The organism is Vicinamibacterales bacterium (genome assembly GCA_036504215.1).
Taxonomy (GTDB): Bacteria; Acidobacteriota; Vicinamibacteria; order Vicinamibacterales; family Fen-181; genus FEN-299.
The window spans coordinates 115343-172317 of the sequence record DASXVO010000054.1 but is presented as its reverse complement, the minus strand read 5'-3'; the positions used below and the strand labels follow the sequence as shown (position 1 = coordinate 172317).

Here is a 56975-nt window from a genome sequence, read left to right as displayed (position 1 = left end):
CCGGGCTGACTGCCTTCCTGGCCGCCGTCCCGTTGGGTTGGCTGGAGCACTGGGCGATGGAATCGCCCGACCGCGCAGGAATCGTGGCAGGGGTGCTCGGCCTCGGCGTGATCGGGCTGGCGTTCGTCAGGACGCGGAGCATGCGAAGATGGTGCGACGTCGTGTTCGAGGAACCGTTCGAACCGGCCACACAACGGCTGGGAGTCAGCAGCGTGGACTGAGGTAGTAGTCAGAGGTCCGCGCCAACAGGCCAAAGCCATGAAGATCGAAAACGTTCCGTTCACCACCGTTGACTGGAGCACCGTTCCCGCGACGACACACCCTGGCGAAAAGGGTGCGGCGTACTGGCACACGCTCGAGATTGGGAACATCCGCGTGCGGATGGTCGAGTACTCGGCCGGATACGTGGCCGACCACTGGTGCGAGCGCGGCCACGTCCTTCTCGTGCTCGAGGGAGAACTCCACACCGACCTGAAGAACGGCGAGACGCACCTGCTGAAGCCGGGCCAGAGCTACCAGGTCGCCGACGGTGCGGCGCCGCACCGCTCCCGCACCGCAACCGGCGCCAGGCTGTTCATCGTCGATTGACGCAGTTGCCTCGGCGCCATCACCTGCCCGCCCGCTCGGCGCGCACCTCGTGGCCGCGCGACGGCCCTGACGCTCAGCGAGGGCGAACGGCGGCCCCCGAGCCTCGGGGTGCTGCGGCCTACTCCGGGATCTGGCGCAGTCGGCTGTGTCGATACCCGTACAGGAAGTACAGCACCAACCCGAACGCCAGCCAGATCACGAACCGCCACCACGTCCGTGCCGGCAGCTCCATCATCAGCATGGTGCAGCTCACCACCGACAGCAGCGGGACCAGCGGCACCAGCGGGGTGCGGAACGGCCGCGGCCGCTTGGGATCCGAGTAGCGCAGGATGAGGATCCCGATCGACACCAGCACGAACGCGAACAGCGTGCCGATGTTCGTCAGCTCCACGACCTCGTTGATGTTCGTGAAGCACGAGAACGACGCCACCGCGACACCCGTGAGGATCGTGGTGACGTGCGGCGTCTTGTACTTCGGATGGATCTTCGCCGCCCACTGCGGGAGGAGCCCGTCGCGCGCCATCGAGAAGAAGATCCGGGGCTGGCCGAGCTGGAACACCATCAACACCGACGTGCACGCGAAGATCGCGCCGAGCGAGATGACCCCGGCGGCCCAGTTCATCCCCTGCGCCGAGAACGCCGTCGCCAAGGGTTGTGCGGTGCCGAGTTGGTTCCAGGGCAGGAGGCCGGTGAGCACGACAGCCACCGCGATGTAGATGACCGTGCAGATGATGAGGCTGGCGATCATGCCGATGGGCATGTCGCGCTGCGGGTTGCGTGTCTCCTCCGCCGCCGTGGACACCGCGTCGAAGCCGATGTAGGCGAAGAAGATGATCGCCGCAGCACCCCAGATTCCCTTGAATCCGTTCGGCGCGAACGGCGTCCAGTTCGCCGGCTTCACGTAGAAGAACCCGACGACACAGAAGAACCCGATGATCAGCACGTTCAGGACCGTCGTCGCGGTCGTCACCCATGCGCTCTCCTTGATGCCTTTCACGAGCACCCACGTGATCAGCATGACAATGAGGAACGCCGGGAAGTTGAAGACGATCGGGACGCCGAACAGCCGCGGCGCGTCGGTCAGGGCCTGCGCCGCGAGCGTTATCGCGGGTCCCAGGCTGGTCGGGTCGGAGCCCTTCGCGACGACCGCCGCGATGTCCCGCGTCGCCATCGCCGCCGAGCGGTAGTCGGTGCCGAGCCACGCCGGGAAACCAACGCCCATGTTGCGGAGCAGTTCCTGGAAATACCCCGACCAGGAGATCGCGACCGCGACGTTGCCGACCGCGTACTCGATGATGAGATCCCAACCGATGATCCAGGCGATCAGTTCCCCAAGTGTCGCGTACGCGTAGGTGTAGGCCGATCCGGCGATCGGCACCATCGCGGCGAACTCGGCGTAGCAGAGCGCCGCGAAGCCGCACGCGATGGCCGTCAGCACGAACGAGAGGATGATCGCGGGCCCGGCGCCGACGTGCGATCCGCCGCCCGCCGCCGCCGTCCCAATCGTCGAGAAGATCCCCGCGCCGATGATCGCGCCAACGCCGAGCACCGTGAGCTGGAACGGGCCGAGCGCGCGTTTGAGCGAGGACCCACGCTCGGCTTCGCCGATCATCAGGTCCAGTGATTTCACGCGGAACAACTGAGACAAGGAGTCCTCCGGGTGGGGTGCGCTGTGCATCATCCCCGGAATCGACTGGAGCGGGCAAGCGAAAAGGTTAGAACGCGTCGAGGCGGTAGACGGTGTCGTTCGACGCCACGGCGACGCCATGCACCGGGTGGATGGCGAGGCCGACGAGCGCCGCGCCCGCGACCATCAACGTGCGGCTGCCGTCCGAATCGACCCGGTAGATACCGCTGGCGCCGGCCACCGCCTCGGCCACGTGGAGCGCACCGTCCTGTCCGAAGGCGAGCCCTTGAGGCCGTCCGAACCCCTCGAATGCCCGCGTGACCTCGCCACGTCGATCGACGCGGTAGATGGCGTCACGCGTCGAGAGCGTCGGCCCGCTCACGTACACCGACTCATCCGCCGCGACGGCGAGGTGATACGCGGCCACGCTGGCCGGCAGCGTGGCCCACAGAATCACCCGCCCGGCCGCATTCACCCGGAACAGCGTCCCGCCGCGGTCGCCCACGAACATCGTCCCGTCGGAAAGGAACGCGATGCCGCAGGCCACGCCGAGCTCCGACGCGATCTTCTCCACGCGTCCGTCCGCCGTCACGCGGTAGACGGTTCCGTCGAACCGGCTCGAGACGCAGAGCGCGCCAAACGGATCGAACGCCAGTGACGTCGCGTTGACGAGACCGGTGACGAGCACCTCACGCGTGCCGTCGGGGCGGATTCGAAAGATGGACACGGGCACGCGCTGGCCGCGGGTTCCGCTGCAGGTGACGTAGAGGTTGCCGTCGGCGTCGAACGCCGGGCTGTCCACCTGGTGCAGCCCCGTCGCGACGCGCGTTCCGATCTCGATGAACCCGATCGGCGGCTCGACCGCGTCGAACGTGACGGGCACGCGTCCGCCCATGATCTCACCGGGCACGACCACGCGGACCCGACGGGACGACGCGGTGACGACGCGCGCATGGACGCCGCCGAGGCGAACGAACGGCGGCGGGTCGACTGAGAACGGATCGGCCCCGGCCTCAATGGTGACGCACCCGCCGTCGACGGCTCGAGCGGGCACGATGCGCGGACGTGGAGTGTGAAAGGCAACCATTGACTACTGGCAACCAGCCGCGAGCAACGGTCTCATTCGAGAGGCTGCTACGTATCGTCCAGCTCCACGTTCCAGTAGAGGTAGTCGCGCCAGCTCTCGGGCGCATTGCGCAAGCCAATCGTGATGCGGATGGCGGGCACGGCCTGCGGGCGGGCCGGCACCCGCACGAGCCGCATCGCCGCTTCGGCCGGCGTGCGGCCGCCTTTCCGCCGATTACAGCTCACGCAGCAGGTGACGATGTTCTCCCAGTCCTTGCGGCCACCCTGCGCCACCGGCACGACGTGATCGAACGTCAACTCGGTGACCGGCAGCGTCTGCCCGCAGTACTGGCACGCGTGGTCGTCGCGGGCGTAGATGTTGGCGCGCGAGAACGGCACGTAGTCGAAACGGCGCTTGATACGGACGTACCGCAACAGGCGGACGACGGACGGCAGCTTGAAGCTGATCGAGACGGATCGGATCTCACGGTCGTAGACCGAGATGATCTCGACCTTGCCCTGGCAGCACAAGGTGATGGCCTTTCGCCAAGGCACCACCTTGAGCGGCTCGTAGGAGGCGTTGAGGAGCAGCGTGTGCTCCATGATGATTGGTATTTTGACCGAGCCGATCTCGACTGTCAACCTGACAGAGCCCTAACACGTTCCGGTTCAGTCGCTTAGCAGCCGAGGCCTGTCCGGCCGTTCCGCTCCGCCCGATAGGAAGGACGTGCGTCGCGCTCTGTCCATCGTCGCCCTCGGCGCGCTCGTCGCGTCCGGGTGCGCCAGTTCTGGCCACGTGCCTCGGCCCTACCCCGGCGCCCACGACCCGCGCCAACCGGACACGGCGCCTGTCGAGCGCCCGTCGCCCGCGCCACGGCCCGCGTTGTCTCCCGCCGCCGTCGCGGCGGCTGACCTCGCACAGTCACTCGTCGGCGCGCCGTACCGAAACGGCGGACAAGACCCCGACGGATTCGACTGCAGCGGCTTTGTCCAGTACGTGTTCACCCAGTCGGGCATCGGGATGCCGCGGAGCGTGCGCGAGCAGTTCGAGGTCGGACAGAACATCGATCCTGCGGACGTGCGGCCGGGAGACCTCGTGTTCTTCGCCATCGACGGACACCGCGTCTCGCACGTCGGCATCGTCGTCGGCGACGACGCGTTCGTCCATGCGCCGAGCTCACGCGGCCAGGTGAGAATCGATCGGCTGTCGATGGAGTACTGGAGAACTCGGCTCGCGGCCGCGAAGCGCCCGACGTGAGCCCCGAGTCGTTTCCGTGGACGCAGGCGCCGCGACCGCGCCTTGCGCGGTACCGCCGGGGTCCGCGTCTTCGTTCCTCGCCCTTCGGTTCGCGATCAGGAGGCTCACTGCCCGGCCGCTGCGCGCTCGATCGGGGCACCGTCGGGCCGGCGCATCTGGCGCACCAGGGGGGACTCGCGTCGCGTGTCGCGGCGTGAGAGCCGCCGAGTGGCGCATGCGAGGAACTGCCGCACCACGAGGTCGTCCTCCGTGTACCGCGTCGGGACCGCCGACGTTTTCAGCGTCTGGATGCGCACGCTGGCCGGCGTCTCCGGCTGAGCGGCGTTGGGCAGCACGTCGATGTAGCGTTGCGGGAAGGATGGGAACGTCCGGAACGTCGTGCCGAGCACACCCGCGTGCATCTCCTCGAGCTCCGAGAACCGATGCCGCAGAAAATCGAAGGTGGCCGGATCGGGCCGCGTCGCCAGATACTCCCGCACCATGTCGGCAACGTCGGCCAGGAAGTCCCGACCGTGTGACGAGTACGTCGCCACGCCATCGGCGCGCTCGACCCGCCGGATCCCCGGAGCGCTCGGATCGATGTGGTACAGCTCGTGGACGACCGTATCGAGCTTCGCCAGCCAGGTCGGTGCGCGCTGGTCGTAGCAATGCTCCTTGCGCGAACCCGCGAGCGTCTGGTCACAGAAGCGCGGCAGCGCGAACGAGATCAGGTAGTGGATGCGGCGCCCGCCGACAGAAACCGACGGCGACTTGGTGACGAACCATCGCGAGCGGCGCGTGATGCGGCCGGTCTGCCGATCGCGCCAGTAGTAGTAGCCCGGCTCGGTCGGCGGCAGGCTGATGCAGTGGCAGGTCGCGAACGCGCCCTCGGCCCCCGGGCGGCCGTATCGTGCGAACACGAGCAGATCGTCGGAGTCGATGTAGGACAGCCGCGGGACACGTGCGACGATGTCGCGCATCAGCACGCTGATGCGTTCCGTGTAATTAATCATGCGCGCGCCCGCGACCCGGTCGTTGGAGCTGTGCTGCTGGTGGTCCGGGGGAAGACCTGGAGAAGCGCGCCGACTATAGCGCCCGCGGGAAAAGGGTGTCAAGGTCAGCCGTGGCAATCCTGTCCGGGTCTGGAGCCGTCAGCTCTTCCTTGGGCCCCTCTTCCTCGGGTGGCGGCGTGACGATGCCCATGCGGGAGGCGATCGGCCGCGCATCGACGACGCGTCGTCGATCTGGGTCGGCTATCGCGTCGTGACCACCTTCACGCGGGTGCCAGGCGGCACCGGGTCCGGCAGGCCGTGGTTCATCTGGGCGAGCGTGGCGGGCATCACGATCCCGCCGAAGTGGCGCGCGATCCTGTCCCACGTGTCGCCCGGCTGCACCGAATAGAGATCGATCACATTCATCCTGACGCGGTCGGCTTCCGCGCCGTCGATCGCGCGAAACGACGAGATGCTGGCCTGGAGCGACGCTTCGACGAACGTGAAACGGTCGGCGGACGCGATGCCCGCCAGCAAGTGGACCACGCTCCCGAGGCGCACGAATGCTGCGCGCACGCGCACCGGAGAGGCGGCATCGCGCTCGCCGTCCCAGGTGCCGACGAATGCCGGCGCCCCGTTGATCGTCGTCTCCTCTCCGCCCGCCGTCCTGAAACCGGCCCCCTCCATCGTCGTCCGCGCGACGGCAGCCAGGTCGGCGCGACGGGCGCGCGGGAGCACCCGGACGACGAGTGCCGCGTCTTCGTCCGGGTGCTCGACCGCCATCTGCATCCGGCTGTTCGTCACTTCCCACCGCGCCGGAATCGTGAGCGCAAAGCGCCGCTCCGCCTGGATGAACTCGCGACCTCGCACGAGCCCGTCGCGCGGGTTGTCGCCGAACACCATGCCGTGAACGCGTTGCTGGTAGCCGTCGCGATTGACCGTCCAACCCGCCGGCGGGGGCGTGTCGAGCGTCCTCGTCGCCGCCCGCAACTGCTCGATCAGATCAGCGGAAGACACGTGGGTCTCGAGCCACGTCGGCACACCTCGCTTGTCGCTTTGAAGCTGCTGCTCCGCGAGCGATGCGAGGAATGCGGGAACGGCGTTCGGATCGAAGCCCGACCTGGCGAGATATCCCGACGCCAGCGTGTCGGCGACCAACTCCTCGTCGGGTCTGAACCTGCCGAACAGCACAGTCGGGCTGATGGACCCTGCGGCCGGGGGGCGCAGCCGTCGCACGATCGGCGAGAAGAGCCCGATGATGAGCGGGTCGCCCCCGCCGGTCGTGGCGGCGGCGAACTGGCGGGCCGCCAGGCCGGTGGCCACGTGCGCCACCTCGTGGCCGATGACCGCCGCGAGTTCCGCGTCGCTGGTGAGATACGGGAGCAGGCCGCGCGTGAGGTAGATCTGGCCGCCTGGCAACGCGAAGGCGTTCGCGGCGGCCACGTCGAGGATCGTCGCGCGCCACGGCAGCGCCGCACGGCCTGACGCTGCGGCCAGTCGGGCGCAGAGTTGCTGCACGACCTGCTGCAGACCATCGTTGGCGTAGACGCCCAGATCGCGTCGCACATCCGCGTCGGCCCGCAGGCCCACCAACAGTTCCTGCCCATCGGAGAGGCGAGGCGGAATGGGCGGCTGCGGCACCCGGCCGCGCCCGCAGCCGGGCACGAGCGTGGCGAGCAGGACGAGAACCGCGAAACGCGTGGTCACGTGACCAGTGTAGCGTCAACGAGGCGCCAATCCTCGACAGACTCCCATGCGTGTTCTATAGATAGTCTGGACATGGGAATCAGAGCGACACCCGACGCACTCGATCTCCTCCCCGGCACGCTGTATCTGCTCATCCTCCGAACACTGGCCGGCGGCCCGCTGCACGGCTATGCCATCGCCCGCCGGATCGAAGAGGCGTCCGCCGACGCACTCGCCGTCGAGGAAGGCTCGCTCTACCCGGCGCTCAACCGCATGCTCGTCAAACGGTGGGTGAGGGCCGAGTGGGGCATCTCGGAAAACAATCGGAAGGCGCGCTTCTACAACCTGACGCCGGAGGGGCGTCGTCAGCTCGAGCAGGAATCGCGTCAGTTCGACGCTCTCGTGCTCGCGATCCGGCTCGTGATGGAGACGGCGTGAACCCGGGGCCCGGGAGGCAGTCATGAAGCGGCTCGCCACGATCTCGTCGCGCCTGACCTATGTCGTCACGCGCGGCCGTCTCGATCCGGCGGTACTGTCGGCGGCGCAGCGGTTCGCGACGCTGCTGCTCGGCATCTTCGGCGTGCTCGCCCTGACGCTGGCGGCGGTCGGCACCTTCGGCGTCGTGTCTTACACCGTCACACAACGCACCCGGGAAATCAGGATTCGGCTGGCGCTTGGCGCCAGCCGGAACGAGTCCACAGCCGAGGCTAGCCCATCGCCCCGACCGCTGCAGCAGTGCCCGCGCCCCGCGCGATGGCTGCGCCCTGGGCGCGCAGCACGCTCTCGAGCGCGCCGAGGAAGAGCAGGATCGCCTGCGGCGACGAACTGTGTCCCATCAGGCCGACCCGGAGGATCTTGCCGGCCAGTGGCCCGAGGCCCGATCCCACTTCCATGTTGAAGCGCGTCAGGAGATCCCTGCGGATCTTCGGTTCGTCCACACCGTCCGGGACGCGCACCGCGTTCAGCGTCCAGAGCCGCTCGGCCGGCGGCGGCAGCAGGCCGAGCCCCATCGCCTCGAGGCCGGTGGCGAGAATCTGATGGTTCCGCTGGTGCCGTTGCCAGCGCGTCTCGAGGCCTTCCTCGTCGATCGCGACGAGGGCCTCGTGCAGCGCGTAGACGAGCGACGCGCTGATCGTGTGGTGGTACTTCCGCCGCACCCAGTAGTCTTCGAGCAGCGCAAGATCCAGATAGAAGCTGCGGCACTTGACGCGGCGGTCGAGCGCTGACGGTGCGAACGCGACCGGCGCCAGGCCCGACGGCGCGCCCACGCACTTCTGCGTGCAGCTGTAGACGGCGTCGAGGCTCCACTTCTCCATCTCGAGTGGGTGGCCGCCGAGCGACGTGACCGCGTCGACGATCACGATCGCCCCGTTGTCGTGAGCGATCTTCGCGATCGCCTCCACGGGATTGCGCACGCCGGTGGACGTCTCCGCGTGGACGACGCACACGATGTCCGCGCCGGCCTTCGAGAGCGCGTCGCGCACCTGCTGCGGATCGCAGGCGCGCCCCCACTCGACGTCGAGCCGGGTGACGCGTGCGCCGTAGCGCGCGCAGACCTGCGCGAGGCGATCGCCGAAGTATCCCGTGACGACCGCCAGAACGCGCGTGCCGTCCTCGACGAGATTGGCGACAATCGCCTCGAGTCCGGATGTTCCCGTGCCCGACACGGCGAAGGTGAACGATCCGGCTGGTGCGCGGAAGAGCCCCTGGAGCCGCCCGCGGATGTCATCCATCATCGCGAGCAGATCGGGGTCGAGGTGACCGAGCATTGGCGCCCCCAGTGCCCGCATCACTCGCGGCGACATCATGCTGGGACCGGGACCGAGGAGGAGACGTTCGGACGAAGGGAGAGAAATCATCTGTGCATTGTAGAGCAGGAGCCGGGGCGCCGGATGGGTGACCTTCACCAGATCCCGGGGACGAGGCGGAAGCGGACGCGGCTGGCGTACGCCTGGTAGCCCTCCAGTTCCCCGCGCAGCGTGCGGTCCTCCATCGCGGTGCGGACCACGATGACGGCCGAGATGATCGACCCGACGAGCACGGCCCACCAGGAACCGAGCGCCATGGGCGCGCCGAGAGAGTTCATGATCGACGCGACGTAGCCCGGGTGGCGGACGACTCGGTAGGGACCCCGGTCGATGACGTGATGGCCCCGATCGCGCTGAATGCGGACGAGAGCCGAAAAGAAGCGGTTGGCCAGCACCGCGGCATTCACGATCACGCCGCCCGCGGCCACGAGCGCGAGGCCCACAACCTCGAGGCCCGTTGGCATCGGCCCGCTCCAGCCAAATCGCCGATCGAACGCGGAAACGAGAATGAACGCCAGCGGTCCTGCGACGCCGATGATGCCGACCAGCGGCTTGTCCCACCGTTTTGCGTCTGCCGGCGGGTGTGTCCGCTCCTGGATAAGGTCGGGGTGCACGCGGACGACGATGGCGGTATACGCCGCCAATTGCACCGCGCTGATGAGCAGGTAGGCCCACGCCGCCGGCCAGCGAGTCGTACCGGCTGCGACGAACAGCAGGGAGCCGAACACCACCATCATCCCGACGAAACGGACGCCCGTCGCAAAGAGTCCGTGCGCCGGGGGCGGGGGACTCGCAGAGGGCGGCATCGGGACCGGGGCTGATGGGCGATTGGCGGACATGGCTCTCGAGCGTCCCCCTGTTCCTACAACTCCATGATCACGTTCGAGAAGCCAGCCCGACCCCGAGCTCGGCGAACTGTCCGCGGAGTGTGTCGATCATCTGTGGTGTTGCCGCCGGCAGGGGCTGGCGCGGGACACCGCCGACGTAGCCGGCGAGGTCCATGGCTGCCTTCAGGCCGGCGACGCCAAACATGGTGGTCACCGACTTCCCCAGCGGAGTGATGCGGCGCTGCAGTGCGAGGGCCTCGGCGTGCTTCCCTGCGCGCGCCAGGCGATAGAGTTCCACCATCAGATCCGGAATCACACACGCGGCCGCCACGATGCCGCCGATCGCCCCGACGCAGAGGCTCGCGTAGAGCGTGGGCGCCGAGCCGACGAGCACCTTGAAGCCGGGTGGCGTCATCGCGACGAGATCGGCAATCTGCGTCAGGTCCGCGCTCGAGTCCTTCACTCCGGGGATGTTGGCATGCGTCGCCAGCCTGGCCACGGCCTCCGCGGCCATGCTGACGCCGGTCAGCCCCGGCACGTTGTACGGCAGCACCGGCACGGGTGACGCGTCCGCCACGGCGGTGAAGTGCCGGACGAACAGATCCGTGGTCATCTGCTTCTTGAAGTAGCACGGCGTGCGCACGAGGACGACATCCGCGCCGGCCTGCGCGGCACGCTTGACGGCCGCGATCGTGCTGCGCGTGGACTCCTCACCGGCGCCGACGATGAGCGTCTTGCCGGAAGGGACGCACTCCCGGGCCGCCGACGCGACGCGAAACGACTCGTCGGCATCGAGCAGCGGAGCTTCGCCGTTCGAGCCGAGGACGAGCACGCCGGCAAGGCCGGTCGTCATCCATTTCGTGACGTTCGACTTCATCCCGTCGAGATCGATCGCGTCGTCTTTGAACGGGGTTGCGATTGGCGGAAAGATGCCTTCAAGGTTCATGGGTCCTATGCTAGCGCATGCGGCCGGGTCAGTTCATCCTTCCTCCTTCATCCTTCATCCTTCCTCCCTTCCTCCTTCCTCTTTCATCCTTCCTCCCTTCGTATCGGCCGCCTCGCCTGCGGGATCGCCTCGAGCGGGTCCACGTGGATGACCGCGTGCGCGGGCGGCAACGCGGCTGCGATCTTCTGCTCTATCGCGGCGGCCGTCTGGTGCGCGTCGGCGAGCGTCACCTCACCCCCCATCGTGATGTGTGCGTCGATGTAGCGGTGGCTGCCCGACTTTCGCGTCCGCAGATTGTGCGACTCGAGCACGCTCGGGTGACCGTCAATCAAGTTCTTGATCGCCTGCAGCTCCTCCTCGGGGAGCCCTCGGTCGAGCAGATGGTCGGCCGCCTGCAGCGTCAGCCCGACACCGATCTTGAGGATGAACAACGCCACGCCGATCGCGACGATCGGATCGACGATATCGAGCGCGGTTGAGTGGAAGACGCTGCGCGCGACCAGGACGATGGCCAGGCCGCCGGCGACGCCGAATGACGTATAGACATCCGTGGAGAGGTGATGCGCGTCCGCTTCGAGGGCGAGCGAGTCCTCCTGTTTCGCCACCTTGAACAGGTAGCGCGACACGAAGACGTTCACCACGACCGATACCAGCATCACCGCGGTGCCGAGGCCGAGGTGCTCCACCTCACCACCGTGGCGGATCTTCTTTGTCGCCTCCACCACGATCCAGATCGCGGCCACCACGATGAGCGCCGCCTCGATGGCGCCGGAGATGCCTTCGATCTTGCCGTGGCCGTAGGGGTGCTCGGCATCGGGTGCCTTGTCGGAGGTCCGTACCGAGAACCAGGCGATCACCGCAGCGAGCAGATCGTTGGCCGAGTGAATAGCCTCGGAGATGATGCTGACCGATCCCGAAAGCATGCCGACGGCCAGCTTCAGCAAGACCAGGCTCGCATTGGACGTGACGGACATTGCCGCAGCGCGCGTCTTTGCAGTCATCGGACCTCGACCATGGGTCAACACAGAACTCGCAGAGTCCGCGGAGACGCCGGCAACAACCCTATGTCCGCTGCGCGCGGTGTGGTTCCTGCGTCGATCTCTCCAGGACCAGGTTCGCCCCCAGCGTGACGGCGAAGATCGCGGCGGCCGGAGCGAGCGTCCACGGGAAATCGGCCATCGCGTTGACGTTCGCCGCCTCGTGGAGCATCGATCCCCAACTGGGCACGGCGTCGGGAAAGCCGAGGCCGATGAACGACAGCGTCGCCTCGGCCACGATGAAGGTCGGCAGCAGCAGGATCGCCTGCGTCGCCATCAAGCCGCGGCACGCCGGCATCAGGTGGCGCAGGAGCACCCGCGCGTGGCCCGCGCCGAGCGATCGCGCCGCGTCGGCGTACTCGCGCGTCCGCTCGGCCGCAACCGTCGCCCGCACGGCACGCGCCACCCACGGCCAGCCGACCACCGCGAAGATGCCCGCCATCAGCACGAAGACGATCCACGCCGGCAACACGAGCGGCAGAGCCGCCCGCAGCGCCAGCACCACGTACACCGCGGGCAACACCAGCACGAACTCGGCGACCCGCATCAACGCCTCGTCCAGAGCCCCGCCGCTGTAGCCGGCAATGCCGCCCGCGATTCCCCCGATCAACAGCGCGCCGAGCGTCGCGAGCAGCGCGACGCCAAGCGACGTTCGCGCGCCAAACAGCAGCCGCGTGAGCTGGTCGCGGCCCGACGCGTCGGCGCCGAGTGGGAGCCACGGCCCTGCGCGCTCGTCCGCGACCCCAATGACCTTCCAGCCCGAGAAGAACGCCAGCGACGCTGGGTGCGCGCGGTCTTCTTCGTACCTCTGTTCCAACCGGCTCACCAGCCGCAGCGGGTACACAAAGGGCGCTCGCCAGGTCCCATCGTCCGCCACGACGTGCGGCCGCATGGGCGGCGCGTAGAGGAACCCGCGAAACGCCTCACCGGCATCGTGCGGCGCCAGGACCGGCGCGGCGACAGCGGACAGCGCCACGACCGCAAGCAGCCCAATGCCGCTCCAACTCGTGCCGGTGGAGAGTCGCGGACGGCGCGTCACGGGGAGATGATAGCAGGCTCAGGCCCGTGACGACGTGCGCAGGCGCGGATCAGCCCACGCGAGGGCGAGATCGGAGACGAGGCTGCCGGCGGCGAGGAAAATCGAGCCGGCGGCCGCGCACCCGGCAACGAGATACAGGTCGCGGGCCACCAACGCGTCGTACATCAACCGGCCGAGGCCGGGCCACGCGGTCACGACCTCCACGACGAACGATCCGCTGAGCAGGCTGCCGAGGACGAACCCGTAGACGGATGCGACCGGCGCGATCGCGGCGCGGAGCGTGTCGCGCCAGACCAGACGGCCCCGCGGCACGCCGCGCGCGAGCGAAGCCAGCGAGAACGGCCGATCGACCGCGTCACGCATCGACTGCGCCTGGAGCCGCTCCAGCATGGCGGCCAACGGCAGCGCCAGCGCGGCGGTTGGCAGCGGCAGGTGCCACGCGAGATCCGCGAACCAGACGGCAGTCCCAGCCTGCCACGCGTCGATCGATCCCATCCCGCCAATCGGGAACCACCCGGTGCGGGCGGCAAATAGCACCAACACGAGTGAGGTGACGAGCGAGGGAAGCGAGAGGAACAGGAGCGACGTCCCGCGGATGACGCTGGGGACGAGGCCCCGGCGGCTGCCGCCGATGATACCCGCCGGAATGCCGATGAACGTGGCCGCGACGAGCGCGCACAACGCGAGCAGCCCCGTGTTCAACGCGCGCTGCCGGACCAACTCCGTGACCGGGCGGCGATAGTACAGCGACGTGCCGAGGTCGAGCCGGGCCGCGCGCGACACCCAGTCGGCATAGAACGACGCAATCGGGCGATCGAGACCGTAGCGCGCCCGCTCGCGCGCCATCGACTCGCGCGTCGCACCCGACCCGAAGAGCTCCGACGCGAAGTCGCCCGGCGCGAGACGCGTCAGAAGCAGCGCCCCCGACGACACCACTGCCACGAGCACGAGGGCGGCGGCCAGGCGGCGGATCAGAAAAGACAGCATCGCAGCCAGGAGTCAGGAGCCAGCGTTCACTTCGGTCCACTCACCGTCAGGCCGTCCGGATTCCACAGGATCGCCGGCCGCAACAACGCAGGAGTTGCACCACGCACGCGGGAGCTCATCGGGATGTAGATGCGCGGCGCCACGAACTGGATGATCGGCTGGTGCTCCGCGACGATCGTCTGCACCTGGTCGAATATCGCCTTGCGCTCGGCCTGTTCGCTCGTCGCCGCCTGGCGCAGCATCAGATCGTCCACCTGCTTCTCCCAGTCGGTGGCTGGCTTCGATTGGCCAGGGTTCCACACGTGCCCGCCCCCCGAGCTCAACCACAGATCCAGGTTCAGCGCCGGATCCAGATCCGTCGTCAGGAACCGGAAGTAGACGGCGTCGTATTCGCCGCGCTCGATGCGGTCGATCGCCGCGCCGATCTCGAGCGGGGCCACCTCGACGGCCAGGCCGACCTTCTTCAGCTCTTCCGCGATGAAGGCCGCGCCTCGCTCGAGCAGCGTGTTCCCCTTCTGCGTGAGGATGGTGAACGAGGCCTTCACACCCGGGCGATCCTCCAGCGTTGTCGTGCCCTTCCGCATCGTCAGACCGATCGACGCGAGCAGCTTCTTCGCGGCTGCCGGGTCGTAGTCGTACCTCGGCAGGTCGGCCGCGAACCACCGCGCGTTGCCCGGCGAAACCAGCCCGTACACCGGCACGCCCGCGCCCAGGAACACCGTGTCCGCGAACGCGCGGCGATCGACCGCGTGCGAGATCGCGCGCCGCAACTCGACGCGCTGCAGCCATGGCCGCCTGGCCGCTCCCGGCCAGTTCGACCGCAGGTTGATCCAGAAGGAGTCGGCATCGAGGCCCACGCCGAGATCGACGAGCGACAGCCTGCCCGCGTCGGCCGCCCGCTTGAGCGTGGCGTAGTCGTCCGGCCGCACCTCGGTCTGCGTGAAGTCGATCTGCCCCGCCTGCAGGCGCAGCAACTCCGCGTTCTGGTCGGGCACGATCTCGAGCGTCAGGCGGTCGAGCGCGGGCAGCTTCGCACCGCTCGAGTCGCTGCGCCAGTAGTTGGGGTTGCGCACGAACACCAGCCGCTGTCCCGGCTGATACTCCTTCAGCACGAACGGGCCGAGACCCACGATCTCCGAGACCGGCGTGGATGGCCCCCACGCCGACGCGAGCGTGCCCGCGTCGAGCGCCGCCTGCAGCTTGTGCTTCGGCAGGATGGCCAGGTTGTCGAGCAGCCGCATCCCCGGTCCGAAGAGCGACGGAAAGCGGATGATCACCGTGTCCGCGTCCGGCGCGGTGACCAGTAACGGCTTGCCGCCGACCCGCATCGATTCGCCGAGCGGGCTGGCGGTCCTCTCGTCGTACACGGCGCGGAAGGTGAACAGGACGTCGGCCGAGGTGAACGGCGTCCCGTCGGAGAACCGCACGCCCTTGCGAAGCTTCACGGTGTAGCTCAGGCCGTCTGGTCCCGGCGCCCACGATTCGGCCAGCCACGGTTGGAGGTCCTGGGTCGTTCGATCGATGCGCACCAGACGGCCCTGCGTGAGGTGCGTGACCATATCGAGCACCGAGTCACGCCCCGCAAAGCGGTTGAACGTACGCGGCTCGCCGCGAATCGACGAGATGAGCGTCCGCGCCTCGGGCGCGCCGGCCGTGGATCGTTCTTTCGTGCAACCGGTCCCCACCAGCGCGAAGACGATGAGGACGGCAACGGTGAAGTTCCTGAGCATTGGCCGCCATGCTAGTGCAGTCCGCGTTCCCATTCAACTCGCCGGCCGGTCTCAACTCGTCCGCCAGTTCAGATGAATCGGACTTCCATGGTCCGTCACCGACGATCCTCGGTCGACGCCTGGCTGCGCCCCCGAGGCAGACGATCGAAAGGACTCGCGGCCGATCTACACCACGGCGGCCAGGCAGGCAGGCCTTCAGGGTGTGGTCGTGCTGAAGGCGGTCATTGGCCTGGACGGTGTGGCGGACGTGGTCGCGATTCAGGCGCGGTGATACCATCGCCGCATGCGAACCTATCGGGCGGGAGAGAACGTCGAAGACCTGTGCCGCGCGTGCAAGATCGACCGGGTGCACACCGTCATCGCGGCGGACTCGGCGGGACGGCCGATTCGTGTACAGTGCGACTTCTGCGGCAGCCAGCACAACTTCCGCGGCGGAGGCGCCGAGCGGGTTCCGGCCACCGCGTCCGCGCCTGCGCGTGTCGAGACCCACGACGCGCCGACGCTTGCGGTGCCCCGCCTGTCCGAACGGGAACGTATCGCGCCGCCGGTCGCTGCCAACCTCCCGGAGGCGGACCTCGAGGCGGTGCTGCGCCGCATGATTCGGCTGGAGAGCGGGGTTACGGTTGCCGTGCCCGCCGACAAGTGGCGCGACGGCCAGTTGGTGCTGCGGCCGGGGAGGCCCGGGCTGCAGGAGAAGGTCTGGCCCATCGAAACGTTCTTCCACAAGATCGTCATGATCCGCAATCGCCTGCGTACGCTCGAGCAACAGGTCAACGCGATGGACTTCCCCGAGGATGCCAAGATCAGGCTCCAGGCATACGTCACGGCGTGCTACGGATCGCTGACCAGCTTCAACATCCTCTTCGCCGAGGACGAGGACCACTTCAAAGGCGTTGGCGGGGACTCGGAAGCGGCCGGGCCATCACTCCCGGAGTGATGGCCACACGCTCCTTCGCACCCTGGCTTCGGGTCGCCTGGCGTTGGACCGAGCGGCGTGACGCGTGAGCGTTGGCCGCCGGGCGTGCACCCCGCTCCCCCAGGCTGCGCATTGCGCTTCTCCGCTCACATTGGGTAAGGTACGGTGTCCCCACCAGGAAACATCATGCCCAACCCAAAGCCCGCCTCCGCCCTGTTTCTCACCGTGGCCGTCCTCCTCGCGATTCCGGCCGCCGCTCAGGATGTTCCCGCTGCGAAGCGGGCGGCGCTTGCCGAAACGGACCGTATCGCCGGCGACATCGCCCGGATCTCGAGCACCCTCTGGAAGTACTCGGAACGTGCACTGAGAGAGCAGCGATCCGCGGCGTTCCTCGCCGACATCCTGGAGCGGGAGGGGTTCCGAGTGGAGCGTGGTGTCGCGGGCATGCCCACCGCGTTCGTCGCCAGCTACGGCACGGGCAAGCCCGTCATCGGGATCCTTGCCGAATACGACGCCCTTCCCGGAATTGGCAACGCCGTGGTTCCGAAGAAGCAGGCGCGGGAGGACGGCGTGAGCTCGGGCCAGGGCTGCGGGCACGATCTGTTCGGCGCGGGTTCGGTCGGCGCTGCGATCGCCCTGAAGCGGACCATGGCGGCGCAGCACCTTCCGGGAACACTGAGGTTGTACGGGACGCCGGCCGAGGAGACAGGCATCGGCAAGATCTACATGGCGCGTGACGGCGCCTTCGACGATCTCGACGCCGCGATCGAATGGCATCCGTCGCAGGAGAACGCCGTCGCCAACACGGCGAACCAGGCGATGAACAACTTCACGGTCGAGTTCTTCGGTCAGCCGGCGCACGCGGCGTTCGACCCCTGGAACGGCAAGAGCGCGCTCGACGCGGTGGAGCTGTTCGCGCACGGCCTCAACATGATGCGCGAGCACGTGAAGCCGACCTCGCGCATTCATTACGTGTTCCCATCGGCGGGCGAGGCGCCCAACGTGGTGCCGTCGTACGCGAGCGTGTGGGCCTACGTCCGCGACGTCGATCGGGCGTCGGTCGACGCGCACTACGCGTGGATTCAGAAGATTGCCGAAGGCGCCGCGCTCGCGACGAGGACCACCTACAAGGTCACGCTGACGACAGGACTTCACGAGTACGTCTTCAACCGGCCGCTCCAGGAGGCGATGCAGCGGAACCTCGAGGCGGTGGGCGGACCGAAGTTCGGTGAGGCCGAGCAGGTGTTCGCCAGACAGCTGCAGCGCGAGCTCGGGTTGCCCGAATCGGGCATCGACACGTCGATACGGACACTCGCCGACCGTGTGCAGCCAGCCGAAGGGGGTTCGACCGACGTCTCGGACGTGAGCCACATCACGCCGACCGTGGGCCTGTCGGTGGCGACCGCGGGCAGGGAGCTGCCGTGGCACAGCTGGGCGACGTCCGCATCGCACGGCCTCCCGGGCGCGAGCCACGCGGCCGAGACCGCGGCGAGCGTGATCGCCCTGACCGGCGTGGACCTGCTGACCCGGCCCGATTTGATCAAGCAGGCTCGTGCCGACTTCGTCAAGAAGACCGGAGGAAAACCCTACAAGTCACCGATCCCTGCCGGGCAGAAGCCGCCGATCCCGAAGTGACGGCTGGCGACGCGGCGTGTTGACTGGGGTTCTCCCTCGAGAACATCGCCACGAACCGCTCGCCAAAGGTCGGTCATCCCGGTTAGCATCCCCGCATGAGAACGTTCCATTTCGCCTGCGCCTTCATGCTTGCAGCCGGCCTGTGCGCCGGCCAGGACCAGCCGATCACCATCCGGGCCGGCGTGTTGCTGGACGGCAAAGGGTTCGCCGCGCGCAACGTCACCATCGTCGTCCAGGGGGCGTCGATCCAGCGGGTCGGGCCATCGACGCCGGGCGCCACCTACGACCTGAGCCGGCTCACGGTCCTCCCGGGACTCATCGACACCCACGTGCACCTGACGTGGCATTTCGGGCCGGACGGCCGGTTCGCTCCGCGCGACGCATCGCCGACCCAGCAGATGGGCTACGCGATGGAAAACGCGTTCGTGACGCTCATGGCCGGGTTCACGACGGTCCAGAGCGTGGGCGACCCGGTGGACAAGGACGTCCGCGACGCCGTCGCTCGAGGCATCCTGCCCGGTCCGCGGGTGCTGACATGTCTTCGCGCGATCACGAACCCGCAGCTCACCATCGATCAGATCCGCGAGACGGTCCGGAAGCTGAAGGCGGACGGCGCCGACCTGATCAAGATCTTCGCGTCGAAGAGCGTCCGCGACGGTGGCGGCCAGACGCTGAGCAACGAGCAACTCCAGGCGGCCTGCGGTGAGGCCAGGGCGCAGGGACTTCGCACGCTGATCCACGCGTACGGGCCGGACACGATCAAGGTCGCGGCCGACGCGGGCTGCACGACGATCGAGCATGCGACCTTCGCGGACCAGAGCGCGCTCAGCGCCCTGGCAGCGCGCGGGACCTACATCGATCCGAACATCGGCCTCGTGAAGCAGAACTACCTCGACAACCGCGCGAAATACGACGGGATCGGCAACTACAACGCCGAAGGGTTCGCCGCCATGGAGAAGGCGATCCCGGTGGACCTCGTCATGTTCAAGCAGGCGTTGGCGACGCCGAACCTGAAGATCGTCTTCGGCACCGACGCGGTGGCCGGCGCGCACGGCCGTAACATCGAGGAACTGATCTACCGCGTGCAGAAGGGCGGGCAGGATCCGGCTGCCGCCATCGTGTCGATCACGTCGCTCGCGGCCGCGTCGCTCGGGTTGGAGTCCAGGATTGGCGCGGTCGCTCCCGGCATGGAGGCGGACCTGATCGCCGTGGACGGCGATCCACTCGAGGACATCACCGCCCTTCGGCGCGTGGTCTTCGTCATGAAGGGCGGGAAGGTCGTGAAGTCGGCTGGCGGCAGGTAGGGACGGCCGCGGGCTCGGTTCTGCAGGAATGGTCGACTGGGGGCGGATCGATGACACCATCGAAGAAAGTGCGCGTTGGGGTGCTGGGCGCGGGGGCGTGGGCGCGTCTGGCTCATCTGCCCGGCTTCGCGCGCGACCCGCGGTGCGAGGTCGTGGCCATCGCCGATCCGAATCTTCCCCTTGCCGAGGCGGCGGCCCGCGACTTCCGGATCCCGGTGTGCACAGCCAGCCATCAGGCCCTCATTGCCCGCGACGACATCGACATGGTCGATGTGTGCACGCCGAGCGCCACGCACCTCGAGTTGACGTGGGCCGCGCTCCAGGCCGGCAAGCACGTGCTCTGCGAGAAACCCGTCGCCTACGACTACCGGGACACGCTCCGCGCGCGCGACCTGGCACGCTCGAAGGGCTTGAAGACGAAGATGGGATTCACCTTCCGCCACAGCCCCGGCATGCGGTACGTGAAGTTCCTCATCGACGAGGGTTACATCGGCACACCGTTCGTCTTCAACGGCTACGAGCAGAACTCGCAGTGGTTGAACCCTTCCACGCCGCTCCGTCAGGTCGATCACGAGGCGGACCAGTCGGTGCTCCAGGTCTCGTCGCTCGAGGGTTACGGCGCGCCGATCATCGACCTGGCGCACTGGTTCGTCGGCAGCAACCTGCGGTCGGTCGTGGGCACGATGCGCAACTTCGTTCCCGAACGGATCGTGCGCGCCACGGGCCGCATGATGCGGATGAACATCGACGACGGGGACATCTTCATCGGCGAATTCGACAACGGCGCCTTGTGCTCGATCCAGACCAGTTTCGTCACCGTCGGCAACTACCCGGGCCTCGAGGCGCGCATCTACGGCAGCCAAGGCGCCCTGATCTGCCGCCTCGTCGAGGAGTTCGGATGCTGCGAAACCGTCCACGGCGCGAAGCCGGACGAAGTGGAGTTCAGGCGGCTGCCGATTCCCGAGCGGTTCTACCCTGCCGGCGGGAGCGATGAAGAGAGTTGGCGGTCGCTGTTCTACGCGAATCTCACCGCCGACTTCGTGGACGAGATTCTCGACATCGGACGCCAGAGCCAGGGGGATTTCGCCGACGGCGCCTGGGTGCAGGAGACGATCAATGCCGTGGAGTTGTCGTTTCGCGAGCGGCGGTGGGTGTCGCTGCCGTTGGACTCGACGCAGGGTTGACGTCGCGCGCTGACCGATAGACAGGCCGGCCTCGGTGCGGTTGTCCCAACCATCGACGGGAAGGCCTCGATGTGGCTGACCGGTCCGGTCCGACGGGGGCCCTTTCGAGAGGTAGCTTGTGTCGCACGATGCGCTGGGTCCGTTCTTCGAGAGCTACTGCCGGCTTCGGCCGGTGACGGCCACGTTCACGGGCGTCCACGACCACGACGACCGGCTGCCGGATTGGTCGCCCGACGGCCTCGAGGCTGCCGTGGCAGAGATGAGGGCGCTGCGCAGGGGCCTCGCGGACGAGTCCGGCTCGGCTTCGGCCGGCCCCCGCGCACTGGCGCCGACCGGAGCGCTCGGGGCGGAGACACCGTCGTGGCCTGCGCGATCGATCGACATCCAACTTGCCGACTCCTTCCTCGAGATCCAGATCGCCGAGCTGAACGGCCCGCACTTTCAGCGCGGCAACCCCGCTCTGTTCACTGGCGAGGCGATCTTCGGAATCATCGCGCTGATGAACCGCGAGTTCGCACCCTTCGCCGCGCGGCTGGAGTCGCTCACCGCCCGGCTGCGTGGCATCCCTGGCTTCCTCGAGCAGGCTCGCCGGTCGATCGCGGCTGAGATTCCCGCGGAGTGGACGGCCCGCGCCCTGCGCGAATGCGGCGGGGCCAGGACGCTGCTGTCGTTTGGTCTCGACCTCTGGCTGGCGCACGAGTCAGCCCGCGCGGCAGTCGAAGGAGCCGGAGCCGGTTTCGACCCGCTCCGAGGCGCGCGGATGGCGGCGGCGATGTGCACGTGCAAGGCGACGCCGGAAGTGCAGGCCGCGCGAGACGCCGCGCGAGACGCGCTGGCCGCGTTCGGGCGCCTCGAGACGTGGCTGCGGAAGACGATACGCCCGGCGGCCGCCTCGCGCTACTCGTGCGGCGGCGAGCATCTCGAGTTGTTGTTGAGACGCGGGCACTGGACGCCGCAGCCCGCTGCCGCGCTGCTCGCCGAGGCCCGTGCGGCATTCGAGGTGCAGAGCGCCCGCTTCTCCGAGGCGGCTCGACGCGAGGCGCCCGGCGGCTGGCCTGACATCCAGGGGCGGTTGGCCGACAATCATCCGGACGTCCCGTCGTATCTCGGCGCGCACGACGAGTGGTGGCGGAAGTGTCGCGAGATGGCGGCCGCACACGACCTCGTCACATGGCCCGACGCACCGATCCGGTTCGTGCCGATCCCAGTCTGGACCCGCGAGGCCGCTCCCTCGCTCTACTATCTCTTCTACCGTTCGCCGGCGCCGTTCGATCCGCCCGCGGTGCACGAGTGCACGGTGCCGGCGATCGACACGATGATGCCGCCGGAGGAATGCGAGCGGCGCCTGCGGGCCGTCAACACGAACGTGATCAAGCTGAACCACGTGGTCCACCACGGCGGGCTCGGCCATCACGTGCAGAATGCCCACGCCGCGCGCTCCCTGTCGCTCGTCGGGCGGATCGCGGCGGTGGACGGCGCCAGCCGTATCGCCATGTTCTGCGGCGGCACGCTGGCCGAGGGCTGGGCGTGCTACGCGACGGATCTCGCGCAGGAATACGGGCTCCTGACGCCGCTCGAGACCGTGGCCGAGGAACACAGCCGCCTCCGGCAGCTCGGCCGCGCGATCGTGGACATCGAACTCCACCAGGGGATGATGACCTTCGACGAGGCGGTGACGTTCTACGCCGACGGCGTGGGGATGTCGCCAGAAGCCGCGCGAAGCGAGGCTTCCAAGAACTCGATGTTCCCGGGCGCCGCGGTCATGTACTGGCTCGGAACCAGCCAGATTCACCAGCTTCGCGCCGAACGGTCGAAGGCGCTCGGGGCGCGCTTCTCCCTGCGAGCATTCCACGACCGGTTGCTGTCGTTCGGAGCGATCCCCGTGGCGCTGGCCGCAAAACTGATGAGGGCAGATGCCGCAACATAGGGGACTGCGCGTCGGCGTCGCATCGATCGCGGCGGTCGTCGCCTTCGGCGGCTGCTCACCGCGGCCGGCCACCGGCCCGTCGAACAGCCTGCTCATCATCGGCTACGACCGCGAGCCCGACACGCTGAACCGGTTCAGCACACACATCCTCGAGGACATCCAGACGTGCGTGGTCGAGGGCCTGACGACCACCGACGAGAAGATGAACGTCGTGCCGGTGCTCGCGACCGACGTGCCGTCGCTCGAGAACGGCGGCGTGCGCCTCCGTCCCGACGGCGGGATGGACGTCACCTGGAAGCTGCGCCCGAACGTCTCGTGGCAGGACGGCCGACCTTTCTCGTCGGCCGACGTCAAGTTCACCGTCGAGGCACTCCAGAACCCGGCGTACAAACCCGAGAGTACCGATGGATTCGACCGCATCTCGTCGGTGGACGCGCCCGATGCGCTGACGGCGGTCATCCACTATCGCGAGGTCTACGCGCCCTACGCGATCCAATTCATCAGGGGCTGCTTCCCGAAGCACGTCCTCGAGGGACGCGACATCGATCGGGCCACGGACTACAACCGCAAGCCGCTCGGCACCGGACCGTACCGCGTCGTCGAATGGCGCACCGGCGAGCACATCCTCCTCGAGCGCGTGCCCAAGTACTGGCGCGGGCAGCCGAGGATCGAGCGCCTGCTCTTCAAGTTCCTCACGAACACCAACACGCGCATCAACCAGCTTCGCAGCGGCGAGGTGCACGTCGTCGCCCTCGTGCCCTGGGACAAGTACCGGGAGATTCAGTCGGTGCCGGGCCTCGCGATCCACCGGATGATGGGGAACGCCTACGAGCACATCACGCTCAACCAGAAGAGCGTGCCGGCGTTTCGGGACGTGCGCGTGCGCCGCGCCCTGGCGCATGCCATCGACCGGTCGCTCCTGACGCGAACGATTCTCGACGGCCTCGCGCCGGTCATCGACGGACCGGTCCAGCCGCTGTCGTGGGCGTATACCGACCAGGTTCGCCGCTACGGGTTCGATCCGTCCCAGGCACGCGCGCTGCTGGACGATGCCGGGTGGCGCGACACCAACGGCGACGCCGTCCGCGAGCGCGACGGCCGGCCGCTGTCGTTCACGCTGGTCACGCAGGCGGGTTTCGCGATCAGGGAGAACATCGCTCAGGCGGTGCAGCGCCAGTGGCGGGATGTCGGCGCCGACGTGAAGGTGCAGCTCCAGGATGGGACCACGATCAGCGCGCTGTGGTTCGAGGGTCGGTTCGACGCGATGCTGCACTGGTGGCAGATGCCGTCCGATCCGGAGATGACCCTCTTTTTCGCCGCGGACCGGACGCCACCGGCGGGCCGGAACATCAACTACCTGCGTGACGACGCGTTGACGAAGGTGCTGTACGCGTCCGATCGGACGGTGGATCTCGGCGAGCGCCGCCGGCTGCTGCAGGAGGCCCAACGTCGGATCGCCGATCTGGCCCCGGAGATTCCGCTCTACAACATCACGCGGCTCGATGCGGTGCCCGCGCGGCTTCGCGGCTTCCGGGGGAATCCGACGAACGTCGGGATCTTCTGGAACGTGTACGAATGGAAGATTGGGCAATAGGTGTTCGCCCGATTCATCGTCCGTCGGCTGTGCCAGGCGGTCCCCCTCCTGCTCGTCGTGTCGTTGCTCGTGTTCCTGCTGATCCACGCGGCGCCAGGCGGCCCGCTGACGCTCTACCTCTCGAACCCGAATGTCCGGCCGCAGGACATCGAGCGGTTGCGGCGGGCCCTCGGCCTCGACCGCCCGCTCTGGATTCAGTACCTGTCCTGGCTCGGGGCGTTCGTGCGCGGTGATTGGGGTTACAGCTACGCCGATGGCCGGCCGGTGCTCGAACGGATCATCGAGCGTCTTCCGGCGACGCTCGAGCTCGTCGCCAGCTCGATGGCACTCGGCGCGTTGATCGCCATGCCCGTCGGCGTCATCGCGGCCATACGACGTCACGGCTGGTTCGACCGACTCACCGCGGCCCTGGCCTCGGCCGGGATCTCACTGCCCGTGTTCTGGTTCGGCCTCGTCCTGCAGATCGTCTTCAGCGTCTGGCTCGGCTGGCTGCCCTCGTCCGGCCGCAGCACGCTCGGCGGCAGCGGCCTCGTCGATCGACTCGAACACCTGGCGATGCCGACAACCGTGCTCGCGCTCGTGCACGCGGCGGCGTGGTCCCGGTACCTGCGAGCGTCGATGGGCGACGTCCTCGGGCAGCCCTACATCGCGGCGGCTCGCGCCAGAGGCGTGCCCGCCTGGTCCGTCTGGCTGCGGCACGCGCTGCGCAATGCGGTGATACCGGTGCTGACCGTCGCGATGATCGACGCCGCCATCATGGTGTCGGGAGCCGTGGTGACCGAGAGCGTATTCGCGTGGCCCGGCGTCGGCAGCCTGTTCACCGATGCCCTGGCGAAGCGCGACTACACCGTGCTGATGGCGTTCCTGATGATGTCGTCCTGCGCCGTGGTCGTGCTCAACCTCGGCGCGGATCTGCTCCATCGCCGCCTCGACCCGAGGATTGGGAGCGGGGCCGCATGATGCGGCCGCGCCGCGGGTGGACGTCCGGAAGCATGGCCGTGAAGGTGGCCGCGCTGCTGCTGGCGGCTCTGATCGTTCTCGCGGCGGCCGCGCCACTGATCGCACCCTACTCTGCCGAGGCCCTCGATCTCTCCAACAGGCGCGCCGCGCCGTCGTCCAACCACTGGTTCGGGACCGACGAACTCGGCCGCGATCTCTGCACCCGGGTCCTGTTCGGCGCGAGGGTCTCGTTGGCGGTCGGCCTCTTGTCGGCACTGGTCGCGGCGGCCGTCGGCGTCGGGATCGGCGCGGCGAGCGGCTACGCCGGTGGCGTCGTGGACAGCCTGCTCATGCGGATGACCGACGCGATGCTCGCCATGCCGCGGCTGCCGTTCCTGATGATCGCCTCGGCCGTGCTCCAGCCGTCCGTGCCCGCGCTCATCGTGCTCGTCGGCCTGGCAGGCTGGATGGAGACCGCGCGCCTCGTGCGCGCGGAGTTCCTGGGACTGAGGGAGCGCGAGTTCGTGTCCGCCGCGCGCGCGGCCGGCGCCAATGCGCGTCGCGTGATCTGGCGCCACCTGCTGCCCGGCGCCACCGCTTCGATCGCCGTGTCGTTGACGCTGGCGATCGCCCGGGGCATGCTGCTCGAGTCGGCGCTCAGCTTCTTTGGCGTCGGCGTGCAGCCGCCCACGCCCAGCTGGGGCAACATGCTCTACCAGGCGCAGACGACGATGACCTCGGAACCGTGGCTGGCGCTGTTCCCTGGGCTGTTCATCTTCCTGACGGCGCTCGGCATCAACGTGGTGGGCGACGCGCTGTCGGGAAGCGAAGGGGCGGTGCGGTAGGGGGGGAATCCATGGACCCGATTACACTGGCGATCCGCGACATGTACGAGCGATACCCGTATCCGGCCAGTCCGGAGATGGAGATTCGCACGGGATCGGACGTGCGGCTGCTCTTGAGCTACGGTCTGCTCGACCGGCCGGCGGGAAGGCCGATGCACTGCCTGGACGCGGGGTGCGGCCGCGGCAACCAGGTGCTGGGCGCGGCGTTCACCCAGCCGGACGTTCATTTCACCGGCATCGACGTCAACCGGGTCAACTTGAGCGATGCAGCCGCCGAAGCCGAGAAGGAGGGGCTGCGCAACGTCCGCTTCCAAGAGGTCGACCTGATGACGCTCGAAGGACTGGATGTTCCGGATGGCGGCTTCGACGTGATCTTCTCGTCGGGGGTGCTCCATCACCTCTCGTCACCGGAGGAGGGGCTCACACATCTGCGACGCGTGCTCGCCCCGCACGGCATCATCGGCCTGATGGTGTATGGGACCCACGGGCGCGATGCCCTGTACCGGTTCGTTCGCGCCGTCGATATTCTGATTCCCAGGGACCGCCCGATTGCCGAGCGGCTGGCGGTTGCCAGGAAGCTGGCTTCGGAGATGCCGAGTGACGCCGTTCGGTTCGGGCCGTGCGGTCTGTTCGACGGGATCCCCGAAAGCGAATTCGTCGATCGCTATCTGAACGTCAACGAAACCTCCTACGAGGTGGGCGAACTCTGGGGGATGCTCGAACGAAGCGGCCTGAAGTTCCTGCGCTGGTGCGAGCCCGAGGAATGGTCATTGCCGTCGCGCACTCCAGGCGGACAGGCACTGGTCCAGCACCTCACCGACTTGCAGCGCTTCCAGTTGGTCGAACAGCTGCAGATGCGGCACAAGCTGGATCTGATCGTGGGCACCAGAGAGAACCGGCTGCGTCCCTTGCCGTCGGCGGACGCGTGTGCAGGCTGCTACTTCGCGATCAGCCCGGAGGTGTCGATACAGACCGAAACCCGCAATCTGCACCGCGGCCAGCGGATCGAGGGCCTGAGCTACCGACTGCGCCTCCGCCCGCCGGTGAGCTTGAGCGGGCTGACCGCGTCGGTGGTCGTGGCGTTCAAGGATCAGACCACCCCATTCCGGGGCAGGCGCGTGATGGAGGCCGTCGCCGGCCTCGGTCACCCCAAAGAGCGCTGGGTGGACGTGATGACCGAGCTGCTGGCGCGCGAGATTCTCTACTGCCCGCAGCCGTCGCAGCTGCGTGGGTGATTCGGGCCCTCCCAGCCGACCTCGCCAGATCCTGGCGCGCGATCTGCGACCGAAGATCTGCCACGCGGCGGTGGCCGCAATCTGGTGAAGGTAACCGGAACGCATCGGCCGCTCAGAAACACCTGAGCGTCGACGCCGCTTTCGGTATGTCCTCAGCCCGCCTGCCGCTACGTCGCTCCCACCCCCGCGGCGCGCTCTCGACGCAACCACTCCGTCACCATCACGTCGCGTCCCGGCACCGAGGAAAGGACACCTGAGGTGAGGGTCTTGTCGTCATTCGTCGCAACAGTGATCTGCGTGCTGTTGCTGACGCCCGTTCTTGCGAGCGCACAACCCGTGGCCTCGGATCTCGTCAGCACGGTGCGGGAGGTGCAGCAATACGATTTCGCCATTCATATCCTGGCCATGTTGCTCGTCGGGTTCGGGTTCCTGATGGTCTTCGTCAAACGGTACGGATACGGCGCGCTCACCGGCACGTACCTGATCGTGGCCGTCGGAATGCCCTCGTACCTCGCCCTGCGCTCGACCGGCATCCTATCCGCCGAGCCTGTCGGTGCGCACACGATCAAGGCGCTACTGCTGAGCGAGTTCGCTGTCGCGTCGGCCCTGATCGCCGCGGGAGCCGTTCCCGGCCGTATCCGTCTGTATCAGTACGCGCTTCTGGCGCTCGTGATGGTGCCGCTGTACATGCTGAACGAGCACTTGGTGCTCGACGGAGGCCTTGCTGCGACCAGAGGGTTCGTGGACGCGGCCGGGTCCATCACTATCCACGCATTCGGCGCCTACTTCGGCCTCGGACTCGCCGTCGCCCTAACCAGCCGGCGCCACCGCGACATCGAGGTCGCCAACGATCCAACCTCCAACCGCTTCTCGATGATTGGCTCCATGGTGTTGTGGCTGTTCTGGCCGAGTTTCTGCAGTGCGGTCGTGCCGACCGAGCAGTTTGCGGCGACGGCGGTCAATACGATCCTCGCCTTGTGCGGGGCCACGCTGGCGACCTACATCGTGAGTTCACTCGTCGGCAAGGGCAAGGTGAGCATTGCCGACATGGCCAACGCGGCGCTTGCGGGCGGTGTGGCCATCGGCGCCACGTGCAACCTGGTACCGGCGCCGCTGGCGTTTGGAATCGGGCTGCTCGCGGGCGCGCTGTGCGTCGTGGGCTACGCTGTCGTGCAGCCGAAGATCCAGTGCGCGTTCAAGATCGTCGACACCTGCGGCGTCCACAACCTGCACGGCATGCCGGGGATCCTCGGCGGCTTGATTGCGACCTTTGTGGTCCAGGGGATCGCCACAGCGCAACTCGCTGGCATCGCCATCACCGTCACCCTGTCATTGGCGGGCGGCATCGTCGCTGGCTTCATCCTCAGAGCCGCCGCCACGAGGCTGACCGTCTACGACGATGGTGACGAGTTTGTGGGTGTCGAGGCGGAGGAGCCGGCAGGCGCCATACTGTAGGCTCCGTCGAGTCTCTCTACTTGAAGCGCAGCTCCAGCCACCCGTCCGTCGTCCTCCCGGCGGCGGCGGGCGGACACGCGAGCGTGCCCAGCTGGCCGCCGGCCAGGAATGCCGAGGCATGCAGGCGCAGCAGCCATCGCTGACCCGGGAATTTCGACCGGCGGATCGCGAACTCGATACCGTCGGACGGATAGGACAGGCCGATTCCCCCTGGCCACGCACGCCGATGAAGACGACGCCGCGGTACTCCTCGAGGTGCAGTGTGACCGTCTCGCCCAGCGCGAGTCGGAGCGCGTCGTCCCAACTGGCGTCTGACGTTCGGTCGGGATGAATCGCCGCCACATCTCCCCTCGAGAGGTGCTCGAAACGCCGGCGGACTGCGCGTGCAGGCACGACGCGGCAGTGCCGCCTACCATTTCACGGCCACCATCTTCACCAGCCGCGAGCCTGGTCCACCCCAGTCGCCAATCCCGTCAGCCTCCTCGTAGAACGGGATCCGGAAGCCGCTGAAGCAGGCACGCAGTTCGTTCGGATCGAGCGCCCGGATGATGTTCGGCAGCGGGCGTTCGGAATCCCGGATGAAATGCTCGAAGACGATCCGTCCGCCCGGACGAAGCGACGTGCGGAGTCGGACGACGAACGTGGGATCGGTCACCGGGGCCCACGCAAACGCGAGCACGATGAGATCCCACCGTTCGGACCCGAAGTCGGAGCTGTCGTAGGTGGCTTTGACGGTGGCAAGACGGACGCCGGCCTGTTCGGCGTTCGCCCGTGATGCGACGAGGGCTTCCTCGGAGATATCGAAGCCGGTGACCGTCCAGTCCTGTCAGGCCAGGTAGACGGCGTTCCGGCCCTGGCCCATTCCGGCGTCGAGCGCCGCACCGGGTTTCACACCCTTGATCGAGTCGACGAGCAGGTCGCTTGGCCTGGTGCTGAAGCCATCCCGAGAGGGATCACCCGTCAACGGCCTCCCGTAAGCCCTGTCGAAGTGGATCCCGATCCAGTCCGACCGCACGCTGAGCAGACCGGTCAGAACGCCGATCTCCCGCTGAACGTCCAATTCGGCCTTGCCGTCCTGCTTCAGCTTGTCGGCGTACGCCACCAGCGGATGCCGGGTCAGCGGTGCCGTCCTGAACCAGCCGGTGAACGCGCTCCAGGCCGCGTCGCGATCGGGCCCCGGTTGCGCACGGACACCTTGCACGAATGCCACGATGATGACTGCTGTGACGATGCCACGCGAGTAACGCATGATCGACCTCCTGCATCGAGTAGACACCGGGGTCGGTCGAGCCGAAATGCCAAAGAAGTGGAAGTTGCGCCTTTTCCACTTTGGCGGTAGCCCCAGTTTCGATGGAAGAAGGCTGTTCCCCTGTCGAGAATCAGTGGAGGGTTGTGGACCTGAGACGGTTGTAGGAGGGAACGAGGACTTCGCGAGCACCGTATCGGCGACGGGACTCGTATCAACGAGACGACGCGAGGACGGCCGTCCACACGCCGACCCCGATGGGATTCAGAGATACGGCGTGGTTTGCGTCCAGGAGGGAAGACCCATGCATTGTTGTTCCTGGCGTCGCCTTGGCTGTGTGTCGACTACGGCCGCAGCGCTGATACTCTGGCTGGCGGGGACCGTGGCTGCCCAGGGATTGCCCTCGTCTCTCGCCGGGTACTACGCCGGCACGGCGTCGTCGTCGGAGGGCGACCTTGCGGTGGTCTGCGAGCTGAAGAAGGCGGGCTGAGTGGCGTTGCCTTCGCTCTCCCGCGCCTACTCCGTTTCCAGGGCGAGGTCCGGGCGAGCAGCAAGTTCGACACGTTGGCGCGGGCGCGCCTTGCGTTCGCGCGTCCGCCTGACTACGATGCTGACATCCTCAGTCATTCGTCCCTCGGCCCGGAATGCCCGTTGAACACGAGGAGGAGTGCATGGTCCCTGTGCTGTCCCTGTGGATGCCAATCCTGCTCTCGGCGGTAGTCGTGTTCGTCGCGAGTTCGCTCGTTCACATGGTGCTCGGCTACCATGCCAACGACTGGCGCCGGTTGCCGAAGGAAGACGAAGTCAGAGACGCCCTCGGGCGTCTCAGCCTCCCGCCCGGGGACTACGCGACGCCGCTGGCCGGATCGATGGCGGACATGAAGTCGCCCGCGTTCGTCGAGAAGATGAAGAAGGGGCCGGTGATCTTCATGACCGTCGTGCCGAGCGGGCCGCCGTCGATGGCGAGCAGCCTCACGCTGTGGTTCGTCTACTCGGTGGTCGTCGGGATCTTCGCGGCGTACATCACCGGCCGCGCGCTGCAGCCCGGCGCGCACTACCTGCAGGTTTTCCGGTTCGCCGGCTGCACGGCGTTCATGGGGTACTCGCTGGCGCTGCTCCAGAACTCGATTTGGTACAAGCGGAACTGGGGTGCCACGTTGAAGTCGATGATGGACGGCCTGCTCTATGGACTTCTGACCGCCGGGTGTTTCGGGTGGTTGTGGCCGCGGTAGGGCGACGGAGCCGGACTACCACGTACTCCTGAACGCGGTGAATTCCGGCCAGGGTCAGCAGCAGCGGCGCCGCCGCGACAAGGGCAGGCGATACATTCCGGCCCGCTTCGGCAAATACACTCCGGACGCCGTACGCGTGGCAGGAGAGACTGGGCCGACCATCGACCGGCCGGCCCCCGCGAAGGAGTAGAGTATGAAGAAGCTGTTGCTGCTCGGCTTGGTGTGTGCGGGAACTGCCTCGTTGGTGTTGGCACAGGCGCAGGCCCCGAAGGACCCGCTCACGGCCGGCGCCAAGGCTCCCTACAACTCGGTCAAGAACTACCTCACCAAGTCCGCCGACCAGGTGCCCGAAAGCCTCTACAACTACAAGCCGACGCCGGAGGTTCGTACCTTCGGGCAGCTGTTCGCACACGTCGCCGACTCCAACTACGGGTTCTGCGCCGGCGTGCTGGGCGAGAAGGTGCCGGTCGAGGGCATCGAGAAGACGAAGACGACCAAGGCCGACCTGGTAAAGGCCCTGGCCGACTCCTTCGCCTACTGCGACAAGGCGTTTGCCGCCGTCACGGACGCCAACGCGGCGACACCGGCGGACTTCTTCGGTCGGCCGATGGCCAGGCTGGCGATCCTGTCGTTCAACGCCGCCCACGACTTCGAGCACTACGGCAACGTCGTCACCTACATGCGGCTGAACAAGATGGTGCCGCCATCGAGCCAGCCGCGCTGACCCCTCGAGCTCACGTGTGTTGCGCAGGCCAGCGACCTGGGATACGTAGCAGCACGGCATTGGACCAGGCAGCGACGTGCGCAACACAACTGGGTCGACGGTCGATGCGTGACCGTCGTTCCGGTTCCACGCCGCCTGTGATATCAGTTCCGGCGTGATGCCCCGATGCAGAGCCTGGGTCTGGCCATCCAGCCAGGCGGTACCGATCGCTTCCTCCTCCATTGGTCTTCGGTGGTCCCCGGCGCGAAGGCCGCCGAGCAGCGCCTTCCCGGCCGTCCGAAGGTGGTCGAGCGATTCTCCAGCCACACTGTGGCTGACGTCGAACGCGAGGACGACGTTGAGCGGCAACTGTTCGAAGCTGACGAGGTCGACCGTCTGGGGAACACCGTTGTCGAGCACGTCGAAGTCCCGTGCGGTGAGTCCGCGCACCGGAACGCCGTCCTCCGTCACCAGGACGTCGACACGCACGGCCTCGACCCTGGTCGAGAAGGTCACCCGCGGGCTGCGGGTACCCGGGGTGTCGCCGGCTCGGCGAGCAGCGGCAGCAACCGCGCCCAGCGTGGCGAAGAGGAGAAGTGCGACGCATCCGGCACGACGCGCGAGGGTCATGGTTGGTGCTCCTGCAGGAGGGGCTTCAAAACGTCGTTGAGCAGATCGCTCGCGTCGCGGCCCTGCCGGACGAAATAGGTCCACCACGGCTCGTCACGATCGTCGCGGTCGGGCGAGTCTCAGCCTGAGCGACGAGGACGGTATCGACGGAGGGCGGGGCGAGCGCGAAGGAAGCCTGGACACTACCCGACACGGCGAGTAGGCCCACCAGCAGCGACAGAGAGCGCCAGCGCATTGCGGACACCATGGAACCCTCCCCGGCAACGCCGACAGTCTACGCCGTCGCGACACGCAGGGGCTTGACGCGATGTGTGCTGGGGCCCGCGCGGATGTGACTGATGAATAGCAGGACGTGTGCCACACCCTGCCTGGGGCTGGCACACTGTCTGGTCAGGACATGGAGGGGGCATGAACGGATTCCCTTCGAAGGGGTTGACGCTGGCGCTGCTGGTCCTGGGCGGCTGCGCTGTCGCACTGCGGTCGGTCACGGCCCAGGAGACCATTCACATCGAAGCCGGCATCCTGTGTCCGGTGAGCGTGCGTCTTCCAGACGAGCCGGGTCGCAGGCTGCCGTTGTTCGTCGTGCTGCACGGCAAGGGTGGAACGCTGGCGGGTACGGCCCGGATGTGGGATGAGCTCACCGATCCCAAGCCCGTGTTGGTGGTGCCCGAAGCCCCGTACCCACTTCTCATCTCCGATGGCAAGGAGTGGGGCGTGGGCAGGAGTTAGGACATCCCCACCGGCGACGCCACGCTCTGGCCGCGCACGGATCCTCTCGTGACCAGGTATGTCATCGACGCGATCCGCACGGTGCAGAAGACGCACGATGCCGGGAACGTGTATCTCATGGGGCACTCCCTGGGGGTCTTTCAGGCGTACCTCGTTGCCCTGCAGGAACCCGATCTGGTGAAGGGGGTCATGGCCATTGCCGGTGGGCTTCGCGAGGATTTGATCCCAGACGAGCGCAGCGCTGGATGATGGCGCAGGAGCGGAAGAGCCGCCCACCCGCGTCCTGATGGAGAGGAGCCGGTGCTATACTCCGCGCCAGTCGCCGCCCCGAGGTACCCGCCACCATGGACACCGACCGACAGATTCGATCGTTCGTCGCAGCCAATGAACAGGCCATCACCGACGCGCTCAGCGAACTGATCGCGCTGCAGACGGTGAATCCGCCCGGAACGGCGTACCGGGAATGCGTTCGGTGGTTCTCGCGATTCCTGGACGCCACCGGCGTCGAGTACCACATTCACACCGCACCGAACGGCGAGTTCCCGAGGCCGTCGATCGTGGGGTCGTACGGTTCCGGCGAAGCCGGCCTCCATTTCCATGGCCACTACGATGTCGTGTCGGCCCAGTCGCCCACCCAGTTCAAGGCCGAGCCACGGGAGGGACGACTCTACGGGCGCGGCAGCTCCGATATGAAGGGCGGCATCGTCGCGATGCTCTTCGCGATCCGAGCGCTGCGCGAGTGCGGCATCCGGCTGTCCCGGCAAATCACCGTGACGCTCGTGCCGGACGAAGAAACCGGGGGTCGGCTGGGGATGCGGTATCTTGCAGCCGGAGGGCTGTTGCCGCGACCTGCGGTCGGCGCCCTGATGCCCGAACCTTCGAGCGGCAGAATCTGGCATGCCTGTAGAGGGGCGCTCACGCTTCGCGTCCGCATCGCCGGCCGATCGACGCATGGCGCGCTTCCCCATCTCGGCGTCAATGCGTTCGAAGGGATGGTCGCCGTCATGAACTCGTTGCTCGAGCTGAAGCACCGCGTCGTCGCGAGGCGAACGGCGGTGCCGATCGAGCCTCCCGAGGCGAACCGGTCGGTCATGATCCTGGGCGGAGAATCCGGCAGCGGCGTCGCGTCCAACGTCGTGCCCGACGGCGCGTGGTTCTCGATCGAGCGGCGCATCAATCCCGAGGAGACGCTGTCGCAGGTCAAAGAGGAACTGTGGGAGGTGTTCGACCGGCACCGCGCCTCGGGTCTGGAGCTCGAGGTCGAGACCTTCCAGGAGAGCGACGCGGCAATGGCTCCGGCCGGCGCACACCTCGGGGCAGTGCTGGCGCAAACCGTCAGGGACGTGACCGGCGCCGACGCGCCGTCCGAGTTGTGTCCCGGTGTGCTCGAAGTCCGCTTCTTCTGCGATCGTGGAGTGCCGGCCTACGGCTACGGCCCGGGACTTCTCGGGATCTCGCACGGTCCCGACGAGTACATTCGATTGAAGGACCTGTTCGACTGCACTGCCATCTACGCGCTGACCGCGGCGCGCACCCTGGCGTAGACGGAAGCTCGAATGCCGACCGGGAACCCGGGGGCGCCGTCGACCTCTACTTCAGCGTGCCCTGCTTCAGCGCATCGGCCACCCGCGGAATCAACGCGTCAGGACTGAGGAAATCGAGCAGCGAGTACTGCGCCTTGTACGCCTTCAGCACATCGTCCTGCGCCATCTGGTCGACCGTTCGCCCCGCAGCCACGTGGGTCCGCACGACGGCGATCATCGCGTCGAGCGCGTCGCGACAGGCCCTCACACCGGCGGCGTTCAGGTCGCGGCCGTGACCGCTCACAAACGTCGTGTTCTCGGGGAACACGTCGAGCACGTCGTCCATCATGCCCCAGGGGAACGCGATGCGGTGGACGGCCGGGGTCAGCGTGGTGACGTCGAGTCGAATGGGCGTGAGTCGGCCGCCCTTGGACTCCAGCGACTGGACCAGCTCGCGCTGTTCCCGCTCGTAAGCCAGGTCGGTCGGCGTCCCCGCGTGTCGGGCGGCCGCGTTGACATCGGCGCCGTGGGCGTGATCTTCAGGCTGGCGAACGTCCCGTCCGACCCGTTCCCCGCCCACAACGCCACTCCGCCGCTCTTCTGTTGGCCCAAGTCGTCGACCACGAGGCTCGGCGTGGCGGCGTTATTGACGTAGACCTCGACCTTCGACTTCGCCAGGACGATGCGCGCGTGGAACCAGCCGTTGGGATCGGGCGGCGGCTCGACAGCCTTTTCGAACTGTCCTGTCCGTTCCGCCCGCAGGTTCTGCCAGGTGTTGATCGGGTGGGAGATGTACTGGACGGAGTGAAGGCGTTGCTCCGGGGTCGCCGCCCGGAAATTGAACGGACGGAAGTAGACCGCCTCGTACCTCGTCCAATCGACGACGTGGAAGGCGATGCCCAGGAAGCTCCGCTGGGCGACATCCTTGCCCCGCAGATCCACGTCGATCACGCCGTCGCCGAGTTGCACGCCGTCGAGCAGCGCGCCGCCGTCGCCAGCACGGGCGTCCAGGCGCGCCACCGCGCGCTCGCCTTCCTTCTCGGCCGTCAGGCTGCGGTTGAAGACCTGCGCGCCTTGTCCACTGGCCAGACGCGCCAGATCGGGCTGGATTGGTGCCGGGGTTTGGGCTGGTGCGGTCGTCGCCAGCCATAGAGTCAGGGCGGATGTCGCCAGAACACCGATGGGGATTCGTCGCACCTCAGCGTCCTCCTGATGTGGGTTAGACGCGGCGGGAGGGCAATCGTGCCCTACGGATGCCCTCAATTTCGCCTCGAACGAGGTTTGGCCCCACATGACGATTGAGTGACAAGATCGCTGGCGACCCGTTACGCCGCCAGGTCGTGCCCGCTGGCGTGTTGCTGCCACACGAAGTCGGACGCGCTGTCGGCCACGGCCGATACTGCCCTTGAACAGCAGGTCGAACAACGCGAGCTTTCTGTCGCTGAGCCCCTCGGCGTGGTCGTCCCCGGACGCCGCCGTCCGGATCGCCTCGTTGACGATCCGTTGCCGCTCCTTCAGCACTTCCGTGACATCCGCCGTGTCACGCTTCTCCTGGAGCGTCTTGTGGATGGCCCCGATGTTGTCGTGGCGCTCCGCGTAGGCCAGGGCGCTCGGCACCATCACCAGCGCCTTGAAGCGCACGAACACCCGGCGCGCCACTCAACGGGCACGCCGGTCCGGATGAAGCCGTAGAACTCGCGGTTGTGCTGCACCAGCGACCGCGCACAGTCGACGCGAGGTACTGCAGGAGCACGGAGTAGAAGTAGTCCTTCTCGACGAGTCGGACCTGGAAGCCCGTTCTCGCGGCAGTCAGGGTCAGACGGTCGTTCCAAACGATACCCCAGCGCCGGTCGACGGTTCCGCGCCGAGCGCGCCCCGGGATCCACGGGATCGGATTTGTCGGCGTGCGGAGTTCCTGTTCGAGTCTTCGCATGTGCCGTTCGTTGACGCCCTCGCGATCGAGCAGGGCGCCGATCCGCCGGATGGCGCCGACGTCGCCGAAGCGCAGGGTGATGCGAACGAGGTCGGCCGGCAGGACCCTCTTGGCACCGAGATCCGCACGAATCCAGCCGTACGCGCGCGGCAGGCTGCCGAACCGCGACCAGTCGTAGACCGCGTCGAAGCGCGTCCGGGCGCGCGACGAGTAGACGGCGGTCTCGCCATCGACGGTCTTCTGCGCATCGGTCTCCCCTAAGCGCTCGTCCGCGACCTTGATGAGGGTGAGGTTGACCGTCGCGATGGCGCGGTCGCCGGAGATGCGGTTGTTGTAGGTGTAGATCCGGTTGGGGATCTGACCGTCGTAGCCGTAGCGATTGAAGGCGTTGGGGCCGCAAATCTGGTACCGCCCCGCGCGATCCGCCATCAGAGTGTTGATCGCCAGGCTTTCGTTCGGCGTCCACGCGCAGCTTGCGCATCTGCGCGTAGGCGAACAACTGCGCCTCCAGGCGTCCGAGGCGCTCTTTCATACGGGCACTCTATATTTCTCGTTGATCCTCCGCCAAGGGATTAACCAGAAATACAAGACGACCGATCTACACCGCGATCTCTCCGCTCATCAGGCGCGCAAGTTTCAGGTCGCGGGCGGCGCGGAGGCGCCGGTTCTGCAAATGCAGTGTCTTCACTCGTCGGCAATCCTCGGGGACGTCAGCAACCACAGGCTGCCCGATCGAGACCTTCCTCGAGCAGAACGGGACGTACGTCTATCTGTTCCACGCCGGTCCGAAAGGCCAGGAGGCGCGGCGCCCACCGACACCTCACCTTGTCGACTCGTGCGAGAATGGGCGGCACAGGAGGCACCCATGATGCGACTGCCCACACTCGCGGTGTCGATCGTGCTGCTCGGCGCCATCGCGACCGCGGCCGGCGTCCAGGCCGGCAAGATCGAGAAGAAGCAGCCTCAGGTCGTGAAGTTGAGCTTCGACACCAAGGGCTACGTCGTCACGCCCCCGACCGTGACCAAGGGCGTCCCGGTCAAGATGGAGGTCGATCTCAACACCGTCAAGGGGTGCATGCGGACGGTCGTCATCAACGCCTTCGACGTGAAGAAGACCGTCAAGGCCGGCGATACGACGATCGAGTTCACGCCCTCCAAATCCGGGCCCATCGAGATCGTCTGCGGGATGAACATGGGCAAGGGCAGCTTCACGGTCGTCGAGACGTCCGGCACGAAGCAGGCCGGGGCCGGACGCTCGTAGGCCTCGAGCATCTCGCCCGTGGTTCGCTCAATCGCCGCCGCGCGGGCGAAGCTCGTGTGTGGCGTGTGCTCCCGTTTGACGCTTCATCATTCCGCGTGCTACCGTCGCGGGAGTTCGATGCTGATCCGCACCTACATCCATCTCGCCGTCCACCGATTGCTGATCGGGACCGGATCCCTCTCGGCGGGTCTGTAGTCCAGTTCCTCCCGCCCTCGATTTCGGTCGCTTCGCATGATCGGTGACGCAGGGCCGTTCCCTGTGGCCCGCGGCAATCGCGCGCGGGATCACATGACACGCGGCGTCCGCGCACCGGCTCGATTCAACCGTCTCACATCACACAGTCCCACAGAGGTGTTCCATGAAGAAGATCGTCGTCCTCGGCGCTGGTCTGGTCGGCAAGGAAATCGCCAAGGATCTGTCCGGCCACTACCACGTGACGGCCGTGGATCGGAGCCGGGAGGCCCTGGCTGCGGCGTTCAAGGGCTTCGCGGTCGAGACTCTCCAGGCCGATTGCACCGACATGAATGCGGTCAAGAAGACCATCGAGCCCTTCGACCTCGTCGTGGGCGCGCTGCCCGGCTGGCTCGGCAAACGCGCCTTCCAGGCGGTCATCGAAGCAAAGAAGGACGTCGTGGATATCGCGTTCTTCCCCGAGGATCCGTTCGACCTCGACGAACTGGCGAAGAAGAACGATGTGACGGCCATCATGGACTTCGGCGTGGCACCGGGCATGAGCAACATCTTCGCGGGCCATCACCAGAAGCACATGCAGAAGCTCCACCGGCTCGAGATCCTCGTTGGCGGGCTCCCGACCGTGCGCGAGTTCCCATTCGAGTACAAGGCGGTGTTCTCACCGGCCGACGTCATCGAGGAATACACGCGCCCCGCCCGCTACATCGAGGGCGGCCGTGAGATCGTCCGGCCGGCCCTGACCGATCCCGAACTCCTGCACTTCGACGGCATCGGCACGCTCGAGTCGTTCAACACCGACGGCTTGCGCTCGCTCGCCACGACAATCACGTGCGAGAACATGAAGGAGAAGACGCTCCGCTACCCGGGCCACATCCGGCTCATGCAGGCGCTGCGCGACACGGGCTTCTTCGACAAGACCCCGATCGAGATCGGCGGCGCGATGATCTCGCCCCTCGAGTTCACCTCGCGCATCATGTTCCCCGTCTGGAAGCTGCGCCCGGAGGAGGAGGAGTTCACGGTCATGCGCGTCGAGATCGAAGGCGACAACCGGGACGGCCGACGCGAAAAGGTCACCTACAATCTGCTCGACCGTTTCGACACGACGAACAAGGTCACCTCGATGGCTCGGACGACGGGCTACACGGCCACGGCCGCCGTGCGCCTGCTGGCCGATGGGCTGTACAGCCGCAAGGGTGTGCTGCCTCCGGAGTTCGTGGCCGAAGACGACCGCGCGTTCGCGTTCGTCCTCGCGCACTTGAAGGAGCGCAACATCCACTTCCACAAGACGGTGGAACAGATGTGACCTGTTGAGCAGGCGATATCGGTGGTCGAGGCGGGGGTCCTGTCGCCGGGATCCCCATCGGCCAACCCAGGCTCACGCGTCTGGGCAGCATCCGGTGCCGTGGACTCGTGATCCGCCACCCCGTGCGCGGGCTTCGCGCAACCGGGTGGACCACTGCCATAAGCCGGCGGTGGTCGGGTCCGGAAGGCGATGGCCGGCGTGCCTGGCCGATGAGACGACCTGACCCCGATGGTGGCTCTCGTGGGAGAGCGCGTACCCGAGAAAGGTCACGACGTCGCGCGGGAGCGCGCCGAAGACAAAGGCGCCAGCGACGCCAGGAAACCGACCGCCTGCGTCCATGCCGCCGCGCAAGAGGGCGAGGATGGATGCCGCGCTTCGATCGAGAGATGTGACGAGTTCGGACCTCGTCACGGTCCTGGGATCGACTTTTCTGAATGCCGGGATGTCCAGGCGGCCGCCAAGCACCCGTGCCCACATGCCACGCGTATTGTGCACGTGGGCCAGGATTGCGCGGGCGGTGCGTTGTCGGTCAGGCGAGGGCGATGCGGACCACAGTTGCTCGGGCAGGTTCTCGACGAGGAAGGTCGCCACACGGTTGTTGATCCGCCAGATGTCGAGAATCGACTCGCTTTCGATCACCACGGCTTCTTCTCCTCGGCCACGTTCCTTCATCGCGATGAGCGGAACGAGAGGTGAAAGGCGTCACCGAGCTCGTTCAGACGCAGGCAGGTGCGGATCATGCCGTGCGTTCGAGCGCCAGCGCGAGACCCTGCCCGACGCCCACGCACAGGCTCACGACAGCGTGGCGACCCTGGCGGCGATTCAGCTCCAAGGCGGCCGTCAGGCACAGCCGCGCACCGCTGGCGCCCAGCGGATGCCCGAAGGCGATGGCTCCGCCGTTCGGGTTCACGAACTCGGCGTCGTCGCCCAGCCCAAGGGCGCGCGTGCAGGCCAGCATTTGTGCGGCAAAGGCCTCGTTGATCTCCAGCACGTCGACATCGTCCAGCGCGAGCCCCTGTCGATCCAGCAATCGGGAGATCGCCGCCACGGGGCCAATGCCCATGATGCGCGGGGGCACCCCTGCACTTGCCATTCCGGTGACGCGGGCGATTGGCTCGAGGCCGTAGCGGGCGACGGCGGCCTCTGATGCCAGCAGCAGCGCGCAGGCCCCGTCGTTGATCCCGGACGCGTTGCCGGCGGTGATGGTCGTGCCCGGCCCGAGGAGCGGCTTCAGCGTGCTGAGTTGCTCCAGGCTCGTCCCCGGGCGCGGATGCTCATCCACCGCGACGTGCGTGGTCTCGCGTCCGGACCGGACGTCGATCGGCGCGATCTCCTCCGCCAGCAGGCCGCGCGTTCGAGCCGCTTCCGCCCGTTGCTGGCTGCGCCAGGCGTAGGCATCTTGATCCACTCGTGAGATGCCCCTCTCACGCGCGAGGTTCTCGGCCGTCTGGGCGTTGCTGTCGATGCCGTGCGCGGCTTCCATCTTGGGGTTCACGAAGCGCCAGCCGACGGTCGTGTCCTCGAGGCGCTGGTCTCTCGAGAACGCCCCACCCGCCTTGCTGATGACCAGGGGCGCACGCGACATGCTTTCGATGCCGCCGGCGATGATGAGGTCTGCTTCTCCGGCCCAGATGGCCCTCGCACCCTGGCCGACGGCTTCCAGCCCCGAGGCGCACAGGCGGTTGACGGTGACGCCCGGCACATCCGGCGGCAGGCCAGCGAGAAGCGCCGCCATCCGGGCCACGTTCCGGTTGTCCTCGCCCGCCTGGTTCGCGCATCCCAACACCACGTCGTCCACAGCGCCCCAGTCCACGCCCCGGTGGCGCGCGATGAGCGTGCTGATCGGGAACGCCGCCAGATCGTCCGTACGCACGCGAGCGAGGGCGCCCCCGTGGCGTCCGAACGGCGTCCGCACCGCGGCGCAGAGATATGCCGATCGCATGTTCAACCCCCAGTTCGGGCATTCGCAGAGACGACGCGGCCTCGTGTCTGCGGCGCCCGGTTGACAGGCCAGCGTAGAGGATACTGTAATGAGTCCGCAATCCGAAGGTCGCCGCGGCGACGAAACGCTCCCTGGACACCGACCATGGCTCTCGAGCGAGACACTGTTTTGCACAGCTGGTGCGTGCAGGCCGAATGGAAGGCCCCGACCATCGTCGGCGGGCGCGGAGCGTGCTTCTGGGACGAGAACGGCCGCCACTACCTCGACATGAGCAGCCTGGCCGAGTGCATGAATCTCGGCCACCAGCATCCGGCGCTCGTCCGCGCGATCCGTGAGCAGGCCGAGCGGCTCTGCTTCGTGACGGCCGCTTGGGGCGCCGCGCCCCGCGCGACGCTGGCCTCCCGCCTGCTCGAGAAGTCCGGGTTCGACGGCGGGCGCGTCTTCTTCACGCTTGGCGGTGCCGACGCCAACGAGCACGCCGTGAAGTTCGCCCGCCAGGCGGCTGGCAGGCCGCATGGGATGGTGATCGCGCGGGACCGCTCGTATCACGGGGCCAGCTACGGCGCGATGGCCTTCAGCGGCGACAGCCGCACGCGGGCTCAGGTCGATCCGGCGGTCTATCACGTGCTGCACGTGCCTCCCCCGTATGCCTACCGCTGCCCGTTTGGAACACCCTCGCCGGACGCGTGCGGCCGCCGCGCCGCCGAGGTCGTCCGCGAGACGATCGACGGCCATCCGGACACCGCCGCGGTCCTGATGGAGGCGGATGCCGGCACGAACGGCATCGTCGCGCCGGACAGCTTCTGGCCCGCGCTTCGCCTCGTCACACGCGAGACGGGCGTCTTCCTCATCGCCGACGAGGTGATGAGCGGATTCGGACGCTGCGGAGAGTGGTTTGCGTGGCAGCGGCACGGCGACGCGGGACGGCCGGACCTGATGACGCTCGCCAAGGGCCTCACCGGGGCCCATGTCCCGCTCGGGGCCGTCGTGGCGTCGCGCGAGGTTGCGTCCCGTCTCGAACACCAGATGCTCTACACCGGCCTGACCTACTGCGGTCATCCGCTGGCCTGTGCCGCGGGTGTTGCAGCCATCCAGGCCTACGAGGACGAGCAACTCATCGACCGTTCCCGCACGCTCGGCGCGTGGATGTTCCAGGAACTGACGGCCATGCAGGGCCGACACGAGGTCATCGGCGACGTCCGCGGCGGACGCGGGCTGTTCGCGGTGCTGGAGCTCGTGAAAGACCGCCAGACGCGTGAGCCGCTGCGACCGTGGCCCGACGTGCATCCGTCGTTGCGCCGCCTGGTCGAACGCGCGATGGAAGCGGGCGTCTCGTTCGCCGTGCGCGGAAACCTCATCCTGCTCGCCCCACCGCTCGTCATCGAAGAACCAGAACTGCGCGACGCCCTCGGCGTGCTCGATCGCCTGCTTGGCGAATCGGAGTGGTCGTGACCTACAAGCTGACCTATTCGACGATGTTCAACCCGCCGGAGGAGATGCATCACCGCTTCGACGACGCGCTGGAGACGGTGAAGGCCGGTCTCGGCGCCGCGCATGCGATGTACATCGACGGCGACGACGTCCGGACCGCGCGCACCACCATAAAGCGCAGTCCCATCGATCAGCGAGTGGTGCTCGGGCACTGTCCCGCCGGGGACGCCGCCGACGTCGACCGCGCGGTCAGAGCCGCGAAGCGCGCGTTCACGGCCTGGCGACGAACGCCCATGGTCGACCGCGTGGCGCTGGTGCGGCGGGTGGCCGCGTTGCTGGAGGAACGCGTCTACACAATCGGTGCCGCGATGTCCATCGAGGTCGGCAAGAACCGCATGGAGTCCCTCGGTGAAGCCCAGGAGACCGCCGACTTCTTCCGGGGCTACGCCGCCGATTTCGAGCGGAACAATGGGTTCGACCGCGCGCTGCCCGACGATCCGCTCGACGGCTGGGCCTCGCACAACCGCAGCGTGCTCAAGCCCCACGGCGTCTGGGCGGTGATCGCCCCGTTCAACTACCCGCTGGCGCTGGCCGGCGGTCCGACCGCTGCGGCGCTGGTCACCGGCAACACCGTCGTGCTGAAGGGCGCCACCGACACCCCCTGGGCCGGACGCCTGCTGGCCGACTGCATCAGGGATGCCGGTGTTCCGCCCGGCGTCTTCAACTACGTCATCGGCGGCGGATCGACCGTGGGCGAAGCGCTCGTCCATCATCCGGACCTTGCGGGCGCGACGTTCACGGGTTCGTTCGATGTCGGGATGCGGATCCTGCAGGCGCTCTCGTCCGGCCGCTGGCCTCGCCCCTGCATCGCCGAACTCGGCGGCAAGAATCCCTGCATCGTCACGGCGAAGGGCGACCTCGAACGGGCGGTCACGGGAATCGTGCGGTCCGCCTACGGCCTCAGCGGTCAGAAGTGCTCCGCGCTGTCGCGGGTGTATGTCGAGAAGGCCGTCGCGGACGAGTTCATCAGCCGCCTCGCCGCGCGGATCCAGACGCTCACCGTCGGCGATCCGACCCGGCGGGAGAACTACATGGGACCGGTGATCTCGGCGCGCGCGGCTGCGGATTTCGATGCGTGCTGCTCGAAACTTGCTGAGGGTGGCGGCCGCGTACTCCTCGGCGGCACGCGCCTCACCGACGGCGATCTCGCGCACGGACATTTCGTCGCGCCGACGCTCGCCGAGGCACCCGCCGATCATCCGCTGTTCCAGGAAGAGATGTTCATGCCGATCCTGATGGTGAACCGCGTGAAGGACTTCGAGGAGGGGCTGCGCCGCGCGAACGACACCAGGCTCGGACTGACGGCCGGCTGTTACGGGAGCCGGGACGAGGTCACCGCGTTCCTCGATGGCATCGAGGCGGGCGTGACCTATGTGAATCGCCCCCAGGGCGCCACGACCGGCGCGTGGCCGGGTTACCAGGCGTTCGGCGGGTGGAAGGGATCGGGGTCCACCGGCAAGGCGATCGGATCCTTCTACTACCTGCCTCAGTACCTGCGGGAGCAATCCCAGACCTGGGTGGAGTAGCGCATGAACCTGATGGGGCTGGCAGACGCCGTCGCCGGGCTCGTGCGCGACGGTCAGATGATCGCGATGGAGGGGTTCACACACCTGATTCCCTTCGCCGCCGGCCACGAGATCATTCGGCAGCGGAAGACGGATCTGCACCTGGTGCGCATGACGCCAGACATCATCTACGACCAGATGATCGGCGCGGGCTGCGCGCGGGCGTTGACCTTCTCGTGGGGCGGGAACCCTGGCGTCGGGTCGCTCCATCGCCTGCGTGATGCGGTCGAGCGGCAGTGGCCCCGGCCGATCGCGATTGTCGAGCACTCGCACGCGGGCATGGCCGCTTCCTACACGGCTGGCGCGTCGAACCTGCCCTTCGGGGTGCTCCGCGGCTATATCGGCACGGACCTGGCCCGCGTGAATCCGCAGGTGAAGGCGGTGACGTGCCCCTACACGGGCGAGTCGATCGCGACCGTGCCCGCGCTACGTCCGGACCTCACGATCATCCACGCCCAACAGGCGGACCGCGCCGGCAACGTGCTGCTTCGAGGCATCCTGGGCGTCCAGAAGGAAGCCGCGATGGCGGGCCGACAGTTGCTCGTGACGGTGGAAGAAATCGTGGACCGGCTGGATGCGCCGGTGAACGCCGTCGTGCTGCCCGACTGGGTGGTGACGGCCATCGCGTGCGTGCCGGGCGGAGCGTACCCGTCGTACGCCCAGGGCTACTACGCCCGCGACAACGCGTTCTATCTCGCGTGGGACGAGATCAGCCGCGACCGCGAGCACTTCGGCCGGTGGATGGATGAACACGTGCTCGGGACGAACGGCCACGCGGCATTCCTGCGCAGTGTCGGCGTCCCGTCCAGCCGGAACGGCGAGGAGGTGTGATCGTGACCGCGCCGTGGAATCCGGATGAATTGATGACGGTCGCCGCGGCCAGGCTCCTGTGGGATCGGTGCGTGTGCTTCGTCGGCATCGGCCTTCCTTCCGCGGCCGCCAACCTCGCTCGCCGGACACACGCCCCGAACATCGTCCTGATCTACGAGTCGGGTACGGTCGGGACACGGCCGGATGTTCTGCCGTTGTCGATCGGCGACGGCGAACTGGCCGACACCGCCACCGCGGTGGTGCCGCTGCCCGAGGTGTTCGCCTACTGGCTGCAGGGCGGGCGTATCGACGTGGGGTTCCTCGGCGCGGCGCAGATCGACCGGTTCGGCAATCTCAACTCCACGGTCATCGGCGACTACGCGCGTCCGAGGACACGCCTGCCTGGCGCTGGTGGAGCGCCGGAGATCGCGGCCCACGCCAGGCAGACCTTCATCGTGTTGAAGCAGACTCCACGCGCCTTCGTCCCGCGGCTGGACTTCTGCAGCAGCGCGGGGTTCATGGAGGGCCACGGCTCGCGGACTCGATCGGGCGCTGTCGGAGCCGGACCGCAGGTGGTGATCACGGATCTCGGCATGCTGCGGCCCGCGCCGGACACCGAGGAGTTGCAGTTGGTCGGGTGCTTCGAAGGGGTGTCGGTTGCCCGGGTCGAGCAGGCAACCGGATGGCCCCTGAAGGTCGCGGACCACGTGGAGGTCATCGCCCCCCCCACCGAGGAAGAGTTGCGAATCCTTCGTGACCTGCACGCGCGGACGAGGGCCGCGCACGGCAGCCGCATCCGCGTTCCATATTGAGGCCGATCCGCCGGATGGGCCGACACGAAAGGTCTTATGCAGACACCGCACATCCGCACTGAACTTCCGGGGCCGCGCGCCCAGGCCTTGTTGGCTCGCGACGCCGAGGTGACCTCCCCGTCGTACCCGCGAGACTATCCGTTCGCCATGTCCCACGGGCTGGGCGTGGAGGTCTGGGACGTGGACGGCAATCGCTTCCTCGACTTTGCCGCCGGCATTGCCGTGTGCAGCACAGGCCACTGCCACCCCGACGTCGTCAGGGCGATCCAGCAGGCCGCGGAGCGGTTCATCCACATCTCGAGCGACTACTGGCACGAGGGACAGACGCGCCTCGCCGAACGCATCGCAGGCCTCGCTCCGATGAGCGAACCGGCGATGAGCTTCTTCTGCCAGTCGGGCACCGAGGCGGTGGAAGCCGCCCTGAAGCTGGCGCGCTACGCCACCGGCCGGAGCCGCTTCATCGGCTTCCTCGGCGGCTTCCACGGCAGGACGATGGGCTCGCTGGCGTTCACGTCCAGCAAGTACACCCAGCAGAAGGGATTCTTCCCGACGATGCCCGGGGTGACGCACGTGCCGTATCCGAATCCGTACCGGCCGCTGTTTGCGGGCCAGGATCAGGGACAGGCCGTCATCCGCTACATCGAGGAGATGCTGTTCCAGGGCAATGTTCCGCCCGGCGAGGTTGCCGCCGTCCTCGTGGAGCCGCTCCAGGGCGAAGGCGGCTACCTGGTGCCGCCGGACAGATTTCTGGCCAGCCTGCGTGCGCTCTGCGATCGCCACGGCATCCTGCTGATCTTCGACGAGGTGCAGGCCGGCGTCGGGAGAACGGGCCGGATGTTCGCGTGCGAGCATTGGGGCGTGCAGCCGGACATTCTCACACTCGCGAAGGGCCTCGGCAGCGGAATGCCGATCGGCCTGATGGCCGCACGCAAGAGCCTGATGCGGGCCTGGCCGAGAGGGGCGCACGGCAACACCTACGGCGGCAACCCGATCTGCTGCGCGGCGGCGCTCGCCACGCTCGACCTCGTGGAGCAGCGCTACATGGCCAACGCGGCCGAGGTCGGGCTCGGTCTTCTGGCACGGTTGCAGGCGCTCCAGGAACGCCATCCGGAAATCGGCGACGTGCGCGGCAAGGGGCTCTTCCTCGGCATGGAACTGGTGACGGATCGCCAGTCGAAGCAGCCGGCCAAGGCGCTGTGCGATGCCGTGGTGACACGCGCGTTCCACAACGGCCTGCTCCTCCTGTCGTGCGGGGCGAGCACGATTCGCTTCATGCCGCCGCTGCTGGTGTCGCAGGCGAACGTCGAGGAGGCGCTCGTCCTGCTCGAGGCGAGCTTGAACGAGGCGCGAACACACCTCGCGCGCGGCTAGGCGTTCCATGCGCTCACATGCCGGGCTCGCGTCCGACTGTTTCGTCGTGCCGCCGGCGGGCGACGGCCGCCCGCCACTCGCCGCCGTGCTCGCAGGATTCGACGCCCTCGAATCGGCCGGGTGGCGGACGATCGAAATAGCGACACAGCCGGCGCCATCCGGCGGCACGCTGCCGGTTCGCGCGTATGCGAACGCGGACGAGGTGGATGCCGTCTTGATTGGCGGCATTCACGGCCGCGAACCGGCCGGGGCGCTCGCTCTTGCGCGCGGCGTCCCGACGATGATCGAGCGCGGGCGTGCGCTCCGATTGCTGGTGCTGCCGCTGCTCAATCCCTGGGGCTACCTGCACCATCAGCGGTACGGGCCCTCCGGGCAAAGCGTCTCCGACAGCGACCACCTGCTGGGGCGCGCGGTGGTGCCGGCGTGTGCCGAAGCCGCAGCGATCACCGACTTCGTGATGCGCGGCATCAGGATTCGCCCAGGCGCAGCGGTACTCGACCTCCACGAGGATCCGGTCTACGAGGCATCGGGGTACCAGTTCGATGGAAGGGGAACGTACCTCTACGTCACGGGTCCCGACGGGATGGTTCAGCCGGCGACGCGCCGTGTTCGGGAGTTCCTGGCCCAGTCGCGCCTGCCGCTGGTGCGCGAGGGGGTCACCCGTTTCGGGGAGGGCATCGTCGACGGCCTCATCGTGGACAGCGCGGATGGATCGGTTGACGAGTTGCTTGCCGTGCGCATCGGATGCAGTCCCGTGCTCACGGTGGAGACGGTCCTGCGCTCGCCGGATTCACCGCCGCTCGCCGAGCGCGTGGACCTGTACGTCGCGCTCATCGACGCGTTCTTCGGGGCCTCAACCGGGGAGTCGTTGTGTGCACGACAATCGTAGTCGGGAAGAACCGTAGCGCGACCGGATGCGTTCTGCTGGCCCACAGCGAGGAACTGGGCCGGAACTCGGCGCACAAGGTGACGATTGTGCCCGCCCGCGATCCCGCGCCCGACGAGCGGTTCCCGCTGCACTCGTCGGGCACGCTGTCGCAGCCCGCCCATCTGGTTCGCCACCTGGCCGCGAAGATTTTCGACAAGCGCCACTACCCGGGCGAGCACACCTTCGGCATCAACGAGCACGGCGTGGCGGTGTCCAACAACATGGCCATCATGAAGGGCGTGCCGGAAGATCGGATGTACGACGTGATTCCGGGCGGCGTCATCTGGACCGAGTTCCTGCAACTCGTGCTCGAGCGGGCGACCTCCGCCCGAGAGGGTGCGGCGCTGGTCGGTGAGTTGTGTGAACACCAGGGTCTGAGCTGCGACTCGGGAACGATGGTGGCCGTTGCGGATCCGGACGAGGCCTGGTGGGTGGAACTGGCGAGGGACGGCCACTGGGCCGCCGAGCGCGTCGGCGATGGCGAGGTGTCGATTCGCGCGAATTGCTATCGCATCGGCACCGCAGGAGAGCCAGGTCATGGAGCGACGATGGGCGCGGCCGCGGACTTCGCCACTGCGTTCGGCGACCCAGCGAACCAGGCGGACCGCTACAACCTCGACCGACACAACGTGCTCGAGGCGCGGGTGTCAGCTCTCGGCACCGTGACCGTGCCGGATCTCATGACGTTGCTGCGCGAGGTCTACGAGGGCACGCCACTCTACTGCACGAGGCCCGACGGGTCGCCGTTCCGCACGTCCGTGCGAACGGTGGCGCGCATGAACACCGAGGCCTGCACCGTCCTCGAACCGCGCCGGGGCATGCGGCCGGAACTGGCGCACCGGATGTGGTCCTGCCTCTCGACATCGCTGACCGGCGTGTTCGTGCCGTTCCACGTCGGCATCGCGGACGTCGAGACCCGCTACGCGACGGCCGGGGGCCGCTACGCACAAGACTCGGCGTACTGGCTGTTCACGGAACTCGCGAAGCTCGTCGATGCCCACTACCCGCGATGCATCGAGGTCGTGCGCAGCCGGTGGCGGTCGTTCGAGGCAGAGACGGAACCCGCGCTGACGGCGATGGAGGCGCGCGCGGCCGGCCTCGACCCGTCCGGCATGATCGAGGCGGTGACGGATTTCGATCGGGAGCGCGCGGCCGGGGCGATTGACGCACTGCACGATCTGCTCGTCGAGGTGAAGACGCTGGCGTTCCACGAGGATTTCTAGCGAAGCTCCGCCTGAGACCGCCGAACTCGCTTCGCCAGCCCACGGTGTTCCTGGAGAATCAGATGCCGACCCTGCGCCAGCGAGTCATCGACGCCATGGGGAACATCAGCCCCCTGGTGATCATGTTCTTCCTCTGTGTGCTGTTCTCGCTGCTCACGTTCGTGATCCCGGGTGGAACCTTCGACCGCCGCTCGCTGGACGTCATGGGACACGCGCGGCAGATCGTCGTCCCGGGCTCCTTCCACTTCGTGCCGGCGATCCCGCAGGGGTTCCGCGAACTCTGGACGGTCTTCATGCGCGGGGCGCTCGAGGGCGCGGACCGCTCGTTCGTCATCATGCTGTCGGCGGGCGCGATGACCGCCATCATCGCCACGGGTGCGATCGACGCGGGCATCCACTCGCTCGTGCGGCGGACCGGCCGCTTCGGCATCGCCTTCATCCCGATCATCGTCTTTGCACTCGGCGCCTGCGGGGCCACCTTCGGGATGTACGAGGAGGCCATTCCCTTCATCCTCGTCATCGCTCCCTTGATGCTGACAATGGGCTTCGATGCGATGTCGGCGGTGTTCGTCATGTACTGGAGCATCGCCGTGGGGTTCGCGTGCGGCATCACGAACCCCTATACGGTGGCCATCGGCCAGGCGCTCGCCGGTGTGCCGCTCTATTCCGGCAGCGGCTTTCGTATCGTGTGCTTCGTCGTCTTCATGACCATCACGAGCGCGGTGATCATGCGCTATGCGATCCGCGTGAAGCGGGATCCGTCACGATCCCTGTCTGCGGCCGAGGACGTCGAGAACCGCCAGCGTCTTCGGGCATCGCCCGACAACTCGAGCGCGGCCGCGCTGACACCACGGCGCGCGCTTGCGCTGGTGCTCACGCTCGTGGGGTTCGTCATCCTGATGGTGGGGCTGCTGCGCCACGGCTGGGGCTTCACCGAGATCGGCGCGCTCTACTTCTGGATGGGGATCGTGGTGCCGGTCGCGGGCGGCCTGCATGTCAAGGAGATGATCGACAAGAACATCGAGGGGATGCGCAGCGTGATGATCGCCGTCATCATGATGAGCGCCGCGCAGATCCTCTACTTCATCCTGCACGACTCCCTCATCCTCGACACGATCCTGAACTTCTTCGCCGGCTATCTGACGAAGGTGCCGCAGTTCGTCATCGCCTACGTGATGTTCGCGACGAGCGCGGTGATGGCGGCGCTTCTCGGCAGCGCCTCGGGCACCGCCGCCACCGTCATGCCCATCCTGGCGCCGCTCGCCGACGTGCTGCACTTCTCGAAACAGATCGTCGTGCTGGCCTTCCAACTGGCGAGCGGAGCGTTCAACTTCTGGATGCCGTGGGACGGCATCGCCTTCACCATCTGCTCGATGGCGGGCGTGAACTTCTTCAAGTACATCAAAGCCGCCGCCACCTTCGCGGTGTTCGTCTACGTGCCGACGGCGCTCCTCCTGCTCGCGCTGGCGGTCAAGCTGGCGTACCAGTAGGCGGCGAAGAGAGCCTGGCGGCCTGGCGCTTCCTGCGGCTACGTCCGTGCCGGATTCATCCCAGCCAGGATGACGCGCGTGCCGCCGCTCGCCACCACGAGATCACGAACCCGGATCGCCCTGCCTCTTGTACGCCCTGGCCCGAGCCTCTCTCGTGAGTTCGCTCCATCGGTGCCAGGCTCCACCACGGTCGAACTGCACGTACTTGTCATCCACACCGAAACAACTGAGCGCGTGGACGCGGACGAGCAGTTCGAAGGCTTCACCCACACCACGAGATCGGCGCTTGTCCTGCACCACTTCGTGCACGGTCCCCGGAAGAATGACGACCTCGTCCAATGCGTCGAGCACGTGCGGTTCGTCATCGATGTAGATCGAGAGCCGACCCCTGAGCACCGTGTAGATCTCCGTGCTCCGAAGGTGTTTGTGGCGGTCCTGGCCCGCGAATTCGGTGAAGGTCGCCACCTCGAGGCCCCCATCACCTGTGGGAAGCACGGCGGGCACCGTCCATTGCGGCCGGGTGACTTCGACCTCTCCGAATTCGGGCAGAACGCGCGTAGCGAGCACCTTGCGACCGTTGTTGCCGACCGTCCCGAGCTTGTTCTCGGCAGGCTCGCCGTCCTGCTCGACCAACGCTCGCCTGATCAGGACGAATGGAACCGGATAGGACTTGCTCTCGTCCATGCGCGCTGTTCTCCACTCGATGCAATAAGGGAACGACTCGGTAATCGCAATGTAGGCCGGTTCGACGACTATCGCAAGGAATCGCCGACGCCCTCGGCCGGGCGGGCATCTGCGGCCGGGATCCCGCTCGACTGGGCGCTCCAGGCGCGTCAGAAGAAGTAGGGTGGCCTGGGCCTATAATGGGCCGGTCCGATCCCCGTCGCACCCGGGCCAGCCCCCGGTCACGCCGGCAACACGCATCAACGAACGAGGTCGTCATGGATTTCGATCTGCCCAGGGAAGCCAGACTCGTCAGGCGGTCGGTCCGTGAGTTCGCCGAGCAGACCGTGGCGCCGCTCGTCGAGGACATGGAGCAGCGCGACGAGTTCCCCGTGTCGCTCGTGCGGATGCTTGGCGATCTCGGCGTCCTCGGGCTCATCACGCCCGCCGAGCACGGTGGATCGAACCTCGGGCACCTCGCGCGCACGGTGGCGATCGAGGAGGTGAGCCGGGTGTCGGCCGCCGTGGGCATCAGCCTGCAGGTCCACCACATGGGCGCCGCCGCACTGGCCGACTTCGGGACCGACGCGCAGAAGGAGAAGTACCTGCCGGCGCTCTGCCGCGGCGACTACCTCGGGACGTGCGCGATCACCGAGCCTACAGGCGGCTCCGACCTGCTCGGCATGGCCAGCAGCGCGCGCCCGGCGCCTGACGGCTACGTGCTGACCGGCCGGAAATGCTTCATCACCAACTGCCACCTGAGCGACGCGGTGGTCACGGTGGTCAAGACGGGCGAGGGCCCAAAGGGCATCAGCGCGTTCGTCGTCGAGAAGGGCACGGCCGGATTCTGCGCGGGCCGGCACGAGCACAAGCTGGGGCTGCGTGGCGCCGACACGGGCGAGCTGATCTTCCGCGATTGCCACGTGCCGCGCGAGAACCTGCTCGGCAATGAGGGAGACGGGATGACGATCGCGCTGAGGATCATCAGCGAGGTCGGCCGCTCCGGGATGGCCGCCACCGCGCTCGGCATCCTGCAGGCGTGCTACGACGAGGCCGTGCGGTTCGCGAAGGAGCGCACGCTCTACGGCCGGCCGATCGCGCAGTTGCAGGCCATCCAGTGGGGCATAGCCGACATCTTCGCGCAGTTGCAGGCGTCCCGGTGGCTCTGCTACCACGCGGCGTGGCTCAAGGACTCGGGCCGGGACTGCGGCGTCGAAACGACACTGGCGAAGATGTACGTCAGCGAGGCCGCCGTGCAGGCCGCCAAGAAGGCGATCGAAATCCACGGCGCGTGCGGGACGATGATGGAGTACCCGGTCCAGCGGCTGTTCCGCGATGCGATGGTCTGCGTATCGGCCGGCGGGACGACGGAAGTCGGCAAGTTGGTGGTGTCGCGCGCGGCGCTCGCCTGAAGCGGGGAGGATCAGATGAACATCGTCGTCTGCATGAAGCCCGTGCCGGACCCCCGCAAGTGGGGCAAGCTCAAGCTCGACCCGCGGACGATGCTGCTCCGTCGCGGCGAGGTTCCGGCCGTCATCAACCCGCTCGACCGGAACGCAATCGAGCAGGCCATCGCCCTGCGCTCTGCCGCGGGCGGCCCTTCACCACGCTCGGGGCCGTCCCGCGCAACGTCTGCGGACGGGATCGTCACGGTCATCTCGATGGCCCCGAAGGACGCGGAGGAACAGCTGGCCGAGTCGCTCGCCATGGGATGCGATCGGGCGTACCTGCTCTCGGATCCGGCGTTCGCCGGCGCCGACAGCCTCGCCACCGCCCGCTGCCTGGCCGCCGCGATCCGCAGGCTGGGCGCCGTCGATCTGGTGTTCTGCGGCGGCTACTCGCTCGACGGGAGCACCTCCCAGGTGGGCCCGCAGGTCGCGGAACTGCTGGACATGCCGGACCTCACCCACGTCACCGCGCTCTCCGTGGACGGCTCCACGCTCCGCGCGCGTTGCGCGGTCGAGGACGGCGAGGCGGTCTACGACTGTGAACTGCCGGCGCTCGTGACCTTCGACAAGGACGTGAACGTGCCGCGCCTGCCCTCGATGACCGGCATCATGCGGTCGGGGGCGGTCGGCGTCACCTGCTGGACGGCCGCCGACCTCGCTCTCCGGCCCGATGAGATCGGGCTGAGCGGGTCCCCGACCCAGATGCTCAACATCTTCGCGCCGTCCCTCGGCCGGAAGGGCGACATGCTCGAGGGCTCGCCGAGCCAGATGGCGGCGGCACTGGTGGACAAGCTGAAGGCCACGCGGAGGCATGCGTCATGAGCGACAGCCACGCCATCTGGGTCCATGCGTCGCACCACGGCGGGCGGATCGACGCGGTTGCGATGGAGTTGCTCGGAAAGGCCCACGAGCTCGCCGCGCAGGCGCAGGCGCCAGTCGAAGCGATCGTCATCGGCCACGAGGTCGAGCCGCTGGCCGCGCAGCTCCTGCACGCCGGCGCCGTTAGGATCCGCGTGCTGGACGACCCGTCGCTGGCGACGTTTTCCACTGTGCGGCACGCGCGGGCACTCGCCGGCGCCGTCTCGCGTCATCAGCCGCAGGTGCTGCTGCTCGGCGCCGACAACGAGAACACCGCGCTGGCCGCACGCCTCGCCGCGCGCCTCGGCACCGGGCTGAGCGCCCACTGTGTGGACTTGAAGCTCGAGCGAGGGCTCCTCGTCCAGACCGTGCCCGGCTTCGGCGGCCAGCTCATGGCCAACATCGTCTGCCCGCGACAGCGCCCCCAGATGGCCACGGTCATCGCCGGTGTGTTCGGCCCCGTGGCTTCGACCGAGGCGGCTGAAATCGTGCGCGAAACCGTGGACCCCGCGGCTGGCGGCCGCACGGCGCGCGAGGTCGAGCGCCGCCGCCGTCCGGCCGGCGGCAGCGCGTCGCTCACCACGGCCGAGGTGGTCGTCGGCGGCGGGTTCGGCGTGGGCTCGAAGGACCGCTGGGCGCTCCTCGACGAGTTGGCGCAGTTACTGGACGGCGTGGTCGGCGCCACGCGGCCGCCGGTCGACGAGGGCTGGGCCCGAGCCGACCAGATGATCGGTGCCAGCGGGAAGTTCATCGCGCCGAGGCTGTACATCGCGGCGGGCATCTCCGGCATGATGCACCACGCCGTCGGCATCCACGGGGCGAAGACCATCGTGGCGATCAACAGCGACGCCAGGGCGCCGATCTTCGCGATGGCCGACTACGGCATCGTGGGAGATCTCGGCGACGTGCTCCCGGCCCTGATTCACCACCTGAGAACGGGCGAAGGCCTGGCGCCGCAGATCCAGCCGCCCGAGGACACGAAGACGCCCGAGGAGTTCAAGACCGCGCTGCGCCGCCTGCGGCCCAATCTCTACAAGCACGGCCGCCTGGTGGAGGATCCCGTCGAGGATCCCGTCACGCGACGCACGGTCGAAGGGCACGCGCAGATCTTCGAGGCCGCGCGCGATCCGCGTCACCAGGATCTGATGACGACCACGTCGCACCTGACGGGCCGCCGCATCTCGCGCTACCTGTCGGTCATCCGGTCGGTCGACGACATGGTCGCCAACAGCCGGATGAAGCGCCTGATGTTCCAGCGGACGGGGACGTGCACGGGAGGGCGCTGCGCGGGATGGGCCGCGCTGAATGCCATGTGGTCCTCCACGTGGGACATGGACCACGCGCTCGGCACCGACTACCACGAGCGCCTGAAGGCATGGCTGGTCGCGGCGCAGGAGCGCGACATCACGCTGTCGGGCGCGCTGACCGACCCCAAGGGCAATCGCCGCCTGGGCCCCTCGAAGCAGGCCGATCCCGACATGTACCTGCGCATCGTCGAGCGCCGCCCCGACGGCATCGTCGTGCGAGGGGCGAAGGTGATGATCTGCGGAACGGCCGCCGCGCACGAGATCTTCGTCATGCCCGGCGTGAAGCTGCGCCGCGAGGACGCCGACTACGCCGTGTCGTTCGCCATCCCGAAGGACGCGCCCGGCATCACGATCGTCGAGGCGCGCCACGCCTCGGACGACCGGGATCTGGAGGACGGTTTCGACAACCCGGTGACCCGCGGCGGCATCACGCAGGCGTACATCTTCTTCGAGGACGTGTTCGTGCCGAAATCGCGCGTCTTCATGTGCGGCGAGTACGCCCACGCTGGCGAGGCGGTCTTCCGCTTCACGCTGCCGTACCGATCCGCCATCGGGGCGTGCGTGGCCGGCCAGGGCGATGTGATGGTCGGCGCGGCAATCCTGATCGCCAGGGCCAACGGCCTCGACGAGAAGGTGTTCCGCGACAAGCTCACGCAGATGATCGTCAACAACGAGACGACGTTCGGCGTCGGGCTGGCGGCGTCGATGATGGGCACGCAGCATCCATCGGGGGCGTGGCTCCCCGACCCCGTCCTCGCGCACGCCAACAAGGTGCACGTGGCCTCGTTGCCGTACGAGACGAAGCGGCTGACCCTGGATATCGCTGGCGGAATCGCCGAGACCGGCTGCATGCCGTCGTACCAGGACCTCGTGGACAGCCGGTACGGCCACCTCGTGCAGAAGTACCTCAAGGCCAATTCGCCGGCCGAGACACGGATGCGCATCGCGCGGCTCATCGAGTGGCTCACCGCGGGCGCCGGCGTTCCGGGGTGCATGCATGGGGGCGGCTCGCCCGACGGCGCGCGGATGGTCGTCTACGCCTACACGGACTTCCCCGCCATGATCGAGATGGCGAAGCGGGTGGGCGGCATCGCCGACATCTCGCTGGCCAAGCCGCCGGCGAAGTAGGTGACGAGAGACGGCATCTGCCGACCCTCGGTTGCTGGAGGTTCACATACTGTAGGGGTGCTGGGGTTGTCTTCGGGATCGTCTTGCTCACCGCAATGGCCCGCAGGAACGTGCTGAAGTCGATGCGGTGCGGCACGGTCTGCCTGACGAAGTACTCCGTCCTGTTCGACGCGTTCCCCCTCGGCATCAGCGTGACCGACGAGCACGGCACGCCGATGCCCCCGGAGGAACTCACCAGCGCCGGGGCCGCGTAGTTGCAGGCCTCTGCAGAAACCCCTGCTGATGCATCTGCACTCCCTGAGCTCGAGCGGACTGGAGGATGCCTCATCCGGCGGCCCTGCTCTATCGGCGCTTCGCCTCGTCGGGCGGGGGCGGGCGGAACGTCGCCCGCCACGAGATCTCGCCAGAGGCTTTCGGCGAGCACCCGGATACGGCGAGCGCGCCCAGACGGACCACGGGCAGGGCGGCCGTCCCATCGCATCGAATGTCGGCGAGCCGCCACCCGCTGGGCTCGGTCACGAAGATCTCGTAGGATTCCCCACCCACCACGCGGCTTCGGCCCGACAGCACGCCATCCTTCCACG

The 56975-nt window shown here is 67.7% G+C and carries 54 protein-coding genes and 1 pseudogene (2 of these 55 running past the window's edge); 34 read left to right on the top strand and 21 right to left on the bottom strand.

Annotated elements, in window-relative coordinates:
* Together VGK32_15615 and VGK32_15610 are read left to right on the top strand one after the other, a co-directional pair.
* Nucleotides 1–221: the 3' portion of a hypothetical protein gene (locus VGK32_15615; protein HEY3383198.1), read on the top strand. It extends 1573 nt beyond the left edge of the window; 221 of the gene's 1794 nt are visible here — the last part of the coding sequence; its start codon lies beyond the left edge, outside the window; it ends in the stop codon at nucleotides 219–221.
* Between the two features lie 37 nt (nucleotides 222–258).
* Nucleotides 259–588 (top strand): DHCW motif cupin fold protein, encoded by a 330-nt coding sequence (locus VGK32_15610; GenBank protein ID HEY3383197.1) that lies wholly within the window; start codon nucleotides 259–261, stop codon nucleotides 586–588.
* A 118-nt stretch (nucleotides 589–706) separates the two neighbouring features.
* On the opposite strand, the gene VGK32_15605 is transcribed toward VGK32_15610, so the two are convergent.
* The 3 genes from VGK32_15605 to VGK32_15595 form a co-directional block, all read right to left on the bottom strand.
* Nucleotides 707–2236 (bottom strand): amino acid permease, encoded by a 1530-nt coding sequence (locus tag VGK32_15605; GenBank protein ID HEY3383196.1) that lies wholly within the window; start codon nucleotides 2234–2236, stop codon nucleotides 707–709.
* 67 nt (nucleotides 2237–2303) lie between these two features.
* Complete coding sequence (locus VGK32_15600) at nucleotides 2304–3302, bottom strand: hypothetical protein (GenBank protein ID HEY3383195.1); 999 nt, start codon at nucleotides 3300–3302, stop codon at nucleotides 2304–2306.
* Nucleotides 3303–3349: 47 nt separating this feature from the next.
* Nucleotides 3350–3883 (bottom strand): HNH endonuclease, encoded by a 534-nt coding sequence (locus tag VGK32_15595; protein ID HEY3383194.1) that lies wholly within the window; start codon nucleotides 3881–3883, stop codon nucleotides 3350–3352.
* 124 nt (nucleotides 3884–4007) lie between these two features.
* On the opposite strand from VGK32_15595, the gene VGK32_15590 reads away from it, so the two are divergent.
* A complete protein-coding gene (locus VGK32_15590) occupies nucleotides 4008–4538 on the top strand; it encodes a C40 family peptidase (GenBank protein HEY3383193.1) in 531 nt (176 codons plus the stop codon).
* A 104-nt stretch (nucleotides 4539–4642) separates the two neighbouring features.
* Here VGK32_15590 and VGK32_15585 read toward each other — a convergent pair whose 3' ends face one another.
* Entirely contained in the window at nucleotides 4643–5530 is an 888-nt protein-coding gene (locus tag VGK32_15585) for a hypothetical protein (protein HEY3383192.1), read from the bottom strand.
* A 240-nt stretch (nucleotides 5531–5770) separates the two neighbouring features.
* Nucleotides 5771–7216, bottom strand: a complete 1446-nt coding sequence (locus VGK32_15580) for a M48 family metalloprotease (protein ID HEY3383191.1) — start codon at nucleotides 7214–7216, stop codon at nucleotides 5771–5773.
* 72 nt (nucleotides 7217–7288) lie between these two features.
* Here VGK32_15580 and VGK32_15575 point away from each other — a divergent pair, with 72 nt between their 5' ends.
* A complete protein-coding gene (locus VGK32_15575) occupies nucleotides 7289–7633 on the top strand; it encodes a PadR family transcriptional regulator (protein HEY3383190.1) in 345 nt (114 codons plus the stop codon).
* Nucleotides 7634–7902: 269 nt separating this feature from the next.
* Here VGK32_15575 and VGK32_15570 read toward each other — a convergent pair whose 3' ends face one another.
* The 7 genes from VGK32_15570 to VGK32_15540 form a co-directional block, all read right to left on the bottom strand.
* Nucleotides 7903–9054, bottom strand: a complete 1152-nt coding sequence (locus tag VGK32_15570; GenBank protein ID HEY3383189.1) for an aminotransferase class V-fold PLP-dependent enzyme — start codon at nucleotides 9052–9054, stop codon at nucleotides 7903–7905.
* Nucleotides 9055–9098: 44 nt separating this feature from the next.
* The gene (locus VGK32_15565; protein HEY3383188.1) at nucleotides 9099–9731 is read right to left on the bottom strand and encodes an isoprenylcysteine carboxylmethyltransferase family protein; all 633 of its coding nucleotides are present in this window, start codon (nucleotides 9729–9731) and stop codon (nucleotides 9099–9101) included.
* Between the two features lie 148 nt (nucleotides 9732–9879).
* The gene (locus VGK32_15560) at nucleotides 9880–10776 is read right to left on the bottom strand and encodes a dihydrodipicolinate synthase family protein (protein HEY3383187.1); all 897 of its coding nucleotides are present in this window, start codon (nucleotides 10774–10776) and stop codon (nucleotides 9880–9882) included.
* A gap of 83 nt (nucleotides 10777–10859) precedes the next feature.
* On the bottom strand, nucleotides 10860–11777 hold the full coding sequence (locus VGK32_15555; GenBank protein ID HEY3383186.1) for a cation diffusion facilitator family transporter: 918 nt from the start codon (nucleotides 11775–11777) through the stop codon (nucleotides 10860–10862).
* Nucleotides 11778–11838: 61 nt separating this feature from the next.
* Nucleotides 11839–12852: an ABC transporter permease gene (locus VGK32_15550; protein ID HEY3383185.1), complete on the bottom strand. Its 1014-nt coding sequence runs from the start codon at nucleotides 12850–12852 to the stop codon at nucleotides 11839–11841.
* Nucleotides 12853–12870: 18 nt separating this feature from the next.
* Entirely contained in the window at nucleotides 12871–13839 is a 969-nt protein-coding gene (locus tag VGK32_15545) for an ABC transporter permease (GenBank protein ID HEY3383184.1), read from the bottom strand.
* 26 nt (nucleotides 13840–13865) lie between these two features.
* The gene (locus VGK32_15540) at nucleotides 13866–15569 is read right to left on the bottom strand and encodes an ABC transporter substrate-binding protein (GenBank protein ID HEY3383183.1); all 1704 of its coding nucleotides are present in this window, start codon (nucleotides 15567–15569) and stop codon (nucleotides 13866–13868) included.
* Nucleotides 15570–15852: 283 nt separating this feature from the next.
* Between VGK32_15540 and VGK32_15535 the strand changes: the two genes are divergently transcribed.
* From VGK32_15535 to VGK32_15490, 10 genes are all read left to right on the top strand, one after another.
* A complete protein-coding gene (locus tag VGK32_15535) occupies nucleotides 15853–16506 on the top strand; it encodes a hypothetical protein (GenBank protein ID HEY3383182.1) in 654 nt (217 codons plus the stop codon).
* A gap of 165 nt (nucleotides 16507–16671) precedes the next feature.
* Entirely contained in the window at nucleotides 16672–18120 is a 1449-nt protein-coding gene (locus tag VGK32_15530; GenBank protein HEY3383181.1) for an amidohydrolase, read from the top strand.
* Nucleotides 18121–18215: 95 nt separating this feature from the next.
* A complete protein-coding gene (locus VGK32_15525) occupies nucleotides 18216–19424 on the top strand; it encodes an amidohydrolase family protein (GenBank protein ID HEY3383180.1) in 1209 nt (402 codons plus the stop codon).
* A gap of 50 nt (nucleotides 19425–19474) precedes the next feature.
* Nucleotides 19475–20608, top strand: coding sequence for a Gfo/Idh/MocA family oxidoreductase (locus tag VGK32_15520; protein ID HEY3383179.1), 1134 nt, complete (start codon nucleotides 19475–19477; stop codon nucleotides 20606–20608).
* Between the two features lie 118 nt (nucleotides 20609–20726).
* Nucleotides 20727–22535, top strand: coding sequence for a DUF885 family protein (locus VGK32_15515; protein HEY3383178.1), 1809 nt, complete (start codon nucleotides 20727–20729; stop codon nucleotides 22533–22535).
* The gene (locus VGK32_15510; protein ID HEY3383177.1) at nucleotides 22522–24129 is read left to right on the top strand and encodes a peptide ABC transporter substrate-binding protein; all 1608 of its coding nucleotides are present in this window, start codon (nucleotides 22522–22524) and stop codon (nucleotides 24127–24129) included. Before VGK32_15515 ends, VGK32_15510 begins: the two co-directional genes overlap by 14 nt.
* Nucleotides 24130–25089: an ABC transporter permease gene (locus VGK32_15505; protein HEY3383176.1), complete on the top strand. Its 960-nt coding sequence runs from the start codon at nucleotides 24130–24132 to the stop codon at nucleotides 25087–25089.
* Nucleotides 25086–25913 carry an ABC transporter permease gene (locus tag VGK32_15500; protein HEY3383175.1) on the top strand — a complete coding sequence of 276 codons (828 nt, stop codon included), beginning with the start codon at nucleotides 25086–25088 and terminating at the stop codon, nucleotides 25911–25913. The genes VGK32_15505 and VGK32_15500 overlap by 4 nt, the downstream gene beginning before the upstream one ends.
* An 11-nt stretch (nucleotides 25914–25924) precedes the next feature.
* A complete protein-coding gene (locus VGK32_15495) occupies nucleotides 25925–27148 on the top strand; it encodes a class I SAM-dependent methyltransferase (GenBank protein ID HEY3383174.1) in 1224 nt (407 codons plus the stop codon).
* A 267-nt stretch (nucleotides 27149–27415) separates the two neighbouring features.
* Nucleotides 27416–28603 carry a hypothetical protein gene (locus VGK32_15490; GenBank protein HEY3383173.1) on the top strand — a complete coding sequence of 396 codons (1188 nt, stop codon included), beginning with the start codon at nucleotides 27416–27418 and terminating at the stop codon, nucleotides 28601–28603.
* A gap of 409 nt (nucleotides 28604–29012) precedes the next feature.
* On the opposite strand, the pseudogene VGK32_15485 reads toward VGK32_15490, so the two are convergent.
* Together VGK32_15485 and VGK32_15480 are read right to left on the bottom strand one after the other, a co-directional pair.
* Nucleotides 29013–29411, bottom strand: a pseudogene (locus tag VGK32_15485) (class I SAM-dependent methyltransferase).
* 18 nt (nucleotides 29412–29429) lie between these two features.
* A complete protein-coding gene (locus VGK32_15480) occupies nucleotides 29430–29852 on the bottom strand; it encodes a hypothetical protein (GenBank protein ID HEY3383172.1) in 423 nt (140 codons plus the stop codon).
* A gap of 301 nt (nucleotides 29853–30153) precedes the next feature.
* Here VGK32_15480 and VGK32_15475 point away from each other — a divergent pair, with 301 nt between their 5' ends.
* The 6 genes from VGK32_15475 to VGK32_15450 all read left to right on the top strand — a co-directional run bounded on the left by VGK32_15475 (nucleotide 30154) and on the right by VGK32_15450 (nucleotide 34687).
* Nucleotides 30154–30339: a hypothetical protein gene (locus tag VGK32_15475; protein ID HEY3383171.1), complete on the top strand. Its 186-nt coding sequence runs from the start codon at nucleotides 30154–30156 to the stop codon at nucleotides 30337–30339.
* A 181-nt stretch (nucleotides 30340–30520) separates the two neighbouring features.
* Nucleotides 30521–31081: a hypothetical protein gene (locus VGK32_15470; protein HEY3383170.1), complete on the top strand. Its 561-nt coding sequence runs from the start codon at nucleotides 30521–30523 to the stop codon at nucleotides 31079–31081.
* 193 nt (nucleotides 31082–31274) lie between these two features.
* Complete coding sequence (locus VGK32_15465; protein HEY3383169.1) at nucleotides 31275–31805, top strand: DinB family protein; 531 nt, start codon at nucleotides 31275–31277, stop codon at nucleotides 31803–31805.
* Nucleotides 31806–32822: 1017 nt separating this feature from the next.
* Nucleotides 32823–33143 carry a hypothetical protein gene (locus VGK32_15460; GenBank protein HEY3383168.1) on the top strand — a complete coding sequence of 107 codons (321 nt, stop codon included), beginning with the start codon at nucleotides 32823–32825 and terminating at the stop codon, nucleotides 33141–33143.
* A gap of 48 nt (nucleotides 33144–33191) precedes the next feature.
* Nucleotides 33192–33392 (top strand): alpha/beta fold hydrolase, encoded by a 201-nt coding sequence (locus tag VGK32_15455; GenBank protein ID HEY3383167.1) that lies wholly within the window; start codon nucleotides 33192–33194, stop codon nucleotides 33390–33392.
* A 95-nt stretch (nucleotides 33393–33487) separates the two neighbouring features.
* Nucleotides 33488–34687: an ArgE/DapE family deacylase gene (locus tag VGK32_15450; GenBank protein ID HEY3383166.1), complete on the top strand. Its 1200-nt coding sequence runs from the start codon at nucleotides 33488–33490 to the stop codon at nucleotides 34685–34687.
* A 46-nt stretch (nucleotides 34688–34733) separates the two neighbouring features.
* Here the strand turns inward: VGK32_15450 and VGK32_15445 are convergent, their stop codons facing one another.
* The 3 genes from VGK32_15445 to VGK32_15435 are packed head-to-tail and all read right to left on the bottom strand — an operon-like array spanning nucleotide 34734 to nucleotide 37028.
* Entirely contained in the window at nucleotides 34734–35015 is a 282-nt protein-coding gene (locus tag VGK32_15445; GenBank protein HEY3383165.1) for a hypothetical protein, read from the bottom strand.
* A 35-nt stretch (nucleotides 35016–35050) separates the two neighbouring features.
* Nucleotides 35051–36313, bottom strand: coding sequence for a hypothetical protein (locus tag VGK32_15440; GenBank protein ID HEY3383164.1), 1263 nt, complete (start codon nucleotides 36311–36313; stop codon nucleotides 35051–35053).
* A complete protein-coding gene (locus VGK32_15435) occupies nucleotides 36207–37028 on the bottom strand; it encodes a hypothetical protein (GenBank protein HEY3383163.1) in 822 nt (273 codons plus the stop codon). Before VGK32_15435 ends, VGK32_15440 begins: the two co-directional genes overlap by 107 nt.
* 436 nt (nucleotides 37029–37464) lie before the next feature.
* On the opposite strand from VGK32_15435, the gene VGK32_15430 reads away from it, so the two are divergent.
* Both VGK32_15430 and VGK32_15425 read left to right on the top strand, forming a co-directional pair.
* On the top strand, nucleotides 37465–37860 hold the full coding sequence (locus VGK32_15430) for a cupredoxin domain-containing protein (GenBank protein ID HEY3383162.1): 396 nt from the start codon (nucleotides 37465–37467) through the stop codon (nucleotides 37858–37860).
* 358 nt (nucleotides 37861–38218) lie between these two features.
* Nucleotides 38219–39355 (top strand): saccharopine dehydrogenase C-terminal domain-containing protein, encoded by a 1137-nt coding sequence (locus VGK32_15425; protein ID HEY3383161.1) that lies wholly within the window; start codon nucleotides 38219–38221, stop codon nucleotides 39353–39355.
* A 72-nt stretch (nucleotides 39356–39427) separates the two neighbouring features.
* On the opposite strand, the gene VGK32_15420 is transcribed toward VGK32_15425, so the two are convergent.
* Entirely contained in the window at nucleotides 39428–39997 is a 570-nt protein-coding gene (locus VGK32_15420; protein ID HEY3383160.1) for a DinB family protein, read from the bottom strand.
* A gap of 94 nt (nucleotides 39998–40091) precedes the next feature.
* Nucleotides 40092–41297, bottom strand: a complete 1206-nt coding sequence (gene pcaF / locus VGK32_15415; GenBank protein HEY3383159.1) for a 3-oxoadipyl-CoA thiolase — start codon at nucleotides 41295–41297, stop codon at nucleotides 40092–40094.
* Between the two features lie 144 nt (nucleotides 41298–41441).
* Between pcaF and VGK32_15410 the strand changes: the two genes are divergently transcribed.
* From VGK32_15410 to VGK32_15375, 8 genes are all read left to right on the top strand, one after another.
* Nucleotides 41442–42749, top strand: a complete 1308-nt coding sequence (locus VGK32_15410; GenBank protein HEY3383158.1) for an aminotransferase class III-fold pyridoxal phosphate-dependent enzyme — start codon at nucleotides 41442–41444, stop codon at nucleotides 42747–42749.
* The gene (locus VGK32_15405) at nucleotides 42746–44314 is read left to right on the top strand and encodes an aldehyde dehydrogenase family protein (GenBank protein HEY3383157.1); all 1569 of its coding nucleotides are present in this window, start codon (nucleotides 42746–42748) and stop codon (nucleotides 44312–44314) included. The genes VGK32_15410 and VGK32_15405 overlap by 4 nt, the downstream gene beginning before the upstream one ends.
* Nucleotides 44315–44317: 3 nt before the next feature.
* Entirely contained in the window at nucleotides 44318–45184 is an 867-nt protein-coding gene (locus VGK32_15400; protein ID HEY3383156.1) for a CoA-transferase, read from the top strand.
* 2 nt (nucleotides 45185–45186) lie between these two features.
* The gene (locus VGK32_15395) at nucleotides 45187–45975 is read left to right on the top strand and encodes a CoA-transferase subunit beta (GenBank protein ID HEY3383155.1); all 789 of its coding nucleotides are present in this window, start codon (nucleotides 45187–45189) and stop codon (nucleotides 45973–45975) included.
* A 36-nt stretch (nucleotides 45976–46011) separates the two neighbouring features.
* On the top strand, nucleotides 46012–47346 hold the full coding sequence (locus tag VGK32_15390; GenBank protein HEY3383154.1) for an acetyl ornithine aminotransferase family protein: 1335 nt from the start codon (nucleotides 46012–46014) through the stop codon (nucleotides 47344–47346).
* A 7-nt stretch (nucleotides 47347–47353) separates the two neighbouring features.
* Entirely contained in the window at nucleotides 47354–48235 is an 882-nt protein-coding gene (locus tag VGK32_15385; GenBank protein ID HEY3383153.1) for a hypothetical protein, read from the top strand.
* Nucleotides 48217–49497 (top strand): C69 family dipeptidase, encoded by a 1281-nt coding sequence (locus VGK32_15380; GenBank protein ID HEY3383152.1) that lies wholly within the window; start codon nucleotides 48217–48219, stop codon nucleotides 49495–49497. The genes VGK32_15385 and VGK32_15380 overlap by 19 nt, the downstream gene beginning before the upstream one ends.
* 62 nt (nucleotides 49498–49559) lie before the next feature.
* Nucleotides 49560–50987 carry a hypothetical protein gene (locus VGK32_15375; protein HEY3383151.1) on the top strand — a complete coding sequence of 476 codons (1428 nt, stop codon included), beginning with the start codon at nucleotides 49560–49562 and terminating at the stop codon, nucleotides 50985–50987.
* Between the two features lie 102 nt (nucleotides 50988–51089).
* On the opposite strand, the gene VGK32_15370 is transcribed toward VGK32_15375, so the two are convergent.
* Nucleotides 51090–51671 (bottom strand): hypothetical protein, encoded by a 582-nt coding sequence (locus tag VGK32_15370; protein HEY3383150.1) that lies wholly within the window; start codon nucleotides 51669–51671, stop codon nucleotides 51090–51092.
* A 257-nt stretch (nucleotides 51672–51928) separates the two neighbouring features.
* Between VGK32_15370 and VGK32_15365 the strand changes: the two genes are divergently transcribed.
* The 4 genes from VGK32_15365 to VGK32_15350 all read left to right on the top strand — a co-directional run bounded on the left by VGK32_15365 (nucleotide 51929) and on the right by VGK32_15350 (nucleotide 56645).
* On the top strand, nucleotides 51929–53062 hold the full coding sequence (locus tag VGK32_15365; protein ID HEY3383149.1) for an acyl-CoA dehydrogenase family protein: 1134 nt from the start codon (nucleotides 51929–51931) through the stop codon (nucleotides 53060–53062).
* A gap of 15 nt (nucleotides 53063–53077) precedes the next feature.
* Nucleotides 53078–53920 carry an electron transfer flavoprotein subunit beta/FixA family protein gene (locus VGK32_15360; GenBank protein ID HEY3383148.1) on the top strand — a complete coding sequence of 281 codons (843 nt, stop codon included), beginning with the start codon at nucleotides 53078–53080 and terminating at the stop codon, nucleotides 53918–53920.
* Entirely contained in the window at nucleotides 53917–56391 is a 2475-nt protein-coding gene (locus tag VGK32_15355) for a 4-hydroxyphenylacetate 3-hydroxylase N-terminal domain-containing protein (protein ID HEY3383147.1), read from the top strand. Before VGK32_15360 ends, VGK32_15355 begins: the two co-directional genes overlap by 4 nt.
* A 95-nt stretch (nucleotides 56392–56486) precedes the next feature.
* A complete protein-coding gene (locus VGK32_15350) occupies nucleotides 56487–56645 on the top strand; it encodes a hypothetical protein (protein ID HEY3383146.1) in 159 nt (52 codons plus the stop codon).
* An 88-nt stretch (nucleotides 56646–56733) separates the two neighbouring features.
* On the opposite strand, the gene VGK32_15345 is transcribed toward VGK32_15350, so the two are convergent.
* Nucleotides 56734–56975 carry the 3' end of an alpha-galactosidase gene (locus VGK32_15345; protein ID HEY3383145.1) on the bottom strand. The gene runs 1885 nt beyond the window's last position, so the window shows 242 of its 2127 coding nt (coding positions 1886–2127); its start codon lies off the right edge, out of view; the stop codon is at nucleotides 56734–56736.

What these genes read in the sequence shown, in the direction of transcription:
- VGK32_15610 (HEY3383197.1), top strand. Translation starts at nt 259, where the DNA reads ATGAAGATCGAAAACGTTCCGTTCACCACCGTTGACTGGAGCACCGTT.
- VGK32_15600 (HEY3383195.1), bottom strand. Translation starts at nt 3,302, where the DNA reads ATGGTTGCCTTTCACACTCCACGTCCGCGCATCGTGCCCGCTCGAGCC.
- VGK32_15595 (HEY3383194.1), bottom strand. Translation starts at nt 3,883, where the DNA reads ATGGAGCACACGCTGCTCCTCAACGCCTCCTACGAGCCGCTCAAGGTG.
- VGK32_15585 (HEY3383192.1), bottom strand. Translation starts at nt 5,530, where the DNA reads ATGATTAATTACACGGAACGCATCAGCGTGCTGATGCGCGACATCGTC.
- VGK32_15575 (HEY3383190.1), top strand. Translation starts at nt 7,289, where the DNA reads ATGGGAATCAGAGCGACACCCGACGCACTCGATCTCCTCCCCGGCACG.
- VGK32_15570 (HEY3383189.1), bottom strand. Translation starts at nt 9,054, where the DNA reads ATGATTTCTCTCCCTTCGTCCGAACGTCTCCTCCTCGGTCCCGGTCCC.
- VGK32_15560 (HEY3383187.1), bottom strand. Translation starts at nt 10,776, where the DNA reads ATGAACCTTGAAGGCATCTTTCCGCCAATCGCAACCCCGTTCAAAGAC.
- VGK32_15555 (HEY3383186.1), bottom strand. Translation starts at nt 11,777, where the DNA reads ATGACTGCAAAGACGCGCGCTGCGGCAATGTCCGTCACGTCCAATGCG.
- VGK32_15545 (HEY3383184.1), bottom strand. Translation starts at nt 13,839, where the DNA reads ATGCTGTCTTTTCTGATCCGCCGCCTGGCCGCCGCCCTCGTGCTCGTG.
- VGK32_15540 (HEY3383183.1), bottom strand. Translation starts at nt 15,569, where the DNA reads ATGCTCAGGAACTTCACCGTTGCCGTCCTCATCGTCTTCGCGCTGGTG.
- VGK32_15535 (HEY3383182.1), top strand. Translation starts at nt 15,853, where the DNA reads ATGCGAACCTATCGGGCGGGAGAGAACGTCGAAGACCTGTGCCGCGCG.
- VGK32_15530 (HEY3383181.1), top strand. Translation starts at nt 16,672, where the DNA reads ATGCCCAACCCAAAGCCCGCCTCCGCCCTGTTTCTCACCGTGGCCGTC.
- VGK32_15525 (HEY3383180.1), top strand. Translation starts at nt 18,216, where the DNA reads ATGAGAACGTTCCATTTCGCCTGCGCCTTCATGCTTGCAGCCGGCCTG.
- VGK32_15520 (HEY3383179.1), top strand. Translation starts at nt 19,475, where the DNA reads ATGACACCATCGAAGAAAGTGCGCGTTGGGGTGCTGGGCGCGGGGGCG.
- VGK32_15510 (HEY3383177.1), top strand. Translation starts at nt 22,522, where the DNA reads ATGCCGCAACATAGGGGACTGCGCGTCGGCGTCGCATCGATCGCGGCG.
- VGK32_15500 (HEY3383175.1), top strand. Translation starts at nt 25,086, where the DNA reads ATGATGCGGCCGCGCCGCGGGTGGACGTCCGGAAGCATGGCCGTGAAG.
- VGK32_15495 (HEY3383174.1), top strand. Translation starts at nt 25,925, where the DNA reads ATGGACCCGATTACACTGGCGATCCGCGACATGTACGAGCGATACCCG.
- VGK32_15480 (HEY3383172.1), bottom strand. Translation starts at nt 29,852, where the DNA reads ATGCGTTACTCGCGTGGCATCGTCACAGCAGTCATCATCGTGGCATTC.
- VGK32_15475 (HEY3383171.1), top strand. Translation starts at nt 30,154, where the DNA reads ATGCATTGTTGTTCCTGGCGTCGCCTTGGCTGTGTGTCGACTACGGCC.
- VGK32_15470 (HEY3383170.1), top strand. Translation starts at nt 30,521, where the DNA reads ATGGTCCCTGTGCTGTCCCTGTGGATGCCAATCCTGCTCTCGGCGGTA.
- VGK32_15465 (HEY3383169.1), top strand. Translation starts at nt 31,275, where the DNA reads ATGAAGAAGCTGTTGCTGCTCGGCTTGGTGTGTGCGGGAACTGCCTCG.
- VGK32_15460 (HEY3383168.1), top strand. Translation starts at nt 32,823, where the DNA reads ATGAACGGATTCCCTTCGAAGGGGTTGACGCTGGCGCTGCTGGTCCTG.
- VGK32_15450 (HEY3383166.1), top strand. Translation starts at nt 33,488, where the DNA reads ATGGACACCGACCGACAGATTCGATCGTTCGTCGCAGCCAATGAACAG.
- VGK32_15445 (HEY3383165.1), bottom strand. Translation starts at nt 35,015, where the DNA reads ATGATGGACGACGTGCTCGACGTGTTCCCCGAGAACACGACGTTTGTG.
- VGK32_15435 (HEY3383163.1), bottom strand. Translation starts at nt 37,028, where the DNA reads ATGGCGGATCGCGCGGGGCGGTACCAGATTTGCGGCCCCAACGCCTTC.
- VGK32_15430 (HEY3383162.1), top strand. Translation starts at nt 37,465, where the DNA reads ATGATGCGACTGCCCACACTCGCGGTGTCGATCGTGCTGCTCGGCGCC.
- VGK32_15425 (HEY3383161.1), top strand. Translation starts at nt 38,219, where the DNA reads ATGAAGAAGATCGTCGTCCTCGGCGCTGGTCTGGTCGGCAAGGAAATC.
- pcaF (HEY3383159.1), bottom strand. Translation starts at nt 41,297, where the DNA reads ATGCGATCGGCATATCTCTGCGCCGCGGTGCGGACGCCGTTCGGACGC.
- VGK32_15410 (HEY3383158.1), top strand. Translation starts at nt 41,442, where the DNA reads ATGGCTCTCGAGCGAGACACTGTTTTGCACAGCTGGTGCGTGCAGGCC.
- VGK32_15400 (HEY3383156.1), top strand. Translation starts at nt 44,318, where the DNA reads ATGAACCTGATGGGGCTGGCAGACGCCGTCGCCGGGCTCGTGCGCGAC.
- VGK32_15390 (HEY3383154.1), top strand. Translation starts at nt 46,012, where the DNA reads ATGCAGACACCGCACATCCGCACTGAACTTCCGGGGCCGCGCGCCCAG.
- VGK32_15385 (HEY3383153.1), top strand. Translation starts at nt 47,354, where the DNA reads ATGCGCTCACATGCCGGGCTCGCGTCCGACTGTTTCGTCGTGCCGCCG.
- VGK32_15375 (HEY3383151.1), top strand. Translation starts at nt 49,560, where the DNA reads ATGCCGACCCTGCGCCAGCGAGTCATCGACGCCATGGGGAACATCAGC.
- VGK32_15370 (HEY3383150.1), bottom strand. Translation starts at nt 51,671, where the DNA reads ATGGACGAGAGCAAGTCCTATCCGGTTCCATTCGTCCTGATCAGGCGA.
- VGK32_15365 (HEY3383149.1), top strand. Translation starts at nt 51,929, where the DNA reads ATGGATTTCGATCTGCCCAGGGAAGCCAGACTCGTCAGGCGGTCGGTC.
- VGK32_15360 (HEY3383148.1), top strand. Translation starts at nt 53,078, where the DNA reads ATGAACATCGTCGTCTGCATGAAGCCCGTGCCGGACCCCCGCAAGTGG.
- VGK32_15355 (HEY3383147.1), top strand. Translation starts at nt 53,917, where the DNA reads ATGAGCGACAGCCACGCCATCTGGGTCCATGCGTCGCACCACGGCGGG.
- VGK32_15350 (HEY3383146.1), top strand. Translation starts at nt 56,487, where the DNA reads ATGGCCCGCAGGAACGTGCTGAAGTCGATGCGGTGCGGCACGGTCTGC.